Genomic DNA, 55,412 nt, shown 5'->3' with positions numbered 1-55,412 from the left:
CGAGACCATCACCGACCAGGCCGACGCACCCTCGCGCCGCCACGGCAGGTCGCGGGCGTGGGCGTCGTACCAATCAAGGATCGGCTCCACCAGTTCGGACATCGGGCTGATTCTCCCCTGGTCGCCGCGCCTCCACGGATCCGGGACCACCAATCCTTAACCTCAGACCATGCCGCCGATGACCCGTGGCCCGCTGCCCGCGGGCGTCTACTGGCGACGTCGGCTCTTCGTGCTCGCGCTCGCCGCGACGATGGTCTTCGTCATCGGCAACGTGCTCTCCGGCGGCAGCGACGGCAAGGACGACGCCCCGGCCGCACGCCAGGTGTCGGGCGAGACGACGCCGTCGCAGACGATCACGGTCAAGGAGCGGAAGAAGCACGGCAAGGGCAAGCGCCGCAACACCGGCGCGGTGCAGGGTCCGACCTTCGACCCCACGATCCTCGTCGACCCGCAGGGCAACTGTGAGCCAGCCGACGTCCGGATCACCCCGGTCGTCAGCGGAGCAGTGGCCGGGCGACCGGTCACCATCGGTCTCAATGTGCGCACGGTGCAGGCCGACGCCTGCTACTTCCGGATCGGCTCCGACAAGGTCACGGTCAAGATCACCAAGGGTGGTCGTGAGATCTGGTCCTCGCGCGAGTGCCCCGAGCCGATCCCCTCGGAGTCCATCGTCGTCCGCCGGGTCGTGGCGACCCTGGTGCAGATGACCTGGGACGCCCACGAGTCCGACTCGTCCTGCTCCCACCGCCGTCAGTGGCTGATGCCCGGCAAGTTCTCGATCTCGACCTCTGCGCTGGGTGGCGAACCGGCCGGGTCCGAGTTCGACCTCGCCGCTCCGGTCGCCGAGACCGTCACGATCACCCCGCACCCCCACCGGCACCCCAAGGGCGACAAGGGCGACAACAACGGCGCGGGTGGCGACCAGGGTCAGCAGGACGACGCGACCGGCAACCCGTCCGACACCTCGACGAACGAGCCTCGCCGCTAGCGGTCGGCAGTCAGCCGATCACACATAGCGCTCGAGGATCGTCGACTCGGCGAGGCGGGACAGGCCTTCGCGCACGCTCCGGGCGCGCAGCTCGCCGACGCCCTCGACAGCCTGGAGGTCGTCGATGCCGGCGGACAGGAGCTTCTGCAGGGTGCCGAAGTGGTCGACCAGACCTTCGACGACACCGCCGGGCAGCCGGGGGACCTTGGTGAGCAGGCGGTAGCCGCGGGGTGCAACAGCGCCGTCGAGGTGCTCGCCGGCGCCGATGCCCAGCACTCGGGCGACCGAGGCGGGATCGACCAGGTCGGTCGCCGAGAGTCCCTCGAGCTTGAGGAGCAGCTCGTCGGGGTCGCGGCTGCGCTTGCGCGAGGGCACGTAGTCGCGGATCACGAGCTCACGCTCGACGTCGACGCCGGTGATGAGCTCCTCGAGCTGGAGGGCGAGGAGGCGTCCGTCGGTGCCGAGCTCGAGCACGTAGTCGTCGATCTCGCGGGCGATCCGGGTCACCATCTCGAGCCGCTGCGCGACCACGGCGACGTCGCGGACGGTGACGAGGTCCTCGATCTCGAGGGCCGACAGGGTCGCGGACACCTCGTCGAGCCGGAGCTTGTAGCGCTCCAGCGTCGCTAGCGCCTGGTTGGCACGGGACAGGATCTGGCCGGAGTCCTCGAGGACGTGGCGGGTGTCGCCGACGTAGGCGGCGATGATCTGCATCGACTGCGACACCGAGATGACGGGGAAGCCGGTCTGCTTCGCGACCCGGTCGGCAGTGCGGTGCCGGGTGCCGGTCTCCTCCGACGGGATCGTGTGGTCGGGCATCAGGTGCACGGCGGCGCGGATGATCCGGGTGATGTCGCGGTCGATGATGATCGCGCCGTCCATCTTGGCCAGCTCGCGCAGCCCCGTGGCGGTGAAGGGCACGTCGAGCTCGAAGCCGCCGGTGGAGATGCCGTCGACTGCCTTGTCGCGTCCGAGGACGATGAGCGCGCCGGTGCGGCCGCGCAGGATGCGCTCGAGGCCATCGCGCAACCCGGTGCCGGGCGCGATCGACGCCAGGGTCTCGCGGAGGCGAAGATCGCCCGGCCGCTCCGCCACAACACACTCCCATCGTCGGCCGGGTCGTCACCCGGTCGAGGGCAACCTTAGAGCCAACGACCTACCGCCGCTGCCCTGTTAACGCTTAGCCGCCCTCGATGAGCTTGAAGGACCGGTGCAGCTCGAGCCGACGAAGGGCCGAGCCGACGTCGGGCACCTCGAGCACCCGCATCCCGTCGATGGTGCGCTGGCGTGAGGACGACCCGACCTCGGCGGGCACGACCGCGAGCTCGAAGCCGAGCCGTGCGGCCTCGGACAGTCGTTGCTGGACGTCGCGCACCCGTCGCAGCTCGCCCGACAGGCCGATCTCGCCCATGGCGACGACGCCGCGCGGCGTCGGGTTGAGGAAGTGCGAGGAGGCCAGCGAGATCGCGAGCGCGAGGTCGGCCGCAGGCTCGGTGACCTTGGCGCCTCCGACGGTGGAGGCGAAGACGTCGCGTTGGCTCAGCGCGATGCCGCAGTGTTGCTGGAGCACCGCGAGCACCATGGCCAGTCGTGAGCCGTCGACGCCCGACGTCGTACGGCGGGGGCGCTCGCCGGACGTCTGGGCGACCAGCGACTGCACCTCCGCGAGCAGCGGCCGGCGGCCCTCCATCGTCACCGCCACGCAGGTGCCGGCGACCTTGCCGTGGTGGCGCTCGACGAAGATGCCGGTCGGGTCGGTGACCGCCCGGATGCCCTCGGGGCCGAGGTCGAAGCAACCGACCTCGTCGACGGGACCGAACCGGTTCTTGACGGCCCGCACCATGCGGAAGCGGCTGCCGGACTCGCCCTCGAAGTGGAGCACGACGTCGACGAGGTGCTCGAGCACGCGCGGGCCCGCGATCGATCCGTCCTTGGTGACGTGACCGACGAGCACGACGGTGATGCCGCGGGTCTTCGCGACCCGGACGAGCGCGGCGGCGACCTCCTTGACCTGGGTCACGCCACCCGGCACACCCTCGGCGCCCGAGGCGCCGATCGTCTGCACCGAGTCGACCACGAGGAGCCGGGGACGGACGTCCTCCACGTGGGTGAGCACGGCGCCGAGGTCGGTCTCGGCCGCGAGGTAGAGCTGGTCGTGGACGGCGTCGGTGCGGTCGGCCCGTAGTCGCACCTGAGCGGCCGACTCCTCACCGGTGACGTAGAGGACGCGCTGGTCGCGGGCGGCGGTGCGTGCAGCCACCTCGAGCAGCAGCGTCGACTTGCCGACGCCGGGCTCGCCGGCGAGCAGCACAGCGGCGCCGGGCACCAACCCACCGCCGAGGACGCGGTCGAGCTCGGGGACGCCCGAGGGATAGTGCAACGCCTCCTTGGCGGGCACCTTCCCGATCGGGACCGCCGGAGACGTCACCGGCGCCGCGACCGTGCGACCGACCGGTTCGCCGCCGACCTCGGCGACCGAGCCCCACGACTGGCACTCGCCACAGCGTCCGACCCACTTGGCGGTGGTCCAGCCGCACTCCGAGCAGCGGTAGGACGACCGTTGGGCCGAGCGAGAGCTGCGCGAGGTCGTTGCCATGCGGCCGACGCTAGGCGATACCTCCGACAGCCTATTCTCGACACACCAGCCCTCGACACAGCAGCGACCAGCACGGGAGGAGGTCAGCTCGATGCCCGACCACACTCCCGCGCCGCCTCCGACGCTCGCGGACGTCGCCGAGCGGGCCGGCGTCTCCCGGCAGACGGTGTCCAACGCGATCAACAACCCCGACCTGCTGCGCCCGGAGACGCTCACCCGGGTGCAGGACGCGATCCAGGTCCTGGGCTACCGCCCCAACCGGGCGGCGCGCCACCTGCGCACCCGCGCCTCGCACCTGATCGGGCTGCGGATGTCTCCCGCGCAGGAGTTCACCGCCAACGCCGCGATGGACCGGTTCGTCCACGCGTTGGTCGAGGCCTCACGCGAGGCGGGCTACCACCTGCTCCTCTTCTCCGGTGGTCCCGGCAAGCCCGAGACGACCGCGGCCGACCTGGTGCGCGGCTACGACGACCTGCTCCGCTCCACAGCCGTCGACGCGTTCATCGTGACCGACACCTACCTCGGCAACCCGCAGACGCGATGGCTCACTGACCGGCGCGCGCCCTTCGTCGCGTTCGGCCGCCCCTGGGCCGACGCCGACGCCACCCACCGGTGGGTCGATGTCGACGGGGCGGCCGGTGTCGCCCTGGGCGTCGAGCACGTCATCGAACGCGGTCACGAGCGCGTCGCGTGGATCGGTTGGTCCGACGAGTCCTTCATCGGCGCGGACCGCAAGGCCGGATGGCTGCGGGCGATGGCGGCCCATGGCCGTTCCGTCGACGGGTTGTCGGTCACCGTCCCCGACACGGTCGATGCCGGTCGTGAGGCGAGCGCCGCCCTTCTCGATGCGGTCCATCCGACCGCGATCGCGTGTGCGTCCGACACTCTCGCGGTCGGCGTACTCCACACGCTCGCAGAGCGCGGCCTGCAACCCGGCCGCGACGTCGCCGTCGTCGGGTTCGACGACTCCCAGGTCGCGCAAGTGGTGCCGCACGGCCTGACGTCGGTGCGCCAGCCGCTCGAGCAGGTCGCCGTCGCGCTGGTCCGGGCCCTCGAGTCACTCCTCGCCCGCGATGACTACGACGGCCAGGGAGTGCTCCTCGCACCGACCCTGGCGGTCCGGGGCTCCACGGCGCGCTGAGCCACGGAAGGCGTATCGCTAGAACGTGTTCTCGCTTACGATGCCCCGGTGATCCGCGCTCCCCGGATGGTCCCGCACGCCCTTGTCCTCTTCCTCGTTGCCGGCCTGATGGCGGTCGTGCTGCCGTCGGTGCTCGCACCGGCGGCCTCGGCGCACGTCGAGCGGCCGTCGTACTGGCCGAACCCGAAGGCCGACTGCTCCATCTCCCCGTGTGCGGGTGGTGCGGTGCCGAAGGCGCGTAGCCTCGCGTCGGCGGTGGCCGAGGGCCAGCGCGGCGAGACCCGGGTGGTGTGCCAGAACAACTCGATGAAACTGCTCCGTGCGTCGATCGAGCGCGCGCGCAAGCACGGCTATCACGTCCGCCCGACCGAGAAGCGGTCCCTGAGCGCGGCCCAGGCCGACGAGCTGTTGAAGGTCAACAAGCGGCTCTTCTCGGTGTGCGGCTACCGGCAGATCCAGTTCGCGATCAACGACTCCGGCAACAACGACCGCGTCGTCGTGATGCCCGGCCTCTACACCGAGCCGCACTCGCGCCAGCAGCCCACGCATGACCCGGCCTGCGCGCGCTACACGATTCCGGCCGAGAGCGGCGATCCCGGCGCGCTCAGCCACGACTACCAGATCCACTGCCCCAACGACGCCAACCTGGTGGCCGTCATCGGCCGCGGCCCCGACACGGCGGCCCCGCCGTCACCGCCGCGCGAGAACCGACACGGCATCCCCAACGCGGGCAAGTGCATCCGCTGCAACTTCCAGCTCGAGGGTTCGGGCGTCAGCGCCGACGACGTCATCGTCGAGGCCGGTGACAAGCGCGCCGGCAACGGCGGCCCGTCGGCGGTCGGCTACAAGAAGGACGTCGGCATCTTCATCGACCGGGCCGATGGCTTCGTGCTCCGCAACCTCACGGTCCGCCACGCCCGCGAGCACGACATCTACATCCTCGAGACCGACGGCTACCGGTTCGAGCACTTCAAGACCTTCTACGCCGGTGCCTACGGCGTGCTCACGTTCGTCGAGGACCACGGCCTCATCCAGCGCTGTCACGCCGTGGGCAACGGTGACTCGGGCATCTATCCCGGGTCCGGTGCGGACTCGACCGATCACCGCTACAAGCCGTTCTACCCGAAGTACCGCTTCAGCCAGGTCGTCCGCTACTGCGACATGAACCACAACGTCGGCGGGTTCTCGGGCACCGACAGCCACGGCACCCTGGTCGAGCACAACAACTTCTTCGGCAACGCGCTCGGCTTCACCACCGACGTGTTCACGGCGCCCGGTCACCCGGGCTTCCCGCAGCACGGCAACGTGTTCCGGCACAACAACTTCTACTCCAACAACTTCAACCCGTTCCAGCCTGATAGCGACGTGGAGCCGTTCATCGCGGCGCCCGTCGGCACCGGCGGTTGGTGGGCCGGCGGCAACTACAACCAGATGTACAACAACCGGTTCTGGGACAACTGGCGCCGCGGCCTGATGCTCTTCGCCGTCCCGGACGCCACCGTCTGCGGCCCGCCGCCCGTCGGCTCCTCGACGCCCGTGCCGGGGTGCAACCCGCTGGGCTTCACGACCTCGTTCGGCAACAGCATCCACGACAACGTCATGGGGGTGGACCTGAAGGGACGGGTGAAGCCCAACGGCAAGCACGATTTCTGGTGGGACTCGTTCATCGGCAACACCGGCAACTGCTGGTGGGGCAACACCGGCCCCGGCGGCGCCGACGTGACGTCGACGCCGCGCAGGCTGCCCGACTGTGACGACGGCACCGACCCCAGCAAGAGCATGGGTCTGACCAACCTGTCGGCCGAGCTCGAGCTCATCGCGTGCCTCGCCGGGTTCACCGTCGTCGGCTACCCCGACGGCGATCCCAACACCTGCACCTGGACGAAGACCCCCAAGGAGCCGGGCAAGGCCGGCCCCGACGCCACGCAGCGCACGCGCAACGACCGCCGTACGACCGACGCCCGGATGGAGCAGTTCGCCGCGATCTGCCGCGCCGGCCTCGCGCCCCGTCTGTGCAAGGCCTACGCAGGCCGCCTCCCGAAGGTCGTCGACGGGCGCCTGGTCGCGCTGCCCGAGAAGGTCAGCCCGGTCATCCTGGCGACGCCCGTGGCCACGGAGGGGCGGCTGAGCACCTTCACCTGCAGTTGGTGGCGACAGGCCGACGACGGCCACCGCCTCGGGATGGTGCAGCGCATCAAGAACTACGCGTCGGGCCGTATCAACGGCGGGCCTGCCGATGCCTCGTTCGGCTATGGCGCGTCGCTGCGCGACAACGACGCCGCGCTGCTCTTCGAGGACCGGTGCAGCACCTTCCACGCCGGTGCGTTCGCCCTCTACAAGATCTATGGGGCCGCCGCCGCGTTCGCTGCGGCGGGGTGACCTCCCGATCCGTGGCGACCTGGCGCGTTCAGAAGGTGCGGGTCCAGAGGTTGACGGCGTAGTCGACCTCGAGGCCCTCGTGGTGCCTCAGGATCGCGTCGGCGACCTCGCGCTTGAACTCGATCCGCACCACCGACTCGAGGTCGGCGCGGCTCTCGAACCGCCAGCCCATGTCGACCGGGGTGCGGGTCCAGCCGCGCTGCGACCAGAAGCGCTCGATCTCGGTCGGCGTCGGCAGGTGGGGATAGCCCTGCCGGAACCAGGCGCCGAAGGTGGAGCGTGAGCCGTCGTTGTCGATGACGAGCGCAGTGCCGCCGGGGCGGACCACGCGATCGAGCTCGGCCAGGCCCGGCTCGCAGCCTGGTCCGAAGAAGTAGGCCCACCGCACGTGCATGACGTCGACGGACGCGTCGGGCAGCGGGACCTGCTGCGCGGTGCCGTTGACGACCTCGACGTTCGTCAACGAGCGCGTACGACGCTGCGCCAGCCGGACGAGTGCCGGGTGCGGCTCGACGCCGATGACGCGGGCCGCGGTGGCGGCGAACAGCGGGAGGTGGAAGCCGGTGCCGCAGCCGAGGTCGAGCACCGTGCGATCACGCCACGAGACGTGCGACTCGAGGGCCGACCAGAGGGTGCCGTCGGGGTCGGCGGCGCGGTTCTCGAGCTCGTAGGTGGCGGTGTGCTGCCAGATGTTCGGACTCGGCACCGCGCCGGGTGCCGGCCGTTCTGACATGGCGCTCAGAGGCGGACGATGCCTGCCGGCGTCTGCACCTGGGCGGCGAGGATGCCGGGCGTGCCGTGCGGGGCGACCCACTCGACCTTGACGTCTTCGAGGGGCGCCTCGACGCTCTCGCCGAGCCACTCGCTGACCCGCTGCGGGTCGCCGGCGATCTCGATGCCCGCGAGGGAGACGGAGCCGTCGGCGCCGGCGGACGGGTGGAGGTCGCCGGTGACCTCCCACTGGATGAAGAACGGGAGCTGCGGGTCGGCGATCAGGCCGTTGACGCCGATCTGCTTCCAGCGCAGCTCGGTGCCGTCAGGGCGGTGCCGGCTGCCGACTGCGGCGGAGCGACCGAGGCGCTCCTCGACGGGCGTGATGTCCGGAACGGAGACGACCCAGCCGAGCCAACCGCCACCGAGGGCCGAACGTGCCTTGACCGCCTGGCCGAACGGCGCCTTGTCGGACGCCGGGTGGTCGAGCGCCTCGACGACCTCGAGGTAGGTCGAGTCGGCCAGCGGAAGGATCATGTTGCGCGTGCCGAACCGCGGGTGCACCCCGCCGTCGATGAACTCGCACCCGAGGGCTGCGCCGAGTCGGGCGGCGGTGGCCGCAAGTCCATCGGGTCCGGCGGCGTACGACAGGTGATCCAGGCGCATGTCAGACATTCTCAGCCTGCGCTCATGTGCGCGAAGAATCGGGGTCCGGTTCTCTTGACGTCGAGAGTCCGGCGCCGTCGTACGTCGCCGGTCAGCGGTCGGCCGGATGGATCGCGAGGGCCGACCGCGAGCGCAGGTGGGCCTCGCAGTGCCGGACCAGCTCGTCGTAGGCCGCCCGCCCCATCAGCTCGACGAGCTCGGGCTCGTTGGTGATGTAGACCGGCTCGACCGCGACGTGTGCCTCGGTGTTGCCCGAGCAGTACCAGTCGAGGTCGTGGCCCCCAGCGCCCCAGCCGCGGCGGTCGTACTCGGTGATCGTCACCTCGGTGTAGGTGGTGCCGTCCTGGCGCTCGACGTTGCGGTAGAGCCGCCGGATCGGCAGCTGCCAGCACACGTCGGGCTTGGTCTCGAGCGGGTTCTTGCCCTGCTCGAGCGCGAGTCCGTGCAGAGCGCAGCCCGCGCCGGTCGCGAAGTCGGCGCGGTTGTGGAAGACGCAGCCGCGCTGGCCGCCGACCTCGTGGGAGCGCGTCTTGCGCTCGCCGTCCTCGTCCTTGTCGACCCAGTCGCTCCGCTTGATCCTGCCGCTGGGCCGCCCGGGGTGGAACTGCCACTGCTCGGGCGTCAGCTGCTCGACGAAGACGGCGACCCGCTCCTCGTCGTCCTTGTCGCTGAAGTGCGCGCCGAGCGTGCAGCAGCCGGTGTCGGGGGAGTCGGCGTAGATGCCCTTGCAGCCCTGGCCGAAGATGCAGGTGAAGGACGAGGTCAACCAGGTGAGGTCACAGCGCATCGTCTCGGTCTCGTCAGCAGGGTTGACGAACTCCACGTAGGCGCGGGGAAAGTCCAGGGAGACCTCGGGCACTGGGCAAACCTACTCGTCCCGCCGTGACTCCTCGTGCAAGGGCGATACGGTGGTCGCATGCGGTTGGGCGTGCTGGACATCGGCTCGAACACCGGCCATCTCCTGGTGGTCGACGCCCATGATGGTGCTGCTCCGCTCCCGGCGTTCTCGCTCAAGCAGCCGCTGCGGCTCGCCGAGCACCTCGACGACCAGGGTGCGGTGTCGCAGACCGGCATCGACGCGCTGACCTCCTTCACCGCCGAGGCGCTCGTCGTGGCCGAGGAGAAGGGCTGCGAGGAGATGCTGTCGTTCGCCACCTCCGCGGTGCGCGACTCGGCCAACTCCCAGGCGGTGCTCGACCACGTACGCGACCGCACCGGGGTCGCGATCGAGGTGCTCTCCGGTGAGGACGAGGCCCGGCTGACCTTCCTCGCCGTACGACGGTGGTTCGGGTGGTCGGCCGGCAAGCTCACCGTGTTCGACATCGGTGGTGGCTCGCTGGAGATCGCCTCCGGTGCCGACGAACGTCCCGACGTGGCGCAGTCGCTGCCGCTCGGCGCCGCGCGCCTGGCATCGACGTACTTCTCCTCGCCGCTCGATGACGCCGAGCTGAAGAAGATCCGCCGGTCCATCCGCGCCGACATGGCCAAGGACGCTGGCCACGTGCTCCGCACCGGTACGACGCACCGCGCCGCTGCGACCTCCAAGACCTTCCGTTCGCTCGCCCGTATCTGTGGCGCCGCGCCGTCGACCGAGGGGCCGCTCGTGCCGCGCTCGCTGGCGCTCGCCGACCTGCGCGAGTGGATCCCCAAGCTGGTCGCGATGAGCGCCGAGGAGCTCGCCGACCTCCCTGGGGTCTCGCCGAGCCGCACCCACCAGATCGTGCCGGGCGCGCTGGTTGCCGAAGCGTGCATGGACATCTTCGACCTGGCAGACCTCGAGATCTGCCCGTGGGCGCTGCGCGAGGGCGTGATCCTCGAGCGCATCGACAAGCTCGGCGAGGTCGTCGGAGCGCACGGCGCCGACGAGGACTGACGTGTCCGGCTCGGGGCGTCCGCGGATCGGGCTGTCGACCTCCTCGGTCTATCCCGAGTCGACCGCCCACGGTTTCGCATGGGCCGCCGAGGTCGGCTACGAGGCCGTCGAGGTGATGGTCGGGATCGACGCGCTCTCCCAGCAGACCAACGCGATCCTCCAGTTGATCGACCACCACCAGCTGCCCGTGTCGGCGATCCACTCGCCGTGCCTGCTCTTCACGCAACGGGTCTGGGGCCTCGAGCCCTGGGGCAAGCTCGAACGTTCCGCGGAGATGGCGAAGGCGGTGGGCGCCGAGGTCGTCGTCGTCCACCCGCCGTTTCGGTGGCAGCGTGACTACGCGCGCGACTTCGTCAACGGCATCGCCGCGCTGGAGGAGTCGACGGGGATCGCCTTCGCCGTCGAGAACATGTATCCGTGGCGGGCGTCCGCGAAGCGCCACCTCGAGATGTACCTCCCGAGCTGGGACCCCTCCGACGAGGACTACGCCAACACCACGATCGACCTGTCCCACGCGGCGATCGCCCATGCCGACCCGATCGCGATGGCCAAGCGGCTCGGTCCGCGGCTGCGGCACATCCACCTCACCGACGGCTCCGGGTCGCCCAAGGACGAGCACCTGGTGCCCGGTCGCGGGGCGATGGGAGCGGGCTCGTTCCTGCGCCACCTGGTCGCCACGGGCTTCTCGGGTGAGGTCGTGCTCGAGATCAACACGCGACGCTGCACCACCCGCGAGGAGCGGGAGGCTGACCTGCGGGCCTCGCTCGACTTCGCCCGCGAGCACCTGACACCGCAGGTCACCGACGCCACGACCGACGTCGAGGTGGGGGCCGAGGCCCGGGAGTCGGGCGCCGGGTCGTGAACGCGGTCGAGGTCGCCTCTCTCGTCGTCACCCGCGGCAAGCGGGAAGTGCTGCACGGCCTCGACTTCGCGATCCCGACCGGGCAGGTGACCGGGTTGCTCGGGCCGTCGGGCTGCGGGAAGTCGACCCTGATGCGCACGCTGGTCGGCGTCCAGGCGGGCGTGACCGGCACGGTGACCGTCTTCGGCGAGCCCGCCGGGTCACCGGTGCTGCGGCCCCGGATCGGCTACGTCACGCAGGCGCCGAGCATCTACGACGACCTGAGCGTCACCGAGAACCTCACCTTCTTCGCGCGGGTGCTCGGCGTCGGCAGGGCCGAGGTGGCCCGCTGTGTCGAGGCGGTGGACCTCGTCGACCACGCCGACGACGTCGTCGCGAAGCTGAGCGGCGGACAGCGCTCGCGGGCCAGTCTCGCGGTGGCGCTGCTCGGCAGCCCCAGCCTGCTGGTCCTCGACGAGCCGACGGTCGGCCTCGACCCGGTGCTGCGCGAGGAGCTGTGGGGCACCTTCCACCGGCTCGCGGACGACGGCGTCGCCGTCCTCGTCTCCAGTCACGTCATGGACGAGGCCGAACGCTGCGACCGGCTGCTCCTGATGCGTGACGGGGTCTTCATCGCCGACGGCACCCCCGCAGAGATCAAACAGCAGGCCGGCCTGGCGGAGTCGGCCGACATCGAGCAGGCGTTCCTCGCGATCGTCCGGGGCGACGCCGCATGAACCCGCGCATCACCGGCGCCATCGCCGCCCGGGTGCTGACGCAGTTGCGCCGCGACCACCGCACGCTCGCGATCATGCTGGTGCTGCCCTGCCTGCTGATCAGCCTGCTGTGGTGGATGTTCGACGACCTCCCCGGTGACAGCTTCGACCGGCTCGGCCCGGCGTTGCTGGCGATGTTCCCCTTCATCGTGATGTTCCTGGTCACCAGCGTCACGACCTTGCGGGAGCGGTCGGGCGGCACCCTCGAGCGGCTGCTCGCGATGCCGATGGGCAAGCTCGACTTCCTCTTCGGCTACGCCCTCGCCTTCGGCATCGTCGCCGCGGTGCAGTCGGTCGCAGCCGTCGGCATCAGCGTCGGTCTGCTCGACCTCACGATCGTCGGTCCGGTCTGGCTGCTCACCGTCGTCGCGGTCGCCGATGCGGTGCTCGGCAGCGCCCTGGGCCTGTTCGTGAGTGCCTTCGCTCGGACCGAGTTCCAGGCCGTCCAGTTCATGCCCGCCCTCGTGATCCCGCAGATCCTCCTGTGCGGGCTGTTCGTCCCGCGCGACCGCCTGCCCGACGTACTCGGCAGCGTCAGCGACGTCCTCCCGCTCTCCTACGCCGTCGACGCCATGCAGCACCTCACCCGCTCGCCGGCGACCGGCGAGGTCTGGCGCGACCTGGCCGTCGTGGCGGCGTACGCCGTCGCCGGCCTCGCCCTCGGTGCCGCCACCCTCCGCCGCCAGAGCCCCTGACCCCCCGCGAAGTGTCGCGCTTGCGCTGACGAAGTGTCGGTGTTGCGCTGACGAGGTGTCAGGGTTGGTGAGCCGAGGTGTGACACCTCGACCGCTCAACCCCGACACCTCGCGCGCTCAACCCCGACACTTCGCGGGTGCGTAAGCACCAAACGGGGCGTTGGGTAGTTACTGACGGGTCACTGCGGCGATGTGTGAGGAGTACGGCGAGCGTCGTACCTTTGGAGGTATGCGTCCTCTGCGTGACTCGCTGCTGTTCCTCTCTCGGAGCGAAACCGTGAAGCGGCTGATCACCACCATGCCGGTGTCGGCGGCGGTGGTGCGCTCCTACGTGCCCGGTGAGCACACCGAGGAGGCCGTGGCGGCCGCAGCGTCGTTGGCGGCCGAGGGGATCAACGTCACGCTCGACTACCTGGGTGAGGACACGACCGACCTCGACCAGGCCGACGCGACGGTCGCGGCCTACCTCGACCTCCTCAAGCGGCTCTCGGCGAAGGGTCTCGCGCGCCGCGCGGAGGTGAGCGTGAAGCTGACCGCGATCGGGCTGTCCCTCGATGAGGACATCGCGCCGGGTGGGGGCCGCAAGATCGCGCTCGAGAACGCCCGGGCGATCTGCCGGGCCGCCCGCAACGCCGGCACCACGGTGACCCTCGACATGGAGGACCACACCACCACCGACCAGACGCTCTCGATCCTGCGCGAGCTCCGCAAGGACTTCCCCGAGACCGGCGCGGTACTGCAGGCCTACCTCCACCGCACTGAAGCCGACTGTCGCGCGCTCGCCTACGCCGGCAGCCGGGTCCGGCTCTGCAAGGGCGCCTACGACGAGCCCTCCGAGGTCGCCTACACCGACCCTGCTGAGGTCGACAAGTCCTACGTGCGCTGCCTGAAGATCCTGCTCGGCCACACCAGCCCCGACGGCGACTGCTACCCGATGATCGCCAGTCACGACCCGCGCCTCATCGAGATCGCGTCCTCGCTGGCGAGCCGCTACGGCCGCGCGCAGGGCAGCTACGAGTTCCAGATGCTCTACGGCATCCGGCCCGCTGAGCAGCGCCGGCTGGCCGAGGCCGGCGAGACGATGCGGGTCTACATCCCCTACGGCACCGAGTGGTACGGCTACCTCATGCGCCGCCTCGCGGAGCGCCCCCGCAACCTGACCTTCTTCCTGACCTCGCTGATCAAGAAGAGCTGACCGACCTCAGGCCGGAAGACCGGGCTGCCACGGGACGTACTCGGTGAGCTCGCCGGGACTATAGGCGGCGACTGCATTGCGAATCCGATCGCGGGCAGCGTCATCCAGACCCGTGATCTTCGGCGTCCCGCCGAGGATGAAGGCGACGTAGATACCTTCTGTGCAGGAAAACGCAGCCAGTCTCTCGGGGTCTTCGTCCGTGATGGCGCGCACGATGTAGTTCGCCCCGGCAATCTGCCCATGGAGGGCGGTGGCCACGTCGGAGAAGACTGCGCAGCTCTCCTCGTCGTCAGCGGGGCCACCGCGAATGAACTCGAGTGCGTGATTCACGACCGCCAATTGGTCGGGGCTGAGGGTCGGATCGCCTACCAATGCCTTGAGTGACGGGCGGAGGAGCACCACTGATTCGCTGGCCGGGGTCACCGAGAAGATGAACTGAGAGCCTGCTCGCTCCCCGTCCGCGATCCAACCGAAGCAGGCGTAGGGCGCGCCCGGCTCGACGCGGTCGACGATGAAGTTTCCGAACTCCCCGCCAACAAGCCGAGCAACCTCGGGGCGGTCTGCGAACGCACGGCAGTCGAAGGCGTGGATCTCGCTGGTGAACTCAGGCGGCGGGGTCGGGATGTACTCCGTTGGTAGCGCAGGCGGCGTGGTGGCGGGAGAAACGGGCTCCGTGGGCTCCGACGAGTCGGCGCCGTGCCCGGCGCCCGAGCACGACGCGACCGAGAGCCCGAAAGCGATCGTGGTGAGAGCCCGAGTCACACGTTGCACACCGAGATTCAACAGGATGCGAGAATCCTCGTCAGATCCTTGGTTCAGGAGAGCGAGCACAGCCATGAAGCAGACCGCCGTCATCGGCGCCGGAGTGATGGGTGAGACCCTCCTGTCCGGCCTGGTCCGCGCGGGTCGCCGCGTCGACCAGCTCCTCGTCGGCGAGAAGCGCGAGGCGCGCGCCGCCGAGCTCGAGGAGCGGTACGGCGTCGCGGTCGTCTCCAACATCGAAGCGGCGACGAAGGCCGACACGGTCGCGCTCGTCGTGAAGCCGCAGGACATGGCCGACGTGCTGCGCGAGATCGCACCGGTGCTCCGGCCCGGTCAGCTGCTCGTCTCGCTGGCGGCCGGCATCACCACCGCGTTCATCGAGTCGCACGTGCCCGAGGGCGTCGCCGTCGTGAGGGTCATGCCCAACACGCCCGCTCTGGTCGACCAGGGGATGTCGGCGATCTCGGCCGGCTCCCACTGCGACGACGCGCACCTGGCCGAGGCGGAGGGGCTGATGGCCTCGGTCGGCAAGGTCTTGATCGTGCCCGAGAAGCAGCAGGACGCGGTCACGGCGATCAGCGGCTCGGGGCCGGCCTACATCTTCTTCGTCGTCGAGTCGATGATCGAGGCGGGCGTTCACCTCGGCCTTCCTCGTACGACGGCCAGCGAGCTCACCATCCAGACGTTGGTCGGGTCAGCGGCGATGCTGAGCGAGACCGGCGAGCACCCGACGGTGCTGCGCGAGCAGGTCACCTCGCCGGCGGGCACCACGGCGGCCGCGCTGCGCGAGCTCGAGGTCCACAAGGTGCGCGCTGCCTTCCTGGCCGCGCTGGAGGCTGCGCGCGACCGGTCGCGCGAGCTCGCCTCCGGGAACTAGCCCCTCAGCTCGCCCAGCGCAGCTCGGCGAGCGACCGGATGCGGGTGACGCCCGCGACCTCCGCACGCCGGCGGTCGTAGCGGCCGGCGCGGTCGACGAGGACCGCGGTCAGACCTGCGCCGGAGGCACCACGCACGTCGTGGCGCAGGGAGTCGCCGACCATCACGCAGTCCTGGGGGGCAACGCCGAGGCGCGCGCACACCTCGTGGAAGGCGCGCGGGTCGGGCTTGGCCGCGGGTAGTGACGAGGACGCGAAGACCGGGACGCCGAAGGACGCCAGGCCGGTGCGCTGGACCTTCGTCTCTTGGATGGCCTGGTCGCCGTTGGTCAGGATGCCGACCCTGAGCCCGGCGCCGAGGGCCTGCTCGAGAGCAGCAGCGGCGTCGGTGAACGCCGACCAGGCCGCCCGGTAGCAGGCGAGGTAGCCGGCGAACGTGTCGTCGGCGAGGGTGTCGTCGGCGAGGTCCCACCCCGGCAGGAACGCCCGGATGCGGGCCCGGCGCTGCTCGACGTGGGAGATCTCGCGGCGCTGAAAGCGTTCGTGGTGGAAGGCCTCGAGCGCGAACCAGCGCTCGACGTGGTCCTCGAGCATGCCGTCGAGCCCCAGGTGGCCGAGCCACGAACGGACGCCGCGGTCAGCCGCACCGCGGTGGTCGAACAGGGTGTCGTCCAGGTCGAAGAGGACTCCGGAGACGGGCATGCGCCCATCCTCGCAAGGACCGCCGACAGTTCATCCACCGAGGCTCACCCCAGCCCGATCGCCGCCCGTGCCGCCGCGAGCACAGGCGCGGTCACCTCCCGGCAGCGCTCCGCGCCCGCGGCGTAAACGGCAGTCACGGAGGCCGGGTCGCAGGCGAGGTCGGCGTACCGCTTCTGGATCGGGGCCAGCTCCTCGACGACCGCCTCGGTCACGGCGGTCTTGAGCGCGCCGTACGACGACAACCCGTCCGCCGACCCGCCGCACGCCTCGAGGATGTCGATCAGATTGGTCACGCCCGGCTTGGTCGCGCGGTCCCGACGCACCGCCGCCGACCCGGTGGCGGAGTCGGTCACGGCGCGCGCGACCTTCCGTCGGATGATGTCGGGCGGGTCGAGCAGGTAGATGATCCCCGCTCCGGACTGGTGGGACTTGCCCATCTTGGTCGTGGGGTCCTGCAGATCCATCACCCGCGCGCCCGCGGCCGGTGTCGCGATCTCCGGGACGGTGAAGACCGGGCCGTAGGCCTGGTTGAAGCGCAGCGCGAGATCGCGGGTGAGCTCGACGTGCTGGCGCTGGTCGTCGCCGACCGGCACCCGCTCGGCGCGGTAGAGCAGGATGTCGGCGGCCATCAGCACCGGGTAGGTGAAGAGGGAGGCCCGGGTCGTCGGCACGCCGCGACCCTTCTCCTTGAACTGGATCATCCGGTTGAGCTCGCCCGTCGTCGCCGTGCACTCGAGTAGGTAGGCGAGCTCGCTGTGCGCCGGGACGTGGCTCTGCACGAAGAGCGTTGCCGGCTCCAGGCCGACGGCGAGGAGGAGGGTCGCCATCTCCTGCACGAGCGCGCGCAGTGCCGCGGGGTCGTGGGCCACGGTGAGGGCGTGGAGGTCGGCGATCCCGTAGTAGGAGTCGCCGGTCGCCGCCTCGCGCATCGGTCGGAGGGCGCCCAGGTGGTTGCCGAGCGTCAGGTGCCCGGTCGGCTTGAGCAGGGACAGGTGGGTCATCGCAGGTCCTTCAGGGGGTGGGCCCGCGGGCGGCCAGAGGCCGAAAACGACGATCGGCCGCCCGCAGGCGGCCGATGGGTGGGTGTGCTGAGGTGGGCCGCCGTCAGGCGAGCCACCAGCAGTACGACGAGGTCAGCACCTCGTCATGGTCGCACATCGGCGGCGGTCGGCCCTTGTCTTCCTGGTGCAAGCGAGTAATCATAATTACATGAGTGCAGACGAGATCCGAGGCTGGTTCGCCGGCCGCCTTCCTGAGGACCTCTTCGTCGAGCTGGTCGACGTCGTCGTCGACCGCGAGGAGATCACCGTCGTCGGCAAGATCCCCGCGCCCGACCTCGCCGAGGACGTCTCCGACGCCGAGCGTGCGGCGACCATCGAGGGGCGGATCGCCGAGTTCCGCGAGCGCACGCGTGCAGCTCGGATGACCGTGGCGCGGGAGGCCGAGCGCCGTTTCGACCGCAAGGTGTCCTGGGGCGTGGAGTGCGACGAGACCCGCGCCCTCTACACGCACGTCGCGGCCCCGGTCATGACACGCCTGCGCCAGCCCGAGCGTCGCGTGCTCGACCTGCTGGTCGCCGGAGGCGTGGCGCGCAGCCGCAGCGATGCGCTCGGCTGGTGCGTGCGCCTGGTCCAGCAGCACAGCGACGAGTGGTTGACCGACCTGCGTGAGTCCTTGGTCCAGGTCGAGGAAGTCCGGCGACGCGGCCCCGGAGCCGCGCAGGGCTGAGCTGCTGCGGGCTGCTGGGGCCTACTGCAGCCCGATCACGACGGCGACGACGGCGAGCAGCGGCACCAGGCCCTGCTTGGTCGCGGCCGAGGCGCGGGATGGGTTGGAGGCGACCAGCACGATCGCCGCGGCGAGCATCGAACCGACGCCGGCCAGCACCAGAGCAGGCCCGACCTCGTCCTTGTCGGCCGCGGTCAGCGCGATCCCGATGCCGCTCACGACGGCGAGGAACAGGTTGTAGAAGCCCTGGTTGTAGGCGAGCTCCTTGGTCGTCTCGGCTTCCTCGGCGGTGGTGCCGAAGACCGCCCGGGTGCTGGGCTTGGTCCACGCCAGCGACTCCATGAAGAAGATGTAGACGTGGAGCAGGGCTGCGAGCCCGGCGAGGACGAGGCCGACCGTGAGCATGCTGCAGCGTCCCACAGTGGGGCCTTCGCGTGAACTCTGTTGCCCGTGTGGCCAATTTGATTTGAGGGGTACCGTCAAGTCGACACGCCGAGTCACAAAAGTTCCAGTGGTGAATCTCTTCCCCATGAGTCACATCTGGCTCTATTCTCACGCCTAGGCGTCCGCTGTTCACAGCTGGGGAAGGCGGTGACGGGCGCGCAGAAAGTGTGGTTGGCCATGGCTTCGTCACAGGAGCGGTCTGAATCCCGACCGGACCCCAAGTTCCTCACCATCGCCGAAGTGGCGACCATGATGCGCGTCTCCAAGATGACCGTCTACCGCCTCGTGCACAGCGGAGAGCTCCCCGCCGTTCGAGTCGGCCGGTCCTTCCGCGTCCCCGAGGGTGACGTCGACGACTACCTGCGCAAGTCGTTCTACAACGCTGGGTAGGTGCTCCCTGCTCGGTGCACCGTGGTGCGAGGTTCCTCTCACCGTTGCTCCTGATTCTCCAACCGCTCGATCAGGCCGATAGGCTGTTCGAGTCGTCCGACATTGCCGTCGGCGCGGCGGTAGTCGATGCCGGGCCGAGTGCTCGGTGTGTTGGAGAGGTTCCACGTGGGTTCTGTCATCAAGAAGCGGCGCAAGCGCATGGCGAAGAAGAAGCACCGCAAGCTTCTGAAGAAGACGCGCGTTCAGCGCCGCAAGCTCGGCAAGTGACCCACGCCCGCGGGTAGCGGGCCACGTGGTTCTTTTGGCTGGGGGAGTCGGGAGTTCATGGGTATGAGCGGTCGCACCGTCCTGGTCACTGGCGTGTCCCGTGACCTCGGTCGCACCTGCGCCCGATCCCTCGCCAACGACCCCACGGTCGAGCGGGTGATCGGCGTCGACGTAATGCCGCCACGCGGCGACATCGGCGACGTCCAGTTCATCCGCGCCGACATCCGCAACCCGGTGATCGCCAAGGTGATCGCCCGGGAGGACGTCGACACCGTCGTCCACATGAGCGTCATCGCCACGCCCGGCTCCGCCGGCGCGCGCGGCACGATGAAGGAGCTCAACGTCATCGGCACGATGCAGCTCCTCGCTGCGTGCCAGAAGGCGGAGTCGATCCGCCAGCTGGTCGTGAAGTCGACGACCACTGTCTACGGTGCCAGCAGCGGCGACCCGGCGATGTTCACCGAGGACATGGAGCCGCGCCGACCCGCGCGCTCCGGATACGCCAAGGACGTCGCCGAGGTCGAGGCCTACGTCCGTGGCTTCGCCCGCCGCCGTCCTGACGTCACCGTCACCACGCTGCGCTGTGCCAACGTCATCGGCCCGCGCGTGGTCAGCCCGGTCACGGGCTACTTCCGCCTTCCGGTCATCCCGACCGTCCTCGGGTTCGACCCGCGCCTGCAGTTCCTCCACGAGCACGACCTCAACCGGGTGCTGCGGCACGCGGTGACCGCCGACGTGCACGGCACGTTCAACGTCGCCGGCAACGGCACCCTGATGCTGTCCCAGGCCCTGCGGCGCCTGCAGCGGCCCGGCGTACCGGTCCCGGGCCTGGCCTTCGGTGGCCTCGGCTCGGCGCTCCGCTCGGCCCGGCTGGGCGATCTCTCGCCCGAGCTGGTCGCCTTCCTCACCTACGGCCGGGGCGTCGACACGACCCGGATGCACGAGGAGCTCGGCTTCGAGCCGCGCTACTCGACCGCCGAAGCGTTCGGCGAGTTCGCCGCCACTCTGCCGCCCACGGGCGGTCGCACCGAACGGTTGCTCGCGGCTGTCGCCGAGCGCCTGCCCGAGGTCGATGAGGACCGCCCGCCTGCTCTGACGCTTGCCGGAGGTATCGATGGGTGACGCCGAGATCATTCCGATCGGCACGCGTGGCCGACCCGGCCGAGGCACCGGCACGCGACCGTCCGCCGCAGCGCGCGGACTCGCGCCGGGTGCGCGCACGCCGAAGCCGCCCGAGCCCGAGTCGCCCCAGCCCGAGCAGGCCGAGGCCAAGGGCACGGATGCCGCTCCGCAAGCCCCCTTCGCCGAACCGCCCGCGACGGAGTCGGTGATCCCGCTCGCGAGTGACACCGTCATCCCGCTCGACGGCTCGCTGACGACCCCGGTCGGGACCTCGCAGCTGACCGTGACCGATCGCGAGGCGCCCGGCGGCATCCCGGTCAGCGACTGGCTCGCCGCCCTCCAGACGGCCGCGCGCGAGGTCTTCGGTGACCAGTGGGAAAGCCAGCTCGCCCACTTCCTCGCGTTCCTCCGTCGCCGCCTGACCGGTGACTACGTCGTCGACGAGTTCGGCTTCGACCCGGAGATCACCGAGCGGTTCTTCATGGCCGCGCTGCGGCCGATCGCCCAGAAGTGGTTCCGCATCGAGGTCCGTGGCGCCGAGAACATCCCCGCCAAGGGTGGGGCACTCATCGTGTCCAACCACTCCGGCACGATCCCGGTCGACGCGCTGATGACCATGGTCTCGGTGCGCGACCACTCCGACCGCTACCTGCGCGCGCTCGGTGCCGACCTGGTCTTCAAGATGCCGTTCGTCAGCACCATGGCGCGCAAGGGCGGCGCTACGCTCGCCTGCTCCGAGGACGCCGAACGGATGCTCGCTGGCGGCGAGCTCGTCGGCGTGTGGCCCGAGGGCTTCAAGGGCATCGGCAAGCCCTACTCGCAGCGTTACAAGCTGCAGCGCTTCGGGCGCGGCGGCTTCGTGTCGGCCGCCCTGCGCACCCAGGTCCCGATCATCCCGCTGTCGGTCGTGGGCGCCGAGGAGATCTACCCGCTCGTCGGCAATGTCCCGGCGCTCGCGCGACTGCTCGGCGTGCCCTACATCCCGATCACGCCCTTCTTCCCGCTGCTCGGCCCGCTCGGCCTCGTGCCGCTCCCGTCGAAGTGGCTGCTGGAGTTCGGCGAGCCGATCCGGACCGATGAGTACGACGAGCACGCCGCCGAGGACCCGATGCTGGTCTTCAACGTCACCGACCAGGTGCGCGAGACGATCCAGCAGACCCTCTACAGCCTGCTCATGGAGCGCCAAAGCGTTTTCAAGTAGGCGGCATCGCCGCTGGTTGAGGTGCGAAGCGCGCTAGCGCCGAGCCTCGAAACCAAGGCCCTCGCGCAGGCTCAGTTGCCCAGGAGGGCGTCGACGAGGCCGTTGAGGCCGTCGACGACTCCGGTGACCGTGCTGTCGACGACCTCGCTGTTGTCAGCGCCCGGCGTCAGGTCGTGCTTGATCTTGTCGCCGAGGTCCTCGAGCGGGTTGGTGACGTCGTCGGTGTCGTCGGTGACGTCGTCGCCCACGTCGGGCGTGCCCGGGGTGGTGTCGACCGTGGTCTGGCCGCCGCCGTGGTGCTTGCCCGGCTTGCCCTTGACCGGCGTGTCCTCGATCGCGTCCTCGACGTCGTCGAGGAAGTCGGGCGAGAGTCCGATGATCGAGGCCGCGGTCGGCTCGGCGTTCAGCGGAAGTTCGAGCGCGGCAGGTGCTGCGACGCCATCGGGAAGCTGGGTCACCTCGCCGTCGCCGCAGGTCGGGCAGATCTGGAAGGCGGCGCTGTCGGCGTCCATCAGCGACTGGGCCGCGGTGATCAGGGCCGGCCGCGCGTCGTCGGGGACGACGTCGCCGAGCTCGTCGAGCTCGCCCATCGACGCGGACGCGAAGGACCGCAGCTCGCCGATGGTCTCCTGGTCGCCCGTCGCGGCGTAGTCGTCGAGCGCGAGCTCGGTCGCCTGGCTGGACTGGTCGGTGAAGTCCTGGAGCGTGGCGGCCACGGTGCCGGCATCGGCGCCCTCAGCCGTGAGCTGCTGGGCTTCGTCGAGGCGCTTCTGCGCGTGGGCGAGCAGCGTCTCGGCCTTGTCGGCGTCGCTGGACTGCAGGTTGGTGTGGACGTTCTCGATCGCCCGCTTGACCGGGTAGAGGACGTCGCCGGGCAGCGCGGTCTGGGAGGCCATGGCCATCGAGCCGGAGGCGGCGACGATCGCGAAGCCGCCGAGCACGGTCGCGGCCCGCCGCTCGCGGGCGCCGGAACGCTGCTTGGGGGTGAGTCGGAGACGCGTTGCGGCGTCGATCGGGCGGGCCTGGCGGGCGGCCTCGACGACCAGACGGCTGCGCAGGTCGGAGACGAACTCCTCGCGCGCCAGCACCGGTGCCTCGGCCCGCAGCTCGGCGACGAGTGCGAGCAGGTCGACGTAAGGAGCGGCGTCGGCCGTGGCGGGAGCAGCAGAAGAGACCAGCGCGTCGAATTCCTCGGCGCGGCGCCTGCTCGTGAACGCCCCGGTCATGCCAGCCATCCTTGGTCGTGGTGATGCTTCCTATCGGCCAACGATGCCGCACGAGCGTTAGTTACGGCTCGTTCGGTGTGACCTGCATCCTCCAGGATGACTACTCGCGAGTAGTCAGCAATGACCAGGGTGCTGAGAGGGCTCATCGCAGGCCTTCCGGCATCAGCTTGGCGAGGTTGCGCACGCCGCGCAGCTGCAGCTGCTTGATGGCTCCCTCGCTGCGTCCGAGCACCTGCGCGGTCTCGGCGATGCTCATCCCCTGGAGGAAGCGCATCACGAGGCAGTCCTTCTGCTCGTTGGGGAGCTCGGTGAGGGCCGACAGGAGGATCTCGTTGGTCAGGCTGGCGAGCACGGCGGTCTCAGGACCCTCCGTGGAGTCGTCGTGCTGACCCATGTCCTCGGTCGTCATCTCCAGGCGGGTGCGGCCGGCCTTGAAGTGGTCGGTGGCCAGGTTGCGCGCGATCGTCATCAGCCAGGCGCCGAAGTCCTTGCCCTGCCAACGGAAGGACGCCATGTTGCGCAGCGCCCGGAAGAAGGTCTCCGAGGTCAGGTCCTCAGCCACCACGATCGAGCGGGTGCGGTAGTAGAGGAAGCGGTAGATCGACGGCTGGTAGTGGTCGTAGAGCAACCCGAAGGCGTCGGCGTCGCCGCCGCGAGCGAGCTCGACCAGCCCGATCAGGCGCTCGCGCTCCTCCGGGGAGTCTTCCGAGGACGCAGCCAGCCGGGCGTCGCCGAAGCTGCCGCCGCCCTCGCCGGCGGGGTACGACGACTCCGCCTCGCTCAGCAGCCAGAAACCGCCCGCGGGGCGGGTGGCCGGCGCGGCGCCGCCTGCGACCGCGAGAGCCGGTCCGACAGGGGGCAGAAGAGAGGACAGGACGGCATCGCGCAAGGCCTCAAGGCCGCGCGTGATGTCCTTGTCCAGGCTCACGGTTTCCCTCCCGTTGAACGCTCCTACGGAATGGTAAGGCCGATCCGGGTCGCATGCGACCGGATCGGAAACTGTGGCCGAGTCTTAACCCTGCGGTTGAGCCCAAGATCAGATCAGAATCAGCGCACGTGGCGGCGCAGCTCGCGCCGTACGAGGACGCTGGCGACGGCCGCGCCCGTGGCCGCCGAACCGACGACCAGACCGGCTCGGGCGGCCTTCCGGCCGGTGCGGTAGTCGCGGATCCGCCAGCCCTTCTCGCGGGCGTAGGCGCGGAGTTTGGGGTCGGGATTGATGGCGCACGGGTCGCCGACCATGCTCAACATCGGGAGGTCGTTGGAGGAGTCGGAGTAGGCCGAGCAGCGGCTCAGGTCGAGCCCCTCGCGCTCGGCGAGGGCCAAGATCGCCTCGGCCTTCGCGGGTCCGTGGAGCATGTCGCCGACGAGTCGACCGGTGTAGACGCCGTCGACGTGCTCGGCGACCGTGCCCATGGCGCCGGTCAGTCCGAGTCGGCGGGCGATCACCTGGGCGATCTCGATCGGCGCCGCGGTGACCAGCCAGACCCGTTGGCCCTCGTCGAGGTGGAGCTGAGCGAGAGCGCGGGTGCCGGGCCAGATCCGGTGCGCCATGGCCTCGTCGAAGATCTCCTCGCCGAGCTCCTGCAGCTCGGCCACCGTGTGACCGGCGATGAAGGCGAGCGCGGAGTTGCGGGCCTCGGCGACGTGCTCGGGGTCCTCGACGCCGGCGACCCGGAAGTAGGCCTGCTTGTAGGCCGCGCCGATCAGGTCGCGCGTGGTGAAGAACTTGCGCCGGTAGAGGCCGCGCGCCAGGTGGAAGATGCTCGCGCCCTGCATGACGGTGTTGTCGACGTCGAAGAAGGCGGCGGCCTCCGGGTCGGCGGGCAGCGCGAGCGCCGTCTCGACCTCCGCTGCCGCGGCGGCCGCTTCGCCTGCGAGCTTCGATCGCTGCTTGAGGTTCAGCCGCTTCGCTCGATCGGGGGGCGCTGCCATGGGCAAGAGCCTAGTAGTGCGGACGAGATAGGCGGACCCGTGAACCCCTGCTCGGCAAACGCCTACTATCGCCCCTATGTCTGTTCCCGACCTGGCAGTCCTCGTGACGGCTGCTGCGGCCGAGGCTGGCGATCGACTCGCTGTCGTCGAGGCGGGTGGCCGAGGAATGACGTGGGCAGAGCTCGACCGCGAGGTGAGCCGGGTGGCGAGCGGGCTCGGCAACGCCGGGATCCTCGCGGGCCACCGCGTCCTCATCGCCGTCGGCAACCGCCTCGAGTTCGTGACGACCTACCTGGGGGTGCTGCGAGCGCAGGCGGTCGCGGTGCCGGTCAACCCGGGTTCGACGCCGAGCGAGCTGACCCGGATGGTCACCGACTCCGGCGCCCGGATGGCCGTCGCCGACGGTGACACGATCGACGCCGTACGCGGGGCCGTCGCGGCGGCGAAGGACGAGGACGGCCGGGTCGTCGCCACCGTTGTCGTGGGTGCGCTGCCGTTGGCCGACGAGCGGTCCTATGACGACCTGCTGGCCGCCGAGCCCCAGGAGGTCCCGCAGCTCAAGGACCCGGAGAAGCTCGCGGTCCTGCTCTACACGAGCGGCACCTCGGGCCTGCCGCGCGCCGTGATGCTCACCCACCGGGCTCTGGTCGCCAACATCGAGCAGGTGGCGACCGTCGACCCGCCGATGATCCACAGCGACGACGTCGTGCTCGGCGTCCTCCCGCTCTTCCACGTCTACGGCCTCAACGCCGTGCTGGGCGGGGTGCTGCGCCACCGCGCCAAGCTGGTGCTCGCGGAGCGGTTCGACCCCGAGGGCACGCTCGACCTGATCGAGGACGAGGCGTGCAGCGTCGTGCCCGTCGCGCCACCGGTCTTCGCGCACTGGCGCGGAGTCGAGGCGCTCGAGGAGCGCCTCGGCCCGGTCCGGCTGGTGCTGTCGGGCTCCGCGCCGCTGGCTGCAGACGTGATCGACGACTTCACCGAGCGCACCGGGATCCCGGTCCACCAGGGCTACGGCCTGACCGAGGCCGCGCCCGTCGTCACCACGACCCTCATCTCCGCAGCCCCCCAACCGGGCTCGGTCGGTACGCCGCTCGCCGGCATCGAGCTGCGCCTCGTCGACGACGACCGGGTCCCGCTGACCGGTGCCGACCTCACCGACCCCGGTGAGATCGAGATCCGGGGCGCCAACCTGTTCAGCGGCTACTGGCCCGACGGTGCCGATGGGCCCGACGGTGACGGCTGGTGGCCCACTGGCGACGTGGGCGTCTACGACGCCGCCGGCGACCTGCACCTGGTCGACCGGGTCAAGGACCTGATCATCGTGTCGGGCTTCAACGTCTACCCGACCGAGATCGAGGCGGTGCTCAAGCAGGCGCCGGGCGTCCGGGAGGCCGCGGTCATCGGCACGCCCGACCCGATGACCGGCGAGGCCGTCGTCGCCTACGTCGTACCGGCCGATCCCGCCGCCGATCCCGCCGCGCTCGCTGCTGCTGTCGAGGCCCACTGCGAGGAGCGCCTCGCGCGGTTCAAGCGGCCGACCCGCCTCGAGGTGGTGGCCGAGCTGCCCCACACCGCGACGGGCAAGGTGCAGAAGGGTCGGCTGCGCGGCCAGGACCGTCGCCGGGCGCTCGGGATCCTCGAGTGACCTCGCCGACCACGCCGACCACGCCGCCTCGCATCACTCTCTACTCCCGCCCCGGATGCCACCTCTGCGACGACGCCCGGGTGCTGATCGAGCAGGTGTGCGCCGAGCTGGGGGAGGGCTACGTCGAGGTGTCGATCGACGGTGATGCGGACCTGGAGAGCCGGTTCGGGCACGAGATCCCGGTGACGTTCATCGACGGCAAGCAGCACGATTTCTGGCGGGTGGACCCTGTCCGGCTCCGGAGGGCCCTCGCGGTTTGAGGCCCGCGACCGTTTAGGGTCGCTCACGTGTTGGGCATGGGGCGGCGCACGGTGGCGCTCGCGGCGAGCGCGGTGGTGCTCGTCGTACTGCTCCTCAGCCACACATTCGGGCGGGCCGAGCCCACGGGCGACTACCGGCCCGACCTGCCGGCCGACGCGTTGGCGACCGGGTGCTTCCCGCTGCCGGGAGACACCCGCCTGACCTTCGGCTACCAGGTCCGCCACGACGGCGATGTCGAGGTCGACGGCGAGCTGCGCCGGCGCCTGGTCGCGCAGTACGACGAGCTCGACGACACCGAGGCGCTCGCCGCGATCGTGGCCGACTTCGAGGACGCCGGATTCGTCGCCTCGCAGCGCCCGGCCCCCTACGACGCCGTCCTCCGCGCACCGGGATCGGGTCGCGGCGAGGTGGTGCGGGTGATGGTCGAGGCGCTGCCCGACACCGACGACGACACCTTGGTCCGCGGCACCTTCGAGCTCGACCTGCCGGTCGTGAAGGCCGCCAAGGACGACGCGGTGTGCAGCGACCCGAAGGCCACCAAGCGCTGGCCCCAGGACTACGACGCCGAGAGTGATGCCCATGATCGCGCTCGTTGACCGCGTGACGGCGCGGATGCCGCGGCCCGAGGTGGCCCTCGGCTGGCTGATCGTCGCCCACCTCGTCCTGAAGCTGCTCATCTACCCGCTGGCGATGCACGCGCCGGCCTACAACGACGAGCAGCAGTACTACGACGGCGCCCGCGCCCTTTCCAACCTGGTGCGCGACGTCTTCGCCTTCCACAGCCCCGACGGCGCGGAGCTGCAGCACAACGTCGTCGGGTCGGGCTGGTTCATGCCCGGCATGGCGATCCTGATGGCCCCGCTCTTCATCGTGTGCCCCGACGCCGCGGAGTGGGCGTGCCGCGGCTACCTCGGCTTCGCCAACCTGCTCCTGCTGCTGTGGGCCGTCCGGTCGGTCAAGAAGCGCCTGGGTCCGGGCTGGGCCTGTCTGCTCATGGCCTTCCCCGCGTTGCTGCCGAGCTGGGTCTTCATGTCCTTCACGGCCTACGGCGACCCACCGAGCGGCATCGTGCTGGTGGTCCTGGTCGCCCACGTCGTCGACATGCTGCGGCGCTTCCGAGCGGGGGAGTCACCCGCCCCGAAGGAAGCGCTCCACCTCGGGCTCCTCGCGGCCGCGGTCCTCTACCTCCGGTCGAGCACCTCGATCGTCCTGGCCGCTCTCGGCCTCATCACGCTGCTCGCCGCTGTCGTCCTCCTCAAGGGCGCCCAGCGGTGGCGTGCGGTCGGTGCCGCCGGGGTGTCCGGGGCCGTCTTCCTGGTGCTCCTTGCGCCGTGGTCGATCGCCGCGTCCGATGCGCTGGGCACCCGGGTCGTCACCACCACGACGGTGCCGATCTCGCTGGCCAACACCTTCGGCGACCGCGAGCAGGTGTGCTTCGGGCCCTGCGACCCCGACAGCTTCTTGTGGTTCCGCCCGCTCCGCTACGCGCGTGAGGTCGGCCGGGCGACCGACACCTCCGAGGTCGAGGTCGAGAAGCAGATGTCCGACTACGCGATGCGCGATGTCACCACCACGCACTACGCACGCCAGACCTGGTGGAACATCGGCTCCTACTTCTTCATCCCGAGCAACTTCGTCCACTACCTGACCCCGCCCGAGGGGCGCGGCACCGTGGGCAAGGTCGTCGAGGTGTCGGTGTTCGCGGCGACGTACATCTACTACGTGCCGTGGTTCTTGCTGATGCTCGTCTCGATGCTCTTCGTGCAGCTGAGGACGCTCGAGGCGCAGATCCTCGACGCGCTGACGAAGGTCAGCCTGCTGATGCTCTTCGTCCAGCCGTTCGTGCACGTGGCGGGGTCGCGCTACTGGACCACCGCCGGGCCGCTGTTCATGATCGCCGCCGCCGGCTTCGTCCGCGAGACGTCCGTACGGCGTCGCGGGCACAAGCCCGACCGTGAGGCTCTCGACGGCACCGACGCGTCGTTGAGCCGGTGGCTCAAGCCGATCCAGTACGCCCTGTCCGGCGTGTTCGCGGCGGCCCTGGTCGTGCTCGGCATCCTCGCGATCTGACCGCACATTAGGGTTTGTCCCATGCCCGATCCGACTGACGACTCCCGCCGCCGGATCGCCTACGTCCTGCCCGTCTACAACGAGCAGGACAACATCGCGGTGTTCCATGCCGCGCTCACCGAGGCGACCACCGTGCGCGACGACCTCGACTACGAGTTCGTCTACGTCAACGACGGCAGTCGCGACGCGTCGCTGGAGCGGCTCCTCGACCTGCGCAAGGCCGACCCGCGGGTCACCGTGCTGTCGCTGTCGCGCAACTTCGGGCACCAGCTCGCCGTCACCGCGGGCCTCGACCTGGTCGCCGACGACAAGTCGGTCGACGCGGTCATCGTGATGGACACCGACCTCCAGGACCCGCCGTCGGTCAGCGTCGACATGATCAAGCTGTGGGAGGACGGCGTCGACGTCGTCTACGGCGAGCGCCGCAGCCGCAAGGACACCGTCTTCAAGCGGTCGACCGCCTACGCCTTCTACTGGGTGCTCGACCGGCTCGCCTCGATCGAGATCCCGCGCAACGTCGGTGACTTCCGGCTCATGGACGCCCGGGTGGTCGCCGAGGTCTCCCGCTACCGCGAGCACGGCCGCTTCCTGCGCGGCATCGTCGCCCACGTCGGCTTCCGGCAGGAGGCGCTCCTCTTCGACCGCGACGAGAGGTACGCCGGCGAGACCGGCTATCCCCTCCGCAAGATGCTCAGCTTCGCCGCCAACGGCATCCTCGGCTTCTCGACCGCGCCGCTGCGCATGATCAGCCGGCTCGGCATCGCCATCTCGCTGCTGAGCGTGCTGCTGGCCGTCTACGTGGTCTCCGTGCGGGTCTTCCAGCCCGACCAGTCCGTCCCCGGGTGGGCGTTCCTCGGCGTCGGCATGTTCCTGCTCGGCGGGATCCAGCTGATCATGATGGGCGTGATCGGGACCTACCTGGGACGCGTCTACGTCGAGGCCCAGGACCGGCCGCTCTACTCCTTGTCGCTCGTCGCGCGGGAAGGCGCGGCGACGCCCGGACCGCGCCGCCACCGCGACATGGGTCGCGACGACCCGGGAGCGTCGTCCTGACCCGCCCGATCCCGTGGACCGCCGTACGGTTCGCCGGGGTGGGCGTCTGCAACACCGCGATCGACTGGGCGCTCTTCTTGGTGCTGCACGACCGGCTGGGCATCACGCTGGCCAACTTCTGCTCCTCGAGCGCCGGCATGGTCTTCAGCTTCGTGGTCAACGGCCTCTTCACCTTCCGGGCCGAGCGGCTCACGCTGCGTCAGGCGGGTCTCTTCGTCGCGACGACCGGCGCCGTGATGTGGGTGGCGCAGCCGCTCCTGATCCACGGCTGGCTCAGCCTGCTGGGCAGCGTGCTCGACGACGGCGACGTGGCGCTGGCCGCTGCCAAGCTGGCCTCGATCGCCTGCAGCCTGGTGCTCAACTTCGCCGCCTATCGGTTCGTGGTGTGGCCTATCACTCACCCTGAGCCTGCTCCGGTCGAGTAGCGGTCTCGCTCGTTTTGTTCTCGCGTTCACAAACTCCTAAAGTTGTTCCCGCCGCACCCGCCGTGAGTGCAGCTGGAAAGAAGAGCAGTGACCGCACGGACATCGAGCGAGTCGGCCCGGGTCATCCCCGAGGCGACGGTGGCACGCCTGCCCGTCTACTTGCGGGCCCTGACCGCGCTGGCTGAGCGCGGCATCCGCACCTGCTCCAGCGAGGACCTCGCCGCGGCCGCGGGCGTCAACAGCGCCAAGCTGCGCAAGGACCTGTCCTACCTCGGCAGCTACGGCACTCGCGGTGTCGGCTACGACGTCGACTACCTGCGCTACCAGATCGCCCGCGAGATCGGCGTCACCCACGACTGGCCGGTCGTCATCGTCGGCATCGGCAACCTGGGTCACGCCCTCGCCAACTACTCCGGGTTCCGCAGCCGTGGCTTCCGGGTCGTCGCGCTGCTCGACGCCGACCTCGAGCGCACCGGTGAGCTGGTCGCCGGCGTCCCGGTGCGCCCGTTCGACGACCTCGAGGCGATTGCCAGCGAGCACTCCGTCGCGATCGGTGTCATCGCGACGCCGGCCGCCGCCGCGCAGGACGTCGCCGACCGGATGGTCGCCGCCGGCGTCACCAGCATCCTGAACTTCGCACCCGCCGTGATCTCGGTGCCCGAGGGCGTCGACGTACGCAAGGTCGACCTCTCGATCGAGCTCCAGATCCTGGCCTACCACGAGCAGCGCAAGGCCCACGAGCACGCACGCGACGAGCACCCGGACCTTCCGGAGATGCCGGCGGTCGTCGGGGGTGACCAATGAGCGTCCTGGTCGTGGGGATCTCCCACAACTCCGCACCGGTGTCGCTGCTCGAGCGGGTCGCGCTCGACGACGACGGCGTCCAGAAGCTGATCGCCGACGCCCAGTCGTGTGACCACGTCATCGAGGCCACCGTCATCTCGACCTGCAACCGGGTCGAGATCTACACCGAGGTCGACCGCTTCCACGGCAGCGTCGAGTCGCTCTCGCGGCTCCTCGTCGAGCGCGCCGGGGAGACGACCGAGGCGCTGCTCCCGCACCTCTACGTGCACTACGACGACGGCGCGATCTCCCACCTCTTCCAGGTGGCGGCCGGCCTCGACTCGATGGCCGTCGGCGAGGGCCAGATCCTGGGCCAGACCCGTGAGGCGCTGCGCCGCGGCCAGGAGCTCGGCACCGTCGGCCCGGCGCTCAACACGCTCTTCCAGCAGGCCCTGCGCGTCGGGAAGCGCACCCGCGCCGAGACGGCGATCGACCAGGTCGCACCGACCCTCGTGACCGCGGCGCTCGCCGAGGCGGTGCCCGGCGCCGCCGACCGCGGCGTCCCCGGTCACCGCGTCGTCATCGTCGGTGCTGGCGCGATGGCGTCGCTCGCCACCGCGACCGTCAGCCGGATGGGCGCCGCCCACATCTCCGTGGTCAACCGGTCCGCCGACCGGGCCCAGCGCCTCGCCGACCAGTACGACGCGCACGCTGTGCCGCTCGACGCGCTGGGTGGCGAGCTCGCCGCTGCCGACCTCGTCATCAGCTGCACCGGCTCCGCCGGCACGCTCATCGACGGGCGCAGCCTCGCCGCCGCGCGTCCTGACAGCGCCGAGCGCCCCGTCGTCCTCATCGACCTCGCGCTGCCGCACGACATCGACCCCAGTGCAGGCGACCTGGCGGGGGTGACCCTGGTCGGGCTGGCCAAGCTGGCCTCGTCGATGCACGCCCTCGACGGTGGTCGCGAGGTGCTCGAGGTGCGCCGCATCCTGGGCGAAGAGGTCACCGCCTTCCTCGCGGCCCGGCGCCAAGCCAGCGTCACGCCCACCGTGGTCGCCCTCCGCTCGATGGCCACCTCGGTCGTCGACGCCGAGATGACCCGCCTCGACAGCCGGCTCCCCGACCTCCCGCCCGAGGTCCGCGCCGAGGTGCACCAGACGGTGCGCCGCGTCGCCGACAAGCTCCTCCACGAGCCCACCGTCCGGGTCAAGGAGCTCGCCAACGAGCAGGGCGCCGTCTCCTACGCCGCCGCGCTCGCCGAGCTCTTCGCCCTCGACCCCGAGGCCGTCGACGCCGTCACGCGGCCGATCGGCGTGCCCGAGGACGGTGCGTCATGACCGTCACGGACCGCCGCACCCTGCGGATCGGCACCCGCCGCAGCCTGCTGGCCACCACGCAGTCCGAGCACGTCGCCGCCCTGGTGCGCGACAAGCTCGACGTCGACACCGTCCTGGTCGAGATCACGACCGACGGCGACCGCACCCAGGCCGCCGGCACGCCGCTGCAGGGCAGCGCGACCGGAGTCTTCGTGGGCGCCCTGCGCGAGGCCCTGCTCAACGATCAGGTCGACCTGGCCGTCCACTCGCTCAAGGATCTGCCCACCTACCCCGAGCCCGGCATCGCGCTGGCCGCCGTACCTCCGCGGGAGGACCCGCGTGACGTCGTCGTCGCCCGCGACGGCCTCACCCTCGGTGAGCTTCCGGTCGGCAGCAAGGTCGGCACCGGCTCGCCTCGGCGCGCGGCCCAGCTCCACGCACTCGGCCTCGGTTTGGACGTGGTGAGCATCCGTGGCAACGTCGACACCCGGATCGGCAAGGTGCGGGCTGGGGAGGTTGACGCTGTGGTGCTAGCGCGTGCCGGACTGGCGCGGATCGGACGGCTGGACGAGGTGACCGAGGTCCTCGACCCGCTGCAGATGCTGCCTGCCCCCGGCCAGGGTGCGCTCGCCATCGAGTGCCGCGCCGACGACGACCTGCTCGAGCTGCTGGCCGCGCTCGACGACCCGAGCACCCACGCCGCCGTACTCGCTGAGCGCACCGCGCTCGCCACTCTCGAGGGCGGCTGCTCGGCCCCGATCGGCGCCCTGGCCGAGGTGGCCGAGGGCGAGGACGGTCCCGAGCTCTGGCTGCGGGCCACCGTGCTCTCCGACGACGGAGCCCTGGCCCTGCGCCGGTCCGGCTCCGCCCCCCTGACTGACCGCGCTGCTGCTGCCCACCTGGGGGCACAGCTGGCGCAGGAGCTGCTCGACGAAGGTGCCGATCAGCTCCGCTCCGCTCCCAACCCCCAGGATTCAACTGCAGGATCGACAGAGGTGCATCACGCATGACGCGAGCCAAGACAGCACAGACAGCCGCCTCCAAGGCTGCCGCCGCTGCCAACTCAGCCCCGACGAGCCGCGCCGCCGGTGTCGCCTTCGTGGGCACCGGTCCCGGTGACCCCGAGCTGCTGACGGTGCGTGCCCTCAGGTTGATCGAGGAGGCCGACGTACTGATCACCGAGGCGCCCGAGCACCTCGACCTGCTCGCCCGGCTCCGCGGCTGGACCGAGGGCGCCGAGGAGGGTCCTGAGGTCATCGACGGCGGCTTCGGCGAGGACGGTCAGCCGCTCACGCACGCTGCCCGCGCCAAGGTCGTCGTCAAGCAGGCCAAGCGTGGTCTGCGGGTCGTGCGGCTCCTGAGCGGTGACCCCTTCATCTACGCCTCCGGTCCCGAGGAGGCCCAGGCCGTGGCCAAGGCCGGGATCGCCTTCGAGGTCGTGCCCGGCGTGTCCTCGGTCGGCGCCGTCCCGGCCTACGCCGGCATCCCGCTGACGACCAAGGACCACCGCGAGTTCGCCGTCGTCACCTGCGGTGACCGGGTCGACTGGAGCCGTTACGCCGCGACCCCGACCCTGGTGCTGCTCTCGGCCGTCGGCCAGATCGGCGAGATCGCCAAGGACCTGATCGCCGCCGGTCGCCCGGCGACGACCCCGGTCGCGATGACGATGGTCGGCACCACCACCGAGCAGCAGACCGTCACCTCCACGCTCGAGCGCATCGCCGCCGACGCCCGCGCCGCGCGCATCGCCCCGCCCGCGATCGCCGTGGTCGGACAGGTCGTCGACCTCCGCTCGGCGCTGTCGTGGTTCGAGACCAAGCCGCTCTTCGGCTGGCGTGTCCTCGTGCCGCGCACCAAGGAGCAGAGCGCGTCGCTCTCCGACCGCCTGCGCCACTTCGGTGCGGTGCCCGACGAGGTCCCGACCATCTCCGTCGAGCCGCCGCGCAACCCGCAGCAGATGGACAAGGCCGTCCGTGGCCTCGTCGAGGGCCGCTACGAGTGGATCGCCTTCACCTCGGTCAACGCGGTCAAGGCGGTGCGTGAGAAGTTCGAGGAGTACGGCCTCGACGCCCGTGCCTTCTCCGGCCTCAAGATCGCCGCCGTCGGTGACAAGACCGCCCAGGCGATCGCTGCCTGGGGCCTGCGCGCCGACCTGGTGCCGTCGGGCGAGCAGTCGGCCGCCGGCCTGCTGGAGGACTGGCCTGAGTACGACGAGCAGCTCGACCCCATCAACCGGGTCTTCCTGCCGCGCGCCGACATCGCCACCGAGAACCTCGTCGCCGGTCTCATCGACCTCGGCTGGGAGTGCGACGACGTCACGGCCTACCGCACCGTGCGCGCCGCGCCGCCGCCGGCGCCGACCCGCGACGCGATCAAGACCGGCAAGTTCGACGCCGTCGTCTTCACCTCGTCCTCGACGGTGCGCAACCTGGTCGGCATCGCCGGCAAGCCGCACCCCTCGACGGTCATCGCGGTGATCGGGCCCGCCACGGCCAAGACGGCCGAGGAGCACGGTCTCCGGGTCGACGTGATGGCCAGCAAGCCCGACGTCGACGTACTCGTGGACGCGCTCGCCGACTTCGGCGCCGCGCGCCGCCAGGCGATGGTCGAGGCCGGCGAGCCGGTCACGAAGCCCTCGGACCGCAAGACCTCGGGGCGTCGCCGCAAGGCAGAGTGACTCGGCGGGGTGGGAGAATGCCCCTATGAGTGACTTCGAGCGGCCCGTCCTGCGGCCTCGTCGGTTGCGGACCACTCCTGCGATGCGGGAGCTGGTGGCGGAGACGACGCTGCGGCCGAGCCAGCTGGTGCTGCCGCTGTTCGTCCGCGAGGGGGCCTCGGAGCCCAAGCCGATCTCCTCGATGCCGGGCGTCGTCCAGCACACCCGCGACACGCTGCTGAAGGCGGTCACGGAGGCTGCGGAGGCGGGCATCCGGGGCGTGATGCTCTTCGGCATCCCCGAGGTCAAGGATCCGCTGGGATCGGGTGGGCTCGACCCCGACGGCATCCTCAACGTCGCGATCCGCGACGTCATCGCGGAGGTCGGCGACGCGGTCGTGGTGATGGCCGACCTCTGCCTCGACGAGTTCACCGACCACGGCCACTGCGGCGTGCTGACCCCCGACGGGCAGGTCGACAACGACGCCACGCTCGAGGCGTACGCCGCGATGGGCGTCGCGCAGGCCGAGGCCGGCGTCCACCTGGTCGCTCCCAGCGGCATGATGGACGGGCAGGTCGCGGTGATCCGAGCCGCTCTCGACTCCGCGGGCCACACCGACACCGGCATCCTCGCCTACGGGGCCAAGTACGCCTCGGCCTTTTACGGGCCCTTCCGGGAGGCGGTGGACTCCTCGCTGCAGGGAGACCGCCGGACCTACCAGCAGGACTCCCGCAACGCCCTGGAGGGCGTGCGAGAGGCGCTGCTGGACGTCGAGCAGGGGGCCGACATGGTCATGGTGAAGCCGGCGCTCGCCTACCTCGACGTGCTGCGCCAAGTCCGCGACGCCGTGGACGTGCCCGTGGCCGCCTACAACATCAGCGGCGAGTACGCGATGGTCGAGGCGGCGGCGGCCAACGGCTGGATCGACCGCGAGCCGGCGATCCTCGAGACGCTGACGGCGATCCGCCGAGCCGGCGCCGACGTCATCCTCACCTACTGGGCCACGGAGGCCGCTGGTCTGCTGCGCTGAGCAGAAACGAAGAGGGCCCCGGATCGATGATCCGGGGCCCTCTTCGTTGTCTTGCTAGTGCGTCACGGGTTGAGCCCGTAGGACGTCACGCAGCCGTCGTAGTCCGCCTTCTTGAGGATCGGCGGGAACTTCAGCGCGCACTGCAGCTTGACCACGGCCTGGTTGAGCGGGCCGAGGAGGCCGTCGATCAGGTTCTCCAGCGGCTCGTCGAGCGGGGTGCCGGTGTCGGGGACGTTGTTGCCGCTCGGGTCGAGCGGGCCGTTGCCGCCGCCACCGTTGCCGCCGTTGTCGCCATCACCGTCGCCGTCGCCATCGCCGTCACCGTCGCCCGGGTCGGTCACGCCGTCGTCGGGCACGTAGCCGCCGTCGTCGTCGGAGTCGGCCGGGGTGGTGTCGGGGTCGACGTCAGCGCCGTTGTGGGTGCCCGGGTTGTAGGTGGGCACCTCGGGCACGATGTAGCCGGCCGACAGGGTGTTGTTGGGGATCGTGGTGAAGTCGCCCTCGAGGTAGGCGTCCATGATGTCCAGCACCAGGTCGACGTAGGTCTGGCTGTGGTTGTAGCGGTAGACCGCCGCGCGCTGACCCATCGTGGTCGCCAGGTCGTCCTTGCCGGAGCAGAGGTAGACCGCCGTGGCGAGGGCCGCGTCGTCGATGTCCTGCGGGTTGCGCTTGGCGTCACCGTCGGCGTCAACACCGACGATCGACCAGGTCGACGGGATGAACTGCATCGGGCCGATCGCGCGGTCCCAGCGAGCGTCGCGGTCGAACTGCCCGGCGTCGGTGTCGCTGATCGCCTGCGAGCCCTTGCGGCCGTCGAGCGCCTTGCCGTAGATGCCGGGGCGGGCGACGCCGTCGTTGTCGAGGATGCTGCCGTTGGCACGACCGTGGTTGGACTCCACGCGGCCGATGGCGGCGACGAGCTGCCACGTCAGGTTGCAGCTCTTGTCGGCCTTGTTGATGACGGCCTCAGCGCGCTGGTAGGCGGCGAGGGCGGCCGACGGGATCTGGTTGGTCGCAGCGGCGGCGACGATGTCCTGGGCGTTGCCGTCAGGGCTCAGCGCGTCGGGGTCGGAGACGCTCGCGGGCGCCTCGATCGCCTCGGACGGCACGCTGGTGCCGTCGTCGAGGGAGGTGTCCGGGCCCTGCTCAGCAGAGACCGGGGGCGTGATGCCGCCGATGCCCGCGACGCTCGCCGTCCAGGCCGCTGACAGAAGCGCCAACGGAATGATGGTGGCGGCGCGCTGCAGCCGTCCCAAACGTTTCCTCGACATATGGACTCTCTCCCCGGCCTGTAAGGCCCACGAACTCGGTCACGCGAGCCCCTCCCCGGTGACCGGGACTCGCTGTGGCGTCGCGCCTGCTCCCACGGGTGCGACAACAGACAGAACGAATGGTGACACACCGGCGTTACGGGTGTCACACCTTGGAATTTCTCTCTGAGACGACCCCGCTACGGCGTGGCGCGCTCCACTGCGTGGCCCCGAGGCGTAAGGGGCTCGATCCATCAGTGAGAATGACCCGGTGACTCCCGCACCGACGCCCGGCCAGTCCCGCTCCCAGGAGCTGTTCGACCGGGCACGGGCGGTGACCCCTGGCGGCGTCAACTCGCCGGTCCGCGCCTTCAACGCCGTGGGCGGCACGCCCCGGTTCATCCGGTCCGCCCAGGGTGCCTGGCTGACCGACGTCGACGGCAACGACTACGTCGACCTGATCTGCTCGTGGGGACCGATGCTGCTCGGTCACGCCCACCCCGAGGTGGTCGCGGCCGTCCAGGCGGCGGTCGCCCGCGGTACGTCGTACGGCACCCCCACCGAGGGTGAGGTCGCCCTCGTCGAGGAGATCATCGGGCGCACCCCGGTCGAGAAGGTGCGCCTGGTCTCCTCGGGCACCGAGGCGACGATGTCGGCCATCCGGCTCGCCCGCGGCTTCACCGGCCGCGACGTGGTCGTGAAGTTCGCCGGCTGCTACCACGGCCACCTCGACGCGCTGCTCGCCTCGGCCGGCTCCGGCCTGACGACGTTCTCGATCCCCGGCACGCCCGGGGTGCCCGAGTCGTCGACGGCGCTGACCCTCGTGCTGCCCTACAACGACCGCGTCGCGGTCGAGGCGGTCTTCGCCGAGCACGGCGACCGGATCGCCTGCCTCATCACCGAGGCTGCCCCCGGCAACATGGGCGTGGTCCCGCCGGCGCCCGGCTTCAACCAGTTCCTGGCCGACACCAGTCGGCAGCACGGCGCGCTCTTCATCAGCGACGAGGTGATGACCGGCTTCCGCGTCTCCCGCAGCGGCCAGTGGGGCACGGACGGGGCCGTCGAGGGCTGGCGCCCCGACCTGATGACCTTCGGCAAGGTGATGGGCGGCGGACTCCCTGCGGCCGCCTTCGGTGGTCGTGCCGACGTGATGGCCTCGCTGGCGCCGGACGGTCCCGTCTACCAGGCGGGCACCCTGTCCGGTAACCCGATCGCCACGGCTGCCGGGCTCACGACCCTGCAGCTCGCCACCCCCGAGGTCTACGCCCACCTCGACACCGTTGCCGACGCCCTGCGGGCCGGTGTCGCCGAGGCGTTCACCACCGCCGGGCTGCCCCACGTGATCCAGTCGACCGGGTCGATGTTCTCCGTGTTCTTCACCGACGAGCCAGCGGTCGACTTCGCCGGTGCCTCGCGCACCGATGCGGCGGCCTACGGCGCCTTCTTCCACGCGATGCTCGACCGCGGCGTGCACCTGCCGCCCTCGGCCTACGAGGCGTGGTTCGTCTCGGCCGCCCACGACGAGCGCGCGGTCCAGACCGTCCTCGACGCCCTTCCCGCCGCCGCCCAGGCAGCCGCCGCTGCCGGAGGAGTCATCTGATGGCCACGCCCGACACCGTCGTCCACCTCGTGCGCCACGGAGAGGTCCACAACCCGCAGGGTGTGCTCTACGGGCGCCGCGACGGTTTCCACCTCTCCGAGCTCGGCAACAAGATGGCCGAGAAGGCGGCGGAGTCGCTCGCTTCGCGCGACATCACGGTCGTCCGGTCCTCGCCGCTCGAGCGGGCCCAGGAGACCGCGGCGCCGCTGGCGGCGAAGCTCGGTCTCGAGGTCGGCCTCGACGAGCGCGTCCTCGAGTCGACCAACCGCTTCGAGGGGATGACCTTCGGGCGCGGCAACAACGCGCTGCGCAACCCGCTGCTGTGGCGCCACCTCTACAACCCGTTCCGGCCGTCGTGGGGAGAGCCCTACAAGCAGATCGTGACCCGGATGATGGCCGCGGTCCACGACGTACGACGTGACGCGGCCGGTCACGAGGGCGTGCTGGTCTCCCACCAGCTGCCCATCTGGACCACGCGCCTGCACGCCGAGGGTCGGTCCTTCCTGCACGACCCGCGCAAGCGCCAGTGCACGCTCTGCTCGGTCACCTCGTTCCACTTCGTCGGCGACAAGCTTGCGCAGGTCAGCTACGCCGAGCCCGCGATCGACCTGATCCCGAAGGGCGACATCGCCGCCCCGTTCTCGGCCGGCGACGCGCCCGTCGAGGACCGGCCCGAGGGGACGCCGTCCTGATCAAGCGTCGGCTTCTCGCTCCGCTCACGCTCGGGGCGCTCCTCCTCACCGGCTGCACCGATGTGCTCGGCACCGGTGACAGTGACTACGTGCCCGGCGAGGGCAACGTCACGGAGGTGCACGCCAACGACCGCGGCGACGCGGTCGAGGTGAGCGGGGAGACGGTCGACGGCGACGAGCTCGACCTCGCGGACCTCCGCGGCAAGGTCGTGGTCGTCAACGTGTGGTGGTCGGGCTGTGGTCCGTGCCGCGCGGAGATGCCGATGCTCGTCGAGGCGGAGAGCGAGCTGCCGGCGAAGAAGGTCGCGTTCGTGGGCATCAACATCCGCGACCTCGCGCCCGAGACGGCTGCCGCCTTCGAGCGGGAGCGCGGTGTCGACTACCCCTCGCTCTACGACCCCGGCAGCGAGACCCTCGACGAGTTCGGCCGCTACCGGCCCGCGTCGATGCCCTCGACCGTGATCCTCGACGACCAGGGCCGGGTCGCGGTGCTGATCAGCGGTGAGGTCCCCTCGGAGACCACCTTGGTCACGCTGGTCGAGGACCTGATCGACGAGGCCGACCGTGGGTGAGTGGTTCCAGACCCAGGCGGCAGCGGGGTCGCTCGCGCTCGCCGTACCCGTGGCGATGATCGCCGGCCTCGTCTCCTTCTTCTCGCCCTGCGTCATCCCGCTGCTCCCGGGCTACCTGTCCTACGCGACCGGCCTGTCCGGCGCCGACCTCGCTGCTGGTGAGGCGACCAAGCACCGCGGCCGGATGCTGGCCGGGTCGATGCTCTTCGTCCTCGGCTTCGCCGTGGTGTTCGTACTCGTGGGCGCCGCCTTCGGCAGCGTCGGGATCTGGCTGCGCGGCTGGCAGGACGAGATCACGATCGTGCTGGGCCTGCTCCTCATCGTGCTCGGCCTGGTGTTCGCAGGGGTCGTGCCCTGGCTGCAGCGCGACTGGCGGGTCCACAAGATCCCGTCGGTCGGCCTCGGCGCTGCTCCCGTGATCGGCGCGCTCTTCGCGATCGGCTGGACGCCCTGCATCGGCCCGACCTACGGCGTCATCGTCAACCTCACCTACACCGACGCCACGGTCGCTCGCGGTGCGGTGCTCTCGCTCTTCTACGCCCTGGGCCTCGGCATCCCCTTCATCGTCGCCGGGCTCGCCTACCGACGGACCCTCGGCGCCGTGGCCTGGGTGCGCCGCCACCAGGTCTGGGTGATGCGGCTCGGTGGCGCCTTCCTGGTGTTGCTCGGCCTCGCCATGGTCACCGGCGTGTGGGACCACCTGGTGCAGTGGGTCCAGCTCCGGCTCGTCGACTACGGGGAGTCCCCGCTGTGACCGATTCCGAAGAGCGCCCGGTCGAGCGGCCGGTCGCGCGCGGCGAGCTGACCGCGCGCGAGCTGCTCCGCTGGACCTGGCGCCAGGTGACCTCCATGCGCACCGCGCTGGTCCTGCTGCTCCTGCTGGCCCTCGCCGCGATCCCCGGGTCCGTGATCCCGCAGGCGGGCGTCGACGCGCTCGCGGTGACCCGCTGGAAGGAAGAGCACACCCAGCTCACGCCGATCTACGAGACGCTCGACCTCTTCTCGGTCTACGACTCGGTGTGGTTCTCCGCGATCTACCTGCTGCTCGTGCTGTCGCTCGTCGGCTGCATCGTGCCCCGCCTCTTCGTCTACGCGAAGGCGCTCCGCGCCCAGCCGCCGAAGGCGCCGCGCAACCTGTCGCGCCTGCCGGACCACACCTTCTACGTGACCGACGCTGCGCCCGAGCAGGTGCTGGCCCGCGCCCGCGAGGTGCTGGGCAAGCGCTATCGGCTGCGGACCGTCGTCGACGGCGAGGAGACCGACGCGGTCAGCGCGGAGCGCGGCTACCTGCGCGAGGCCGGCAACCTGCTCTTCCACCTGTCGGTGCTCGTCGTGCTCGCGGGCTTCGCGATCGGCGGGCTGTTCGGCTACCAGGGCGGCGTGATCTTGGTGCAGGGCTCGACCTTCAGCAACAGCCTGACGCAGTACGACGACTTCGACCCGGGCGGTCTCTTCACCCCCGAGCAGCTCAACGACTTCGACTTCACCGTCGACGACTTCAAGGTGCAGTGGCTCAAGAGCGGGGCCGGCGCCGGCACCGCGCGGGGCTTCCAGGCCGCGCTCTCCTACAAGGAGGGCCACGGCGAGGAGAAGTCCTACGACCTCAAGGTCAACCACCCGCTCTCGATCGGGAAGACCGACGTCTTCCTCATCGGCCACGGCTACGCGCCGGTCATCACGATCCGCGACGGTGAGGGCAACATCGCCTACACCGGCCCGACGGTCTTCTTGCCGCAGGACGCGTCGTTCGTCTCCTACGGCGTCATCAAGGCGTCGAGCGCCCAGCCCACCCAGGTCGGTCTCGAGGGCCTCTTCTACCCGACCTTCCGCCTCTACGAGGGCGACCCGGTGTCGGTCTTCCCCGAGGACCTCGACCCGCTGGTCTCGATGCTCGTCTACTCCGGTGACCTCGGCCTCGACTCCGGCAAGGCGCAGTCGGTCTACGTCCTCGACAAGGACACCGCGACGCAGGTCAAGAAGAAGGACGGCAAGCCCTTCCGAATCGATCTGCGACCGGGCGACAAGGTCAAACTGCCCGACGGGCTCGGCACGGTCACCTTCGACGGGGTCGAGCCGTGGATCCGGGTCCAGATCAGTCAGTCACCGGGCAAGCGGATCGCCCTGGCCGGCGTCATCATGGCCCTCATCGGCCTGTGCGGCTCGCTCTACCTGCGCCCACGCCGGGTGTGGGTGCGCGCCCGGAGGGCAGCGCCTGCGGAGCCGGCCGCTGGGTCCGATGAGGGGTCGGGGGACACAATGACCACGGTCGTCGAGGTCGCCGGGCTCGACCGCTCCGGCAACGGCGACCTGGCCGCGGTGCTCGCCGACGTGGTCGCCGCACTGAAGAACGAGAAGGAGTCCCGCACGTGAGCAACGCTGCCTGGGAGACCCTGAGCAACCAGGCCGTCGCTGCGGCCGGGCTCGCCTACTTCATCGCGCTGCTGGTGCACCTGGCCGAGTGGGCCGCGCTGCGTCAGGTCGCGCCGCGCGAGGCTGCGCTCGTGGGGGCCGCCGCGGACGGCGGCGAGAGCGAGGTCGCGGCTGCGCCCGAGTCGGACGGTCGTCGTACGCCGGGGGAGCGGGTCGCCTTCCTGGGCCGGCTCGGCTTCCTCGTCACCTGCATCGCCGCCGGCGCCCACCTGGTCGCCCTGGTCGGGCGCGGGATGGCCGCGGACCCCAACCGGGTGCCGTGGGGCAACATGTATGAGTTCACGACGACCGGCACCTTCGTGGTGGCCGTCATGTACCTCGCGCTCTACCGGAAGTTCCGTCTCGACTGGCTGGCGCCGTTGGTCGTCGGCTTCGTGCTGACCACCTTGATGATCGCGGTGATCTGGCTGCATGAGCCGGTGCAGCCGCTGCGCGAGGCGCTCAACTCCTACTGGCTCGTGATCCACGTCGTGGCCGCGATCATCGCGACCGGCGCGTTCACGCTCGGCGGCATGGCCTCGCTCGTCTACCTGCTCAAGGCGCGCGCCGGCGACTCCGCGAAGGCGACCCAGGGCTGGATGGCCCGCGTCCCCGACCTGGTCTCGCTCGACAAGATCGCCTACCGGGTGCACGCCTTCGCCTTCCCGGTGTGGACCTTCGCGGTGCTCATCACCGGCCCGATCTGGGCCCACGAGGCGTGGTCGCGCTACTGGAACTGGGACCCGAAGGAGGTGTGGGCGTTCATCACCTGGGTGGTCTACGCCGGCTACCTCCACGCCCGAGCCACCGCCGGGTGGAAGGGCCGCAACGCCGCGATCCTCGCCCTGATCGGGCTCGCGACGCTGTGGTTCAACTTCATCGGGATCAACTACTTCTCGACCACGAGCCAGCACTCGTATGCAATCGAGGGTCCCGTGAAGGCGGGCGTCAGCCGTCTTCCGGCGGGTTGAGCCGCTTCCGGTCGAGGTCGCGCAGGAAGTCCTCGTCGTCGTCGGGTGCGATCTGCCGCGGCGGCTCGCTCGGCCGCTTCGGCGCCCGCGGCCGCGGGAGGTTCGGTCGCTGACCTGCGGTGCGCTCCTGGAGGGCTCGGGTGACGAAGTACGTCACGGCCGCGAAGACCAGGACGACCACCAAGAGCTTGAGCACGACTCCAGGGTAGATCGTGGCTGGTCACGCGCGGTCACGGATTGAGAACACTCGTCTGACTCCGCCTACCCTGGAGTGGTGAAGGAGTTCTGGATCTACACCCTGATGCGCCTGGGCCTGTTCATCGGATCGTTCGTCGTCGTGACGACGGTCTGGTACCTGATCACCCAGGACGTGCCGGTGATCTGGGCCGTGGCGATCGCGTTCCTCGTCAGCGGCGTCGCCTCCTTCTACCTGCTCGAGCGTCAGCGCGAGAAGTTCGCCGTCAAGGTCGAGGGCCGCGCAGCCAAGGTCACCCAGAAGCTCGAGGAGCAGCGGGCCAAGGAAGACGTCGACTAGAGACGTTCCGGCTCAGGCGACGGCGAGACCGATGCCGCAGCCGACGGCCCACAGCAGCTCGGCGAGGCCGGTCTGCTGCAGGACCGGGATCAGGCCCGGGCCGACCGCTCCACCCAGCACGATGCGGGTCGCGGGCAGCGCGAAGGCCAGGAACGGCAGGCCGAGCAGCGCCCACGGGGTGGTGAGTGCCGCGACGCCGGCGAGCGCCACGACGGCCAGGGCGACGAGGACCGCGTAGAAGCCGCGGGTACGACGATCACCCAGTCGTACGGCGAGCGTGATCTTGCCGGCGACCGTGTCGGTCGGGATGTCGCGCAGGTTGTTGGCGACGAGGATCGCGCAGGCCAGGGCGCCGACCCCGGAGCCGGCGATCAGGGCAGCCCAGCCGGCATCGCCCCACTCCTCGGTCTGCACGAAGGTGGTGCCCACCACGGCCACGAGGCCGAAGAACACGAACACCATGACCTCGCCGAGACCGAGGTAGCCGTAGGGCTTCGAGCCGCCGGTGTAGAACCACGCCGCGAGGACGCAGACGGCTCCGACCGCGATCAGCCACCAGGCGCTGGTGGCGGCGAGGACGACGCCCGCGACACCGGCCACGCCGAAGGCGAGGAAGGCGGCTCGCTTGACGGCCCTCGGCGTCGCGAGGCCCGAGCCGACCAGCCGCAGCGGGCCGACCCGGTCGTCGTCGGTGCCGCGGATGCCGTCGGAGTAGTCGTTGGCGTAGTTGACCCCCACCTGGAGCGCGAGGCTCACCACGAGGGCGAGCAGCGCCTTCCACACGACCAGCTCCCCGTCGTACGCCGCGACGCCGGTGCCGGCGACGACCGGCGCGACCGCCGCAGGGAGGGTGCGGGGGCGAGCGCCGGTGAGCCAGTGAGCGGGGGTAGCCACCTGAGGATCTAATCAGGCCCGGCGACGCTCATGCGGGCTGGGTGATGCCCTGCTCGGCCAGGTGGCGCTCGGCCGCGCGGGCGGCCGGGTGGATGAGCACCGCGGCCACCAAGACGATGGCGGCGATGACGATCCAGCCGGGCGTGCCCCACGACATCGCGAGGAAGGTGTAGAGCGCCGGCGCCCACACCGACCCCAGGGTGTAGCCGAGCTGGGAGACGCCTTGGTATTCGCCGCGGCGGGCGGGATCGGACAGCTCGGCCTGGAGGCCCCACTCGCCAGCCGAGTTGAACAGCTCGGCGCCGGTGACCGTGACGTGGCCGAGCCAGACCAGCGCGATGGTGACCCAGCCGACCGTGTCGTGGGTGACCAGGACGATGCCGCAGGAGAGGACGAAGAAGAAGGCGCCGCGGCGTTGCGCGCGCAGCGAGTCGGCAACGGTGGTGATGCCGCGCGCGGCGGCGACCTGGAGCGCGACGGCCATCACGGTGTTGGTGCCGAACAGCCAGGCGAGGAGCACCCGCGGCGCGTCGGTCTCCTCGACGAGCCACAGCGGGATCACGACGTTGAGCAGGACCTGGTGGGTGGCCAGGACGCCGCCGAAGATCGACATGGCGACGTAGCCGCGGTTGCGCAGGGCGCTGCGGCGATCGGGGCCGTCGAGGGCGGCGTCGAGCGCGGTCTCGAGAGCGGTCTCGGCCTCGACGTGGTGGGCGGCGCGGGGCAGCCGGGAGACGAGCAGCGCGTTGAGCAGCAGGAGCGCCGCGGTGATGACCGGCACCGCGCGGATGACGTCGTTGCTGTTGGTCGCGAGCGCGACGCCGGCCAGCAGGGCGCCGAGCGTGTAGCCGACGTTGCGGGCGGCGCGGAAGTAGGCGTTGGAGCTGACCCGCTCCTCACGCGGGAACACGTCGAAGCGGTAGGCGTTGCGGGCCGCGCGACTGGCGGTCGACACGAGCTCGAGGCCGATCGTCATCACGATGAAGCTGGGCAGCCCGCCGATCGTGAGCCACACCAGGTAGAGCAGCGCCTCGATGAGCGAGGCGATCCACCAGACCCGTTTCGCGCCGTAGATGTCGCTGAGCTTGCCGAGAGGTACGGCGAGCGCGAACGTCGCGACGCCCGCGATCGTGAGGCCGAGGCCGACCTGGGCGGCCGACAACCCCACGATCTGGGTGAAGAAGACCGCGCTGCCGGTGAGGAAGACGCCGTCGCCGAAGGCGGACAGCACCGACTGCGCGGACAGCCGACGGACCAGCGGCGTCGGTCCGGCCAGGCGCGCGACCCGCGCGGGCAAGTATCTTGACATCAAGACAATGCTACGCCGACTCTGGCGTCAGGTCGACCGGGTCGCCGATGGGCTCGGTGGGGAAGTGGGTGTCGCGGAACCGCTCCGCCATTCGCACCGACGGACCGATCCCGAGCGTCGCGACGACGATGATGCCGGCGATGACCAGCCACCCTTCGCTGCCACCGATCCAGGACAGCGCCAGCCCGGTGTAGAGCCACGGGGCCCACTGGCCGCCGAGCGCCCGGCTGACCTCGCCGACGCCTTGGTATTCGCCCCGTCGGAGCGGGTCCATCAGCTCGGCCTCGAAAGCCCAGCTCGCTCCTGAGATCGCCAGCTCGGCACCGGTGACCGTCACGTGGCCGAGCCAGACCAGGAACACGGTGACCAGGCCCACCGTCGAGTGCGTGACCATCGTGATGAGGCACGACCCCACGAAGAAGGCGGTCGACCACCACGTGTAGCGCAGCGCGTCCTGCAGCGTTCGCACGCCCCTGGCGGTGTAGGCCGGCAGGAAGATGCAGAGCACGGTGTTGGTGCCGAAGAGGAATGCCAGCAGCACACGAGGTGCGTCGGTGGCCTCGACCAGCCACAACGGGATCACGACGTTGAGCAGGACCTGGTTGGTCCACAGGGTGCCGGTGAAGAAGCTCGTCAGCATCCAGCCGATGTTGCGGGTGGGGCCAGGGCCGGGGGGCTTCACGCGTTGCTCGCCGCTGGCTACCCGGAGGTCGTGGGGCGCGGCGGGCAGCTTGGTGACCCAGAACCCGTTGGCCAGCATGAGCACCGCCGCGAACCACGGCGTGTATTGGACGACGGTCAGGCTGCCCGTCGCCAGCGCGACGCCGCCGATTGCGGCACCGAGGGTGAAGCCGAGGTTGAGCGAGGAGTACATGTAGGCGCGGGTCTCGACGCGCTCGTCGGGCGGCAGCACGTCGAGGACGTAGGAGCCGTGGCTCGCCCCGCCGATCGAGCCGAAGATGGCGAAGACGACGCCGACCATCAGGTATTGCTGGAAGCCGTCGACGAAGGGCAGCGCGACGAAGCACCCGGCCCGACCGACGGTGCTGCCCGCCCACATCCGCTTGGGCCCGAGCCGGTCGACGATGCGGCCGGCCGGGTAGGCGAAGAGGAACTCCGCGACGCCGACCAGCGTCAGGGCGAGGCCGACCTGCGCGGCCGACATGCCGACGACCTGGGTCAGGAAGACCGCGCTCCCCGTGTTGAACGCACCCTCGCCGGTCGAGAACAGCATCGACTGCGTCGCGAGGCTTCGCGACAGCGGCGTTGGTGGGATCAGTCGGGCGAAGAAACCACGCTGGTCACCCGGGAGTGTGGTCGTCACTCCGTGCATTTCACCCCAGACCGCCGACAGCGGCCACCGAATTACTAACCTCGTCCCCATGGCAGCGCCTCTCGACCTGACGCCCGCCGGGGATCCGGCCGACGTGGTCGAGCAGATCCGCGGCTGGTTGGCCGGACCGGACGACGTCCGGCTGGTCGTCGCCACCTCCGGATCGACCGGCGCGCCGAAGCGGGTGGCCCTCCGTCGCCGGGCGGTGCTCGCCTCCGTCGAAGCCTCTGCGCGGCGTCTGGGAGCGACCGGGCCGTGGGTGCTGGCACTCCCGCCGACCTACGTCGCGGGCATCCAGGTGATCGTGCGCTCCCTGGTCGCCGGCCACGAGCCGGTCCTGCTCGAGCGCGACGGTTGGCCCGAGGCCGAGGGTTGGTTCGTGTCGCTCGTGCCCACGCAGCTGGGTCGGCTGCTCGACGACGAGTCGGCCGTCGCCGCCCTGGGTCGCGCGCATACCGTGCTGCTGGGAGGGGGCCCGATCGACCCGGCCCTCCGGGCGCGGGCGGGTGCGGCCGGCGTACGGGTGATGGCGACGTACGGCGCCGCCGAGACCGCCGGCGGGTGCGTCTACGACGGCCTGCCGCTCGACGGGGTGGCCGTTGCTGTCGGTGAGGGTGGTCGGATCCGGATCGGCGGCCCGACGCTCTTCGAGGAGTACGTCGACGAGCCCGCTCTGACCGCGGAGACGCTCGTCGACGGGTGGTACCGCACCTCCGACGCCGGCCGACTCGACGAGGACGGCCGGCTCCAGGTGCTCGGCCGGGTCGACGACGTGGTCGTGAGCGGCGGAGTCAACGTGCCCGCGGTCGCCGTCGCGGCGCGGCTGCGGGAGCACCCCGACGTCGCCGCCGCCGAGGTGCTCGGTGTGCCCGACGAGGAGTGGGGCAACCGGGTTGTCGCGTTTGTGGTCGGTGGCGCCGCTAGCGACGAGCTGCGGGACTGGGTTGCCGAGGCCTACCCGCGCGCCTGGGCGCCCCGGCAGGTCGTCCGACTCGACGCGATCCCGCTGCTGCCCAACGGCAAGCCGGACCGCCAGGCGCTGCGGGGGCTGGCGTGATCCGCGTCGTCTCGATCCCCATGCGCACCCGCTTCCGCGGGGTGACGGTCCGCGAGGCGGCGCTGGTGCGCGGGCCTGCGGGTTGGGGGGAGTGGAGCCCCTTCCTGGAGTACGACACATCAGTGGCCGAGCCCTGGCTGCGGTGCGCCGAGGAGGCGGCCGCGGGCGACTGGCCCGCCCCGCTGCGGGACGTGGTGCCGGTCAACGTGACGGTCCCGGCGGTCGGCCCCGAGCAGGCGCACACGATCGTGCTGCAGGGCGGCTGCCGCACGGCGAAGGTCAAGGTCGCCGAGCCGGGTCAGTCCCTGGCCGACGACGAGGCCCGCCTCGAGGCGGTGCGCGACGCGATCGGACCGGACGGCAAGATCCGCGTCGACGCCAACGGAGCGTGGTCGGTCGAGGAGGCGGTCCGCGCGATCGCGGTCCTGGACCGCGCCGCCGGCGGTCTGGAGTACGTCGAGCAGCCGACCGCCACGGTCGAGGACCTGGCCGCCGTACGGCGCCGCGTGCAGGTGCCGATCGCGGCCGACGAGTCGATCCGACGAGCCGCTGACCCCTACCGGGTGCGCGACCTCGAGGCGGCCGACATCGCCGTGCTCAAGGTCCAGCCGCTCGGCGGAGTCCGCGCCTGCCTGCGGATCGCCGAGGAGATCGGGCTGCCGGTCGTCGTGTCCTCGGCGCTGGAGACCTCCGTCGGTATCGCCGCCGGCATCGCACTGGCTGCGGCGCTTCCCGAGCTGCCCTACGCCTGTGGCCTCGCGACCGTGCAGCTGCTGACCGACGACGTGGCAACGAGCCCCTTGCTCCCGGTCGACGGTGCGCTCCGGATCGGGAGCCCCGCGGTCGACGAAGCCGCCCTCGACCGGCTGGCCGCGGCCCCCGACCGGATCGCGTGGTGGGAGACCCGCCTCGCCGCCTGCCGCCTGCTGCAGCAGGATGGTCGCTCGTGAGCGGGATCAGCGGTGTCGACCTGGGTGCGGCCGTCGTCGACCGGCTCGCCGCCGTCGGCATCTCTGAGGTCGTCCTGGCCCCGGGCTCGCGCAACGCTCCGCTCGCGTTCGCCGTCTGGGCACGCGAGCTGGATCTCCACACCCGGATCGACGAGCGCTCTGCCGGGTTCCTCGCCCTCGGCCTCACCAAGGTCGGCGCTCGCGCCGCGGTGATCTGCACGTCCGGCACCGCGGTCGCCAACCTGCACCCAGCGGTGCTCGAGGCAGCGCATGCCGCGGTCCCGATGGTGGTGGTCAGCGCGGACCGGCCCACGCGCCTGATGGCGACGGGGGCCAACCAGACCACCGACCAGGTCGGGATCTTCGGTCCGCTGGTCCCGACGTACGACGTCGCCGACCTCGCCGACCTCGACGCCGTCCCCTGGGACACCCCCGGCCCGCTGCACGTCAACGTCCGGCTGGACGAGCCGCTGGTGCCGGGTGCCTTGGTTTCGAGGCTCGCTTCGCTCGCACCTCAACCAGCGGCCGTGGCGGCGGAGTTGGCTCGTCGAGTAGGGCGGAGCGAGGAACGAGCGGAGCCCGTATCGAGACGCCTCCCGCTCGGCCCCCGCACCGTCGTGGTGGCCGGAGACGATGCCGGTCCCCGGGCACGGCTGCTGGCCGAGAAGGCGGGCTGGCCGCTCCTCGCCGAGCCGTCGAGCGGCGCGCGGCGCGGTAGCCAGGCGCTGCGCACCTACCGCCTGCTCCTGGGCACCGACCTCGGCGCCGAGATCGAGCGCGTCGTGGTGTTCGGCCGCCCGACGCTGTCCCGCCCGGTCACGCGGCTGCTCGCGCGGTCCGATGTCGAGGTCCTCGTCGTCCCCGGGCGCGGTGTCTGGCCCGTGCGGCCACCGGGGTCGCGGGAGCTCGAGGGCGTCCCCGACGCCGATCTCGACGACCCGGCCTGGTTCGCGCGGTGGAAGGAGGCCGACACCGAGCTCGGTCGGCGCATCGACCGGCTGCTGACAGGCGAGCCGACCCTGACGCCGTACGACGTCGCGGCGGTCGTCGCCGCTGCCATGCCCGCGGAGAGCCTCTTGGTCGTCGGTGCGTCCAGCCCGATCCGCGACCTCGACGTCATGGCGCCGTCCGCGCCGGTCGCCGAGCACCGGCTGGTGATCGCCAACCGCGGCCTGTCCGGCATCGACGGCACGATCAGCACGGCCATCGGGGCCGCGATCGGTCGGCGCCGAACGTCGCGCGCCGTCGCGCTTATGGGCGACGTGACGTTCCTCCACGACCAGTCGTCGTTGGTGCTGGGCCCCGACGAGGCCCGCCCCGACCTGACGATCGTGGTCGTCAACGACGACGGCGGCGCGATCTTCTCCATGCTCGAGCAGGGCGCACCGGAGCTGGCCGAGCCGTTCGAGCGGCTCTTCGGGACACCGCACGGCGCCGACCTCGCCAGCCTCTGCGCCGCGACCCGCACCGCGCACCTGCGCGTCACGTCACGCCCCGAGCTGGAGCAGGCGCTGGCCAGCCCCAACGGCGGCATCGAGGTCATCGAGGTGGTCGTCGACCGCACCGGGCGTCGCGACCTCGACGCCCGGATCCGCGCGCTGGCGAGCGCGCCCGCCTAGCGGTTCCCGGTCAGCAGACCGCGACCAGCGTGAACGCGGTGTTGATCGCGTTGCCCTCCAAGTCGGACAGGAGCACCAACACGAGCAACGGGTCGGCCGGCTGTTCGCCGACCTGGGCGATCGCCGGCGGCGCGGCGTCCAGGAGCGCACCGGCGGGTCCTGGGGTGACCGAGAACGCACAGGCTGTGATCGGCCGCCCGAAGCTGATCCTGTAGGTGCCGGGTGAGGTTGATATCGCCGAGACCGCACCGCCACCCGTGCCCGCCAGGTTGCCGTTGGCGGAGACCTGCGCGAAGAGGACGCCGACGTCCGCGTTGGACAGGCTGAAGTCGGTGACCTCGCTCGAGCCGACCGAGCCGTCGGCCAGGTCGGCCTGGGTGAGCGTGGCGTTGAGGACGTCGACCGACGCGACCGAGTTGTCGCCGACGTCGACGCTCTTGATCGTCGCGTCGACGATGTCGGCGCCGGTGATGGTGGCGGCGGCGTAGGCCGTGCCGCCGGTCCAGATCAGCAGCACTGCTGTGCCGGCCAGGACCTTGCCGAAGGTCAATTGCGGAATTCTCATGGCGGGGCCGTCCTCGAGCGATGGAACGAAGTCCCCGAAAATGGCCCAGGAGTCCGGGCTAGGTGAGCGACGCTACTCCGGCGCGACGGCAGCGCTCCGGAAACTTCGCACCCGAGTGATCCGGGCAGCCCCCGCAGGCGAACTCCTCGTGTCCAGTTTCTCAGCCCGTACGGGCCAACGAAGGGGTTGTCATGTCCGTTCTTGTCACCGTCAAGGTCGCCGCCGACGTCGAGCTCTTCCAGAAGTCGCTCGACGCGCGCGGCGACGAGTTCGTCGCGATCTCGCAGCGCGGCAAGGCCGCCGGCGCGATCCACCACGAGTTCGGGGTCGGTCCCGACTATGTGCTCGTCATCGACGAGTGGGACACCGCGGAGAACTTCGAGGCGTTCTTCACCTCGCCGGAGCTCCAGGCGTTCATCCCGACCATCGGGGGCGACACCTCCGTGCCGCCCGAGATCACCTTCGCGACCGCTCTCGACTCCCTCGACAAGTTCTGACGCCGCGCCGGCCGGCCCTGCTCGCCGGAGACCCGATCGCTACCTGAGCGACACGTCCCAGAAGATCAGGATCGGCCAGGCGACGACCTCGCCGAGCCAGGAGAACAGCTTGTCGCCGCCGTCGAGCGCGGCGAGGTGGTCGTCGTGGTTGACGGCCCAGAGGAGCCCGACCAGGAGGTACGGGATGCCCACGGCGATCGCGAGCGGCACGAGGTTCATGACGCTCGTGACCGTCTTGTAGACGTAGTTCTCGCGCACGTCGGACATCAGGCAAGCCTCCCGAGGATCGGCTGCGACTCGAGCAGGCCCTCGTCGCTGGGCGTCGTACCTTCCCCGAACACCCGCGCCTCCTGGCGGGCGCGCAGCTCCTGGTGCGCCTCCGAGGGCTTGTCGTAGCCGTAGCGGCGCCGGCCCTCGGCGGGCGTGACCACCTCCGCGTTGGTCGGCGGGACTCCGAGGAAGATCGGTGCGACCACCGGAACCGTCATCGGGGACAGGAAGCGGAGCAGCAGCAGCTCGGCCCGCTTGTTGGAGTGGACGACGGCAAACACGGCCTGCAGCAAGACGGTGACGGCAGCGCCGGTCACCCGCCACTGCTTGAGGCCACTCATCTCCCGCATCCAGACAGGCATGGTCGCGATGGTCCCGGCGCGCAGCACCCTGCCGACCACCCAGGCACCGGGCCGCACCACGAGCGGCATCGGCGGCAGCATCACCTCGGCCTGGAGCAGGTGGTTCATCGCCTTGACGGCGATCTCGCTGCCCGAGAGCAGCGGGCGCATCTGCTCGAAGTAGTCGCGGATCCCCTCGCGGGTGCGGGGCACGTCGTCGGGCGAGCAGGTCTGCAGCTCGGCGGCGGTCGCGCACTCGCTCCAGTACTGCTCCTCCTCTTCCTTCGACAGGCGTCCCGGTCCGTACTTCTCGTAGGCGTAGAGGATCGAGTGCCACGCGGTGAGGTGGATCCACAGCTGGGACGCCGGGTTGTTGGCGTCGTAGCGGGCACCGCCGTAGGGCTCGGTGCCGATCGCCTTGGTGTGGATCTTGACCAGCACGTCGGCGGCCTTCATGGTCTCCCGCGAACCGCCGAACGCGACCATCGCGAAGTAGCGCAGCGTGCGGTCATAGCGCGTGCGGGGCCGCTTGTAGATGTCGCTGGTCTTGTCGACCGCGGCGACCAGGTCGGGGTCGAGCTCCTCCACGACCACCGCGCGTTGGAAGCCGATGGTGAGCGAGGTGGGGTAGGACCACACCTTCCACGTGACAGAGTCGGGTCCGAAGAAGCCGTAGTCCTCGTGGGGCTGCACGTCTGCAGCCCTTTTCGAAAGTTGGAGAGCCATGGTCTAATTACTACATATCTGTAGTAATTAGGGAAGAGGTCAGGCGATTAAGGTTTCGGACGTGTCAGCTCCTCCGCGTCAGCGCCGGCCCTATGCGGCCCGGGTGCCGATGGACGTACGACGCGAGCAGCTCATGGATGCAGCGCTCGCCGTCATCGTGCGTGACGGCTACGGCGGCGTGTCCGTCGACGCCGTCGCGAAAGAGGCCGGGGTCACCCGGCCGGTCGTCTACGGCGCCTTCGAAGGACTCGGCGACCTGCTGACCGCGCTCCTGGACCGCCAGCAGGTGCGGGCGTTCGGCCGGTTGCTCGCTGCGCTGCCTGACGACCCCGACCCCAAGGATCCCGCGGCGCTCGTCGAGGTCGCGATCGAGCGCCTCGTCACGATGGTTCGCGAGGACCCCGACACGTGGCGCCCGATCCTCCAGCCGCCAGATGGGCTGCCCGACGCCGTGCTCCAGCGGATCGAGGCCGACCGCGAGCAGGTGCGCGGGATCTTCGCCGGCCTGATCGCCGGGGTCAGCGAGCAGCAGGACGGCGTGCCCTTCGACGCCGACCTCTACGCCCATGCCATGCTTGCCGTCGTCGAGCACTTCGGTCGCCTGCTGATCGACGACCCCGACCGTTTCGACACCCAGCGCATGGTCGACGGGGCCACCCGCTTGCTCCGACTGCTCTGGCGCTGACGCTCTCCCTGGCGGGCACAGGGACAATGGGCGCGTGGAGATCGCGTTCCTGCTCGTTGCCGTCGCCGTCACCGTGCTCGCGGTCACCGCGATCGCGGGTCGCGTGGGCTTCGCGCCGCCCATCCCGCTGATCCTCGTCGGCTGGGCCGGGTCCTACGTCCCCGGTGTCCCGACGATCCACCTCGAACCCGAGGTCGTGCTGCTCGGGCTGCTGCCGCCGCTCCTCTACGCGGCGGCGATCGGCACCTCGCTCGTCGACTTCAACGCCAACAGGCGCCCGATCCTGCTGCTGTCGGTGGGCCTGGTCGCTTTCACGACCATCGGCGCCGCGATCGTGGTCCACGCGATCCTTCCCGAGGTCGGCTGGCCGGCCGCCTTCGCGATCGGCGCGGTCGTCGCACCGCCCGACGCCGTCGCCGCCACGGCGATCGGCCGGCGGATCGGCCTGCCGCGGCGGGTCGTCACGATCCTCGAGGGCGAGTCGCTGCTCAACGACGCGACCGCGCTGGTGGCGCTGCGCACTGCCATCGCCTCGATCGGCGCCGCCGGCGCGATGGCGCCGGCCTGGGAGATCGGTCTCGACTTCGTCGTCGCGGCCGGCGGCGGACTCCTCGTCGGCTTCGCGACGTTCCTCCTCATCGCGAAGATCCGCCGGCACGTCACCGACCCGCTCCTCGACACGGGCATCTCCCTCGTCATCCCCTACGCCGCCTACATCGCCGCCGAGAAGATCGAGGCGTCCGGTGTCGTCGCCGTGGTCGTGGCCGGGCTGCTCCTCGGCCACAAGGCGCCGATCCTGCAGACCGCCCAGTCCCGGATCGCCGAGCGGATGAACTGGCGCACGTTGGCCTTCATGCTCGAGAACACGGTGTTCCTCCTCATCGGGCTCCAGGCGCGCTGGCTGGTCGACGAGGTGCGCGCCAGCGCGCTCCCGACCGGCACGATCGTCGGGGTCTGCCTCGCGACCCTCGGTGCGGTGATCGTGCTGCGGATGGCCTGGGTGTTCGCGGCTCGCTACCTGCTGATCCGCCCCGGGCCCGATCCGGTCACCGGACAACGGCCGCCGGCGTCGTACACCTTCTTGATCGGGTGGGCCGGCATGCGCGGTGTGGTCACGCTCGCCGCGGCCTTCGTCATCCCGGAGGACGTCGATCACCGCGAGGTGCTGCTGATGATCGCGTTCACCGTGGTGGCCGGCACGCTCCTCCTCCAAGGGATGAGCCTGGGGTGGCTCGCGCGTCGACTGCGCGTGCCCTCGCCCGACCCGATGGACGACGCTCTGGCGCGGGCCACCTTGTTGCAGCAGGCCTCCAAGGCCAGCCACCAGGTCCTCGAGGAGCTCGACGGCGATGACCCGTACGGCGTCGCCGACCTCATCCGCC

59 protein-coding genes (2 of these 59 only partly in view) are annotated in these 55,412 nt (G+C 70.7%); 38 read left to right on the top strand and 21 right to left on the bottom strand.

Translation table 11 applies throughout. The features are described from left to right. A protein-coding gene (locus F0U44_RS14120; RefSeq protein WP_149728900.1) for an HhH-GPD family protein crosses the window boundary here: on the bottom strand, positions 1-102 show its 5' end (the start). It extends 765 nt beyond the left edge of the window; the window shows 102 of its 867 coding nt (coding positions 1-102); it begins with the start codon at positions 100-102; its stop codon lies off the left edge, out of view. A gap of 67 nt (positions 103-169) precedes the next feature. Here F0U44_RS14120 and F0U44_RS14115 point away from each other — a divergent pair, with 67 nt between their 5' ends. Beyond that, complete coding sequence (locus F0U44_RS14115; protein ID WP_149728899.1) at positions 170-988, top strand: hypothetical protein; 819 nt, start codon at positions 170-172, stop codon at positions 986-988. Positions 989-1,006: 18 nt separating this feature from the next. Here F0U44_RS14115 and disA read toward each other — a convergent pair whose 3' ends face one another. Together disA and radA are read right to left on the bottom strand one after the other, a co-directional pair. Beyond that, on the bottom strand, positions 1,007-2,083 hold the full coding sequence (gene disA, locus F0U44_RS14110) for a DNA integrity scanning diadenylate cyclase DisA (RefSeq protein ID WP_149728898.1): 1,077 nt from the start codon (positions 2,081-2,083) through the stop codon (positions 1,007-1,009). Positions 2,084-2,168: 85 nt separating this feature from the next. Beyond that, positions 2,169-3,584: a DNA repair protein RadA gene (gene radA, locus F0U44_RS14105; protein ID WP_149728897.1), complete on the bottom strand. Its 1,416-nt coding sequence runs from the start codon at positions 3,582-3,584 to the stop codon at positions 2,169-2,171. Between the two features lie 91 nt (positions 3,585-3,675). Here radA and F0U44_RS14100 point away from each other — a divergent pair, with 91 nt between their 5' ends. Together F0U44_RS14100 and F0U44_RS14095 are read left to right on the top strand one after the other, a co-directional pair. Beyond that, entirely contained in the window at positions 3,676-4,725 is a 1,050-nt protein-coding gene (locus F0U44_RS14100; protein WP_149728896.1) for a LacI family DNA-binding transcriptional regulator, read from the top strand. Positions 4,726-4,773: 48 nt separating this feature from the next. Next, complete coding sequence (locus F0U44_RS14095; protein ID WP_149728895.1) at positions 4,774-7,104, top strand: right-handed parallel beta-helix repeat-containing protein; 2,331 nt, start codon at positions 4,774-4,776, stop codon at positions 7,102-7,104. A 28-nt stretch (positions 7,105-7,132) separates the two neighbouring features. Here the strand turns inward: F0U44_RS14095 and F0U44_RS14090 are convergent, their stop codons facing one another. From F0U44_RS14090 to F0U44_RS14080, 3 genes are all read right to left on the bottom strand, one after another. Further along, positions 7,133-7,837 carry a class I SAM-dependent methyltransferase gene (locus tag F0U44_RS14090; protein ID WP_149728894.1) on the bottom strand — a complete coding sequence of 235 codons (705 nt, stop codon included), beginning with the start codon at positions 7,835-7,837 and terminating at the stop codon, positions 7,133-7,135. A gap of 5 nt (positions 7,838-7,842) precedes the next feature. Continuing rightward, positions 7,843-8,481: a VOC family protein gene (locus tag F0U44_RS14085; RefSeq protein WP_149728893.1), complete on the bottom strand. Its 639-nt coding sequence runs from the start codon at positions 8,479-8,481 to the stop codon at positions 7,843-7,845. Between the two features lie 91 nt (positions 8,482-8,572). Continuing rightward, the gene (locus F0U44_RS14080) at positions 8,573-9,340 is read right to left on the bottom strand and encodes a DUF3109 family protein (protein ID WP_149728892.1); all 768 of its coding nucleotides are present in this window, start codon (positions 9,338-9,340) and stop codon (positions 8,573-8,575) included. A 57-nt stretch (positions 9,341-9,397) separates the two neighbouring features. Here F0U44_RS14080 and F0U44_RS14075 point away from each other — a divergent pair, with 57 nt between their 5' ends. From F0U44_RS14075 to F0U44_RS14055, 5 genes are all read left to right on the top strand, one after another. Then, complete coding sequence (locus F0U44_RS14075; protein ID WP_149728891.1) at positions 9,398-10,354, top strand: Ppx/GppA family phosphatase; 957 nt, start codon at positions 9,398-9,400, stop codon at positions 10,352-10,354. A 1-nt stretch (position 10,355) separates the two neighbouring features. Next, positions 10,356-11,216: a sugar phosphate isomerase/epimerase family protein gene (locus F0U44_RS14070; protein WP_149728890.1), complete on the top strand. Its 861-nt coding sequence runs from the start codon at positions 10,356-10,358 to the stop codon at positions 11,214-11,216. Next, positions 11,213-11,932 (top strand): ABC transporter ATP-binding protein, encoded by a 720-nt coding sequence (locus F0U44_RS14065; protein WP_149728888.1) that lies wholly within the window; start codon positions 11,213-11,215, stop codon positions 11,930-11,932. The genes F0U44_RS14070 and F0U44_RS14065 overlap by 4 nt, the downstream gene beginning before the upstream one ends. After that, positions 11,929-12,666 carry an ABC transporter permease gene (locus F0U44_RS14060; protein WP_149728886.1) on the top strand — a complete coding sequence of 246 codons (738 nt, stop codon included), beginning with the start codon at positions 11,929-11,931 and terminating at the stop codon, positions 12,664-12,666. Before F0U44_RS14065 ends, F0U44_RS14060 begins: the two co-directional genes overlap by 4 nt. 229 nt (positions 12,667-12,895) lie before the next feature. Then, a complete protein-coding gene (locus F0U44_RS14055) occupies positions 12,896-13,861 on the top strand; it encodes a proline dehydrogenase family protein (protein ID WP_149728884.1) in 966 nt (321 codons plus the stop codon). A gap of 6 nt (positions 13,862-13,867) precedes the next feature. Here the strand turns inward: F0U44_RS14055 and F0U44_RS14050 are convergent, their stop codons facing one another. Next, positions 13,868-14,698 carry a hypothetical protein gene (locus F0U44_RS14050; RefSeq protein WP_149728882.1) on the bottom strand — a complete coding sequence of 277 codons (831 nt, stop codon included), beginning with the start codon at positions 14,696-14,698 and terminating at the stop codon, positions 13,868-13,870. Here F0U44_RS14050 and proC point away from each other — a divergent pair. Further along, on the top strand, positions 14,697-15,500 hold the full coding sequence (proC, locus tag F0U44_RS14045; RefSeq protein WP_149728880.1) for a pyrroline-5-carboxylate reductase: 804 nt from the start codon (positions 14,697-14,699) through the stop codon (positions 15,498-15,500). The two genes, F0U44_RS14050 and proC, sit on opposite strands and share 2 nt — an antisense overlap. 4 nt (positions 15,501-15,504) lie before the next feature. On the opposite strand, the gene F0U44_RS14040 is transcribed toward proC, so the two are convergent. Further along, positions 15,505-16,200, bottom strand: coding sequence for an HAD family hydrolase (locus F0U44_RS14040; RefSeq protein ID WP_149728878.1), 696 nt, complete (start codon positions 16,198-16,200; stop codon positions 15,505-15,507). A 44-nt stretch (positions 16,201-16,244) separates the two neighbouring features. After that, complete coding sequence (gene trpS, locus F0U44_RS14035; RefSeq protein WP_149728876.1) at positions 16,245-17,201, bottom strand: tryptophan--tRNA ligase; 957 nt, start codon at positions 17,199-17,201, stop codon at positions 16,245-16,247. A gap of 208 nt (positions 17,202-17,409) precedes the next feature. Here trpS and abmR point away from each other — a divergent pair, with 208 nt between their 5' ends. After that, a complete protein-coding gene (abmR, locus tag F0U44_RS14030; RefSeq protein WP_149728874.1) occupies positions 17,410-17,928 on the top strand; it encodes an ATP-binding transcription factor AbmR in 519 nt (172 codons plus the stop codon). A gap of 21 nt (positions 17,929-17,949) precedes the next feature. Here the strand turns inward: abmR and F0U44_RS14025 are convergent, their stop codons facing one another. Further along, positions 17,950-18,333: a DUF1304 domain-containing protein gene (locus F0U44_RS14025; RefSeq protein WP_149728872.1), complete on the bottom strand. Its 384-nt coding sequence runs from the start codon at positions 18,331-18,333 to the stop codon at positions 17,950-17,952. 216 nt (positions 18,334-18,549) lie between these two features. On the opposite strand from F0U44_RS14025, the gene F0U44_RS14020 reads away from it, so the two are divergent. The 4 genes from F0U44_RS14020 (at position 18,550) to F0U44_RS14005 (ending at position 21,352) form a co-directional block, all read left to right on the top strand. After that, positions 18,550-18,762: a helix-turn-helix domain-containing protein gene (locus F0U44_RS14020; RefSeq protein WP_149728870.1), complete on the top strand. Its 213-nt coding sequence runs from the start codon at positions 18,550-18,552 to the stop codon at positions 18,760-18,762. 165 nt (positions 18,763-18,927) lie between these two features. Then, on the top strand, positions 18,928-19,029 hold the full coding sequence (locus tag F0U44_RS14015; protein ID WP_008356322.1) for a 30S ribosomal protein bS22: 102 nt from the start codon (positions 18,928-18,930) through the stop codon (positions 19,027-19,029). A gap of 63 nt (positions 19,030-19,092) precedes the next feature. Next, positions 19,093-20,151, top strand: coding sequence for an NAD-dependent epimerase/dehydratase family protein (locus tag F0U44_RS14010; protein ID WP_188113478.1), 1,059 nt, complete (start codon positions 19,093-19,095; stop codon positions 20,149-20,151). Continuing rightward, positions 20,144-21,352 (top strand): lysophospholipid acyltransferase family protein, encoded by a 1,209-nt coding sequence (locus F0U44_RS14005; RefSeq protein WP_149728868.1) that lies wholly within the window; start codon positions 20,144-20,146, stop codon positions 21,350-21,352. Before F0U44_RS14010 ends, F0U44_RS14005 begins: the two co-directional genes overlap by 8 nt. A 71-nt stretch (positions 21,353-21,423) precedes the next feature. On the opposite strand, the gene F0U44_RS14000 is transcribed toward F0U44_RS14005, so the two are convergent. The 3 genes from F0U44_RS14000 to F0U44_RS13990 form a co-directional block, all read right to left on the bottom strand. Continuing rightward, positions 21,424-22,578, bottom strand: coding sequence for a DUF5667 domain-containing protein (locus F0U44_RS14000; RefSeq protein WP_149728867.1), 1,155 nt, complete (start codon positions 22,576-22,578; stop codon positions 21,424-21,426). A gap of 142 nt (positions 22,579-22,720) precedes the next feature. Then, the gene (locus F0U44_RS13995; protein ID WP_149728866.1) at positions 22,721-23,506 is read right to left on the bottom strand and encodes a sigma-70 family RNA polymerase sigma factor; all 786 of its coding nucleotides are present in this window, start codon (positions 23,504-23,506) and stop codon (positions 22,721-22,723) included. A 119-nt stretch (positions 23,507-23,625) separates the two neighbouring features. Next, complete coding sequence (locus F0U44_RS13990; protein ID WP_149728865.1) at positions 23,626-24,513, bottom strand: HAD family hydrolase; 888 nt, start codon at positions 24,511-24,513, stop codon at positions 23,626-23,628. Between the two features lie 76 nt (positions 24,514-24,589). Between F0U44_RS13990 and F0U44_RS13985 the strand changes: the two genes are divergently transcribed. From F0U44_RS13985 to hemB, 11 genes are all read left to right on the top strand, one after another. Next, a complete protein-coding gene (locus tag F0U44_RS13985) occupies positions 24,590-26,161 on the top strand; it encodes a class I adenylate-forming enzyme family protein (protein WP_149728864.1) in 1,572 nt (523 codons plus the stop codon). After that, positions 26,158-26,421, top strand: coding sequence for a glutaredoxin family protein (locus F0U44_RS13980; protein WP_149728863.1), 264 nt, complete (start codon positions 26,158-26,160; stop codon positions 26,419-26,421). The genes F0U44_RS13985 and F0U44_RS13980 overlap by 4 nt, the downstream gene beginning before the upstream one ends. 27 nt (positions 26,422-26,448) lie before the next feature. Further along, a complete protein-coding gene (locus F0U44_RS13975; protein ID WP_149728862.1) occupies positions 26,449-27,018 on the top strand; it encodes a hypothetical protein in 570 nt (189 codons plus the stop codon). Next, entirely contained in the window at positions 27,002-28,492 is a 1,491-nt protein-coding gene (locus F0U44_RS13970; protein WP_149728861.1) for a DUF7982 domain-containing protein, read from the top strand. Before F0U44_RS13975 ends, F0U44_RS13970 begins: the two co-directional genes overlap by 17 nt. 21 nt (positions 28,493-28,513) lie before the next feature. Continuing rightward, on the top strand, positions 28,514-29,545 hold the full coding sequence (locus tag F0U44_RS13965; protein ID WP_149728860.1) for a glycosyltransferase family 2 protein: 1,032 nt from the start codon (positions 28,514-28,516) through the stop codon (positions 29,543-29,545). A 38-nt stretch (positions 29,546-29,583) separates the two neighbouring features. Beyond that, on the top strand, positions 29,584-29,970 hold the full coding sequence (locus tag F0U44_RS23035) for a GtrA family protein (protein ID WP_188113477.1): 387 nt from the start codon (positions 29,584-29,586) through the stop codon (positions 29,968-29,970). A gap of 87 nt (positions 29,971-30,057) precedes the next feature. Then, the gene (locus F0U44_RS13955) at positions 30,058-30,774 is read left to right on the top strand and encodes a redox-sensing transcriptional repressor Rex (protein ID WP_149728858.1); all 717 of its coding nucleotides are present in this window, start codon (positions 30,058-30,060) and stop codon (positions 30,772-30,774) included. After that, the gene (locus F0U44_RS13950) at positions 30,771-32,090 is read left to right on the top strand and encodes a glutamyl-tRNA reductase (protein WP_149728857.1); all 1,320 of its coding nucleotides are present in this window, start codon (positions 30,771-30,773) and stop codon (positions 32,088-32,090) included. The genes F0U44_RS13955 and F0U44_RS13950 overlap by 4 nt, the downstream gene beginning before the upstream one ends. Next, positions 32,087-33,079, top strand: a complete 993-nt coding sequence (gene hemC, locus F0U44_RS13945; protein WP_149728856.1) for a hydroxymethylbilane synthase — start codon at positions 32,087-32,089, stop codon at positions 33,077-33,079. Before F0U44_RS13950 ends, hemC begins: the two co-directional genes overlap by 4 nt. Continuing rightward, entirely contained in the window at positions 33,076-34,746 is a 1,671-nt protein-coding gene (locus F0U44_RS13940; protein ID WP_149728855.1) for a bifunctional uroporphyrinogen-III C-methyltransferase/uroporphyrinogen-III synthase, read from the top strand. Before hemC ends, F0U44_RS13940 begins: the two co-directional genes overlap by 4 nt. A gap of 25 nt (positions 34,747-34,771) precedes the next feature. Next, positions 34,772-35,755, top strand: a complete 984-nt coding sequence (gene hemB / locus F0U44_RS13935) for a porphobilinogen synthase (protein WP_149728854.1) — start codon at positions 34,772-34,774, stop codon at positions 35,753-35,755. Positions 35,756-35,817: 62 nt separating this feature from the next. Here hemB and F0U44_RS13930 read toward each other — a convergent pair whose 3' ends face one another. Next, a complete protein-coding gene (locus F0U44_RS13930; protein WP_246160459.1) occupies positions 35,818-36,975 on the bottom strand; it encodes a lytic transglycosylase domain-containing protein in 1,158 nt (385 codons plus the stop codon). 301 nt (positions 36,976-37,276) lie between these two features. On the opposite strand from F0U44_RS13930, the gene hemL reads away from it, so the two are divergent. The 6 genes from hemL (at position 37,277) to ccsB (ending at position 43,249) form a co-directional block, all read left to right on the top strand. Next, entirely contained in the window at positions 37,277-38,605 is a 1,329-nt protein-coding gene (gene hemL / locus F0U44_RS13925; RefSeq protein WP_149728853.1) for a glutamate-1-semialdehyde 2,1-aminomutase, read from the top strand. After that, positions 38,605-39,297, top strand: a complete 693-nt coding sequence (locus F0U44_RS13920) for a histidine phosphatase family protein (RefSeq protein ID WP_149728852.1) — start codon at positions 38,605-38,607, stop codon at positions 39,295-39,297. The genes hemL and F0U44_RS13920 overlap by 1 nt, the downstream gene beginning before the upstream one ends. Positions 39,298-39,386: 89 nt before the next feature. Continuing rightward, complete coding sequence (locus F0U44_RS13915) at positions 39,387-39,869, top strand: TlpA disulfide reductase family protein (RefSeq protein ID WP_188113475.1); 483 nt, start codon at positions 39,387-39,389, stop codon at positions 39,867-39,869. Continuing rightward, a complete protein-coding gene (locus F0U44_RS13910) occupies positions 39,862-40,623 on the top strand; it encodes a cytochrome c biogenesis CcdA family protein (protein WP_149728850.1) in 762 nt (253 codons plus the stop codon). Before F0U44_RS13915 ends, F0U44_RS13910 begins: the two co-directional genes overlap by 8 nt. Continuing rightward, on the top strand, positions 40,620-42,239 hold the full coding sequence (gene resB, locus F0U44_RS13905; RefSeq protein ID WP_246160457.1) for a cytochrome c biogenesis protein ResB: 1,620 nt from the start codon (positions 40,620-40,622) through the stop codon (positions 42,237-42,239). The genes F0U44_RS13910 and resB overlap by 4 nt, the downstream gene beginning before the upstream one ends. Beyond that, positions 42,236-43,249 carry a c-type cytochrome biogenesis protein CcsB gene (gene ccsB, locus F0U44_RS13900; protein WP_149728849.1) on the top strand — a complete coding sequence of 338 codons (1,014 nt, stop codon included), beginning with the start codon at positions 42,236-42,238 and terminating at the stop codon, positions 43,247-43,249. Before resB ends, ccsB begins: the two co-directional genes overlap by 4 nt. Here ccsB and F0U44_RS13895 read toward each other — a convergent pair. Then, positions 43,227-43,445 carry a hypothetical protein gene (locus F0U44_RS13895; protein ID WP_149728848.1) on the bottom strand — a complete coding sequence of 73 codons (219 nt, stop codon included), beginning with the start codon at positions 43,443-43,445 and terminating at the stop codon, positions 43,227-43,229. The genes ccsB and F0U44_RS13895 overlap by 23 nt on opposite strands. 78 nt (positions 43,446-43,523) lie before the next feature. On the opposite strand from F0U44_RS13895, the gene F0U44_RS13890 reads away from it, so the two are divergent. Further along, positions 43,524-43,784: a DUF4229 domain-containing protein gene (locus F0U44_RS13890; protein WP_149728847.1), complete on the top strand. Its 261-nt coding sequence runs from the start codon at positions 43,524-43,526 to the stop codon at positions 43,782-43,784. A 12-nt stretch (positions 43,785-43,796) separates the two neighbouring features. Here F0U44_RS13890 and F0U44_RS13885 read toward each other — a convergent pair whose 3' ends face one another. Genes F0U44_RS13885 through F0U44_RS13875 form a run of 3 tightly spaced genes read right to left on the bottom strand, consistent with a single transcriptional unit; the run spans position 43,797 to position 47,311 of the window. After that, the gene (locus F0U44_RS13885) at positions 43,797-44,678 is read right to left on the bottom strand and encodes a 1,4-dihydroxy-2-naphthoate polyprenyltransferase (protein ID WP_149728846.1); all 882 of its coding nucleotides are present in this window, start codon (positions 44,676-44,678) and stop codon (positions 43,797-43,799) included. A gap of 28 nt (positions 44,679-44,706) precedes the next feature. Next, the gene (locus F0U44_RS13880; protein ID WP_149728845.1) at positions 44,707-45,987 is read right to left on the bottom strand and encodes an MFS transporter; all 1,281 of its coding nucleotides are present in this window, start codon (positions 45,985-45,987) and stop codon (positions 44,707-44,709) included. 10 nt (positions 45,988-45,997) lie between these two features. Further along, a complete protein-coding gene (locus F0U44_RS13875) occupies positions 45,998-47,311 on the bottom strand; it encodes an MFS transporter (protein WP_246160456.1) in 1,314 nt (437 codons plus the stop codon). A 58-nt stretch (positions 47,312-47,369) separates the two neighbouring features. Here F0U44_RS13875 and F0U44_RS13870 point away from each other — a divergent pair, with 58 nt between their 5' ends. Genes F0U44_RS13870 through menD form a run of 3 tightly spaced genes read left to right on the top strand, consistent with a single transcriptional unit; the run spans position 47,370 to position 50,946 of the window. Then, positions 47,370-48,377: an AMP-binding protein gene (locus tag F0U44_RS13870; protein ID WP_149728843.1), complete on the top strand. Its 1,008-nt coding sequence runs from the start codon at positions 47,370-47,372 to the stop codon at positions 48,375-48,377. Between the two features lie 20 nt (positions 48,378-48,397). After that, positions 48,398-49,327 carry an o-succinylbenzoate synthase gene (locus F0U44_RS13865; RefSeq protein WP_246160491.1) on the top strand — a complete coding sequence of 310 codons (930 nt, stop codon included), beginning with the start codon at positions 48,398-48,400 and terminating at the stop codon, positions 49,325-49,327. Further along, positions 49,324-50,946: a 2-succinyl-5-enolpyruvyl-6-hydroxy-3-cyclohexene-1-carboxylic-acid synthase gene (menD, locus tag F0U44_RS13860; RefSeq protein ID WP_149728842.1), complete on the top strand. Its 1,623-nt coding sequence runs from the start codon at positions 49,324-49,326 to the stop codon at positions 50,944-50,946. The genes F0U44_RS13865 and menD overlap by 4 nt, the downstream gene beginning before the upstream one ends. A gap of 10 nt (positions 50,947-50,956) precedes the next feature. On the opposite strand, the gene F0U44_RS13855 is transcribed toward menD, so the two are convergent. Then, positions 50,957-51,496, bottom strand: coding sequence for a hypothetical protein (locus F0U44_RS13855; RefSeq protein ID WP_149728841.1), 540 nt, complete (start codon positions 51,494-51,496; stop codon positions 50,957-50,959). A gap of 206 nt (positions 51,497-51,702) precedes the next feature. On the opposite strand from F0U44_RS13855, the gene F0U44_RS13850 reads away from it, so the two are divergent. Further along, positions 51,703-52,008 (top strand): putative quinol monooxygenase, encoded by a 306-nt coding sequence (locus tag F0U44_RS13850; protein WP_149728840.1) that lies wholly within the window; start codon positions 51,703-51,705, stop codon positions 52,006-52,008. 39 nt (positions 52,009-52,047) lie between these two features. On the opposite strand, the gene F0U44_RS13845 is transcribed toward F0U44_RS13850, so the two are convergent. Together F0U44_RS13845 and F0U44_RS13840 are read right to left on the bottom strand one after the other, a co-directional pair. Next, on the bottom strand, positions 52,048-52,275 hold the full coding sequence (locus tag F0U44_RS13845; RefSeq protein WP_223163679.1) for a hypothetical protein: 228 nt from the start codon (positions 52,273-52,275) through the stop codon (positions 52,048-52,050). After that, the gene (locus F0U44_RS13840; RefSeq protein ID WP_223163678.1) at positions 52,275-53,312 is read right to left on the bottom strand and encodes an oxygenase MpaB family protein; all 1,038 of its coding nucleotides are present in this window, start codon (positions 53,310-53,312) and stop codon (positions 52,275-52,277) included. Before F0U44_RS13840 ends, F0U44_RS13845 begins: the two co-directional genes overlap by 1 nt. A gap of 94 nt (positions 53,313-53,406) precedes the next feature. On the opposite strand from F0U44_RS13840, the gene F0U44_RS13835 reads away from it, so the two are divergent. Both F0U44_RS13835 and F0U44_RS13830 read left to right on the top strand, forming a co-directional pair. Continuing rightward, entirely contained in the window at positions 53,407-54,030 is a 624-nt protein-coding gene (locus tag F0U44_RS13835) for a TetR/AcrR family transcriptional regulator (protein ID WP_149728838.1), read from the top strand. A 34-nt stretch (positions 54,031-54,064) separates the two neighbouring features. Beyond that, on the top strand, positions 54,065-55,412 hold the 5' portion of the coding sequence (locus tag F0U44_RS13830; RefSeq protein ID WP_149728837.1) for a cation:proton antiporter domain-containing protein. Its footprint extends 524 nt past the window's final position; only the first 1,348 of its 1,872 coding nucleotides appear in the window; the start codon lies at positions 54,065-54,067; the stop codon falls past the right edge of the window.

It is taken from the genome of Nocardioides humilatus (assembly GCF_008373755.1).
In the GTDB taxonomy this organism is placed as follows: Bacteria; Actinomycetota; Actinomycetes; order Propionibacteriales; family Nocardioidaceae; genus Nocardioides; species Nocardioides humilatus.
Note: the sequence above shows the minus strand (reverse complement) of the source record. Positions and strands in the feature narration are given on the sequence as shown.

Bases quoted from the DNA above. Each gene is read 5' to 3' on its own strand.
- F0U44_RS14025 (WP_149728872.1), bottom strand. From the start codon at position 18,333: ATGCTCACGGTCGGCCTCGTCCTCGCCGGGCTCGCAGCCCTGCTCCAC.
- trpS (WP_149728876.1), bottom strand. From the start codon at position 17,201: ATGACCCACCTGTCCCTGCTCAAGCCGACCGGGCACCTGACGCTCGGC.
- F0U44_RS13990 (WP_149728865.1), bottom strand. From the start codon at position 24,513: ATGGCAGCGCCCCCCGATCGAGCGAAGCGGCTGAACCTCAAGCAGCGA.
- F0U44_RS13850 (WP_149728840.1), top strand. From the start codon at position 51,703: ATGTCCGTTCTTGTCACCGTCAAGGTCGCCGCCGACGTCGAGCTCTTC.
- F0U44_RS14020 (WP_149728870.1), top strand. From the start codon at position 18,550: ATGGCTTCGTCACAGGAGCGGTCTGAATCCCGACCGGACCCCAAGTTC.
- F0U44_RS14075 (WP_149728891.1), top strand. From the start codon at position 9,398: ATGCGGTTGGGCGTGCTGGACATCGGCTCGAACACCGGCCATCTCCTG.
- F0U44_RS14090 (WP_149728894.1), bottom strand. From the start codon at position 7,837: ATGTCAGAACGGCCGGCACCCGGCGCGGTGCCGAGTCCGAACATCTGG.
- F0U44_RS13920 (WP_149728852.1), top strand. From the start codon at position 38,605: ATGGCCACGCCCGACACCGTCGTCCACCTCGTGCGCCACGGAGAGGTC.
- hemB (WP_149728854.1), top strand. From the start codon at position 34,772: ATGAGTGACTTCGAGCGGCCCGTCCTGCGGCCTCGTCGGTTGCGGACC.
- F0U44_RS14000 (WP_149728867.1), bottom strand. From the start codon at position 22,578: ATGACCGGGGCGTTCACGAGCAGGCGCCGCGCCGAGGAATTCGACGCG.
- F0U44_RS13880 (WP_149728845.1), bottom strand. From the start codon at position 45,987: ATGTCAAGATACTTGCCCGCGCGGGTCGCGCGCCTGGCCGGACCGACG.
- F0U44_RS14010 (WP_188113478.1), top strand. From the start codon at position 19,093: ATGAGCGGTCGCACCGTCCTGGTCACTGGCGTGTCCCGTGACCTCGGT.
- hemC (WP_149728856.1), top strand. From the start codon at position 32,087: ATGACCGTCACGGACCGCCGCACCCTGCGGATCGGCACCCGCCGCAGC.
- F0U44_RS13965 (WP_149728860.1), top strand. From the start codon at position 28,514: ATGCCCGATCCGACTGACGACTCCCGCCGCCGGATCGCCTACGTCCTG.
- radA (WP_149728897.1), bottom strand. From the start codon at position 3,584: ATGGCAACGACCTCGCGCAGCTCTCGCTCGGCCCAACGGTCGTCCTAC.
- F0U44_RS14005 (WP_149728868.1), top strand. From the start codon at position 20,144: ATGGGTGACGCCGAGATCATTCCGATCGGCACGCGTGGCCGACCCGGC.
- F0U44_RS13985 (WP_149728864.1), top strand. From the start codon at position 24,590: ATGTCTGTTCCCGACCTGGCAGTCCTCGTGACGGCTGCTGCGGCCGAG.
- F0U44_RS14060 (WP_149728886.1), top strand. From the start codon at position 11,929: ATGAACCCGCGCATCACCGGCGCCATCGCCGCCCGGGTGCTGACGCAG.
- F0U44_RS14055 (WP_149728884.1), top strand. From the start codon at position 12,896: ATGCGTCCTCTGCGTGACTCGCTGCTGTTCCTCTCTCGGAGCGAAACC.
- proC (WP_149728880.1), top strand. From the start codon at position 14,697: ATGAAGCAGACCGCCGTCATCGGCGCCGGAGTGATGGGTGAGACCCTC.
- F0U44_RS13845 (WP_223163679.1), bottom strand. From the start codon at position 52,275: ATGTCCGACGTGCGCGAGAACTACGTCTACAAGACGGTCACGAGCGTC.
- F0U44_RS14040 (WP_149728878.1), bottom strand. From the start codon at position 16,200: ATGCCCGTCTCCGGAGTCCTCTTCGACCTGGACGACACCCTGTTCGAC.
- F0U44_RS13950 (WP_149728857.1), top strand. From the start codon at position 30,771: ATGAGCGTCCTGGTCGTGGGGATCTCCCACAACTCCGCACCGGTGTCG.
- F0U44_RS14115 (WP_149728899.1), top strand. From the start codon at position 170: ATGCCGCCGATGACCCGTGGCCCGCTGCCCGCGGGCGTCTACTGGCGA.
- F0U44_RS13970 (WP_149728861.1), top strand. From the start codon at position 27,002: ATGATCGCGCTCGTTGACCGCGTGACGGCGCGGATGCCGCGGCCCGAG.
- F0U44_RS13865 (WP_246160491.1), top strand. From the start codon at position 48,398: ATGCGCACCCGCTTCCGCGGGGTGACGGTCCGCGAGGCGGCGCTGGTG.
- F0U44_RS13940 (WP_149728855.1), top strand. From the start codon at position 33,076: ATGACGCGAGCCAAGACAGCACAGACAGCCGCCTCCAAGGCTGCCGCC.
- F0U44_RS14100 (WP_149728896.1), top strand. From the start codon at position 3,676: ATGCCCGACCACACTCCCGCGCCGCCTCCGACGCTCGCGGACGTCGCC.
- abmR (WP_149728874.1), top strand. From the start codon at position 17,410: ATGAGTGCAGACGAGATCCGAGGCTGGTTCGCCGGCCGCCTTCCTGAG.
- F0U44_RS14050 (WP_149728882.1), bottom strand. From the start codon at position 14,698: ATGGCTGTGCTCGCTCTCCTGAACCAAGGATCTGACGAGGATTCTCGC.
- F0U44_RS13870 (WP_149728843.1), top strand. From the start codon at position 47,370: ATGGCAGCGCCTCTCGACCTGACGCCCGCCGGGGATCCGGCCGACGTG.
- F0U44_RS14085 (WP_149728893.1), bottom strand. From the start codon at position 8,481: ATGCGCCTGGATCACCTGTCGTACGCCGCCGGACCCGATGGACTTGCG.